General features: G+C 71.1%; 57 protein-coding genes and 3 pseudogenes (1 of these 60 cut by a window edge). 24 read left to right on the top strand and 36 right to left on the bottom strand.

The genetic code is table 11. The annotated features are described in order from the left end of the window. Window positions 1-165, top strand: the 3' portion of a protein-coding gene (locus AB0K15_RS44220; protein WP_364066143.1) for a hypothetical protein. Its footprint begins 39 nt before the window's first position; only the last 165 of its 204 coding nucleotides appear in the window; its start codon lies beyond the left edge, outside the window; its stop codon occupies window positions 163-165. Window positions 166-562: 397 nt separating this feature from the next. After that, window positions 563-1012, top strand: coding sequence for a hypothetical protein (locus AB0K15_RS44215; RefSeq protein WP_364066138.1), 450 nt, complete (start codon window positions 563-565; stop codon window positions 1010-1012). On the opposite strand, the gene AB0K15_RS44210 is transcribed toward AB0K15_RS44215, so the two are convergent. Both AB0K15_RS44210 and AB0K15_RS44205 read right to left on the bottom strand, forming a co-directional pair. After that, window positions 1013-1867, bottom strand: a complete 855-nt coding sequence (locus AB0K15_RS44210) for an LLM class flavin-dependent oxidoreductase (RefSeq protein WP_364066129.1) — start codon at window positions 1865-1867, stop codon at window positions 1013-1015. It lies immediately after the preceding gene. Continuing rightward, window positions 1867-2763 (bottom strand): SDR family oxidoreductase, encoded by an 897-nt coding sequence (locus AB0K15_RS44205; RefSeq protein WP_364066120.1) that lies wholly within the window; start codon window positions 2761-2763, stop codon window positions 1867-1869. The genes AB0K15_RS44210 and AB0K15_RS44205 overlap by 1 nt, the downstream gene beginning before the upstream one ends. Before the next feature lie 125 nt (window positions 2764-2888). Here AB0K15_RS44205 and AB0K15_RS44200 point away from each other — a divergent pair, with 125 nt between their 5' ends. Further along, window positions 2889-3776, top strand: coding sequence for a LysR substrate-binding domain-containing protein (locus tag AB0K15_RS44200; RefSeq protein WP_364066115.1), 888 nt, complete (start codon window positions 2889-2891; stop codon window positions 3774-3776). Window positions 3777-3890: 114 nt separating this feature from the next. Beyond that, entirely contained in the window at window positions 3891-4178 is a 288-nt protein-coding gene (locus tag AB0K15_RS44195) for a hypothetical protein (RefSeq protein WP_364066108.1), read from the top strand. 697 nt (window positions 4179-4875) lie between these two features. Here AB0K15_RS44195 and AB0K15_RS44190 read toward each other — a convergent pair. The 6 genes and pseudogenes from AB0K15_RS44190 to AB0K15_RS44165 all read right to left on the bottom strand — a co-directional run bounded on the left by AB0K15_RS44190 (window position 4876) and on the right by AB0K15_RS44165 (window position 10883). Next, a complete protein-coding gene (locus tag AB0K15_RS44190) occupies window positions 4876-5298 on the bottom strand; it encodes a DUF5709 domain-containing protein (protein WP_364066100.1) in 423 nt (140 codons plus the stop codon). A gap of 77 nt (window positions 5299-5375) precedes the next feature. After that, window positions 5376-7019 (bottom strand): RecQ family ATP-dependent DNA helicase, encoded by a 1644-nt coding sequence (locus AB0K15_RS44185; RefSeq protein WP_364066091.1) that lies wholly within the window; start codon window positions 7017-7019, stop codon window positions 5376-5378. 68 nt (window positions 7020-7087) lie between these two features. Continuing rightward, window positions 7088-7435 carry a UBP-type zinc finger domain-containing protein gene (locus AB0K15_RS44180; RefSeq protein ID WP_364066084.1) on the bottom strand — a complete coding sequence of 116 codons (348 nt, stop codon included), beginning with the start codon at window positions 7433-7435 and terminating at the stop codon, window positions 7088-7090. A 42-nt stretch (window positions 7436-7477) separates the two neighbouring features. Beyond that, a complete protein-coding gene (locus tag AB0K15_RS44175) occupies window positions 7478-8119 on the bottom strand; it encodes a DNA-3-methyladenine glycosylase 2 family protein (RefSeq protein WP_364066074.1) in 642 nt (213 codons plus the stop codon). A gap of 31 nt (window positions 8120-8150) precedes the next feature. Then, the gene (locus AB0K15_RS44170; protein ID WP_364066065.1) at window positions 8151-8924 is read right to left on the bottom strand and encodes an SDR family oxidoreductase; all 774 of its coding nucleotides are present in this window, start codon (window positions 8922-8924) and stop codon (window positions 8151-8153) included. A gap of 124 nt (window positions 8925-9048) precedes the next feature. Further along, window positions 9049-10883: pseudogene (locus AB0K15_RS44165) on the bottom strand (substrate-binding domain-containing protein). Between the two features lie 330 nt (window positions 10884-11213). Here AB0K15_RS44165 and AB0K15_RS44160 point away from each other — a divergent pair. Both AB0K15_RS44160 and AB0K15_RS44155 read left to right on the top strand, forming a co-directional pair. Continuing rightward, complete coding sequence (locus tag AB0K15_RS44160; RefSeq protein WP_364066057.1) at window positions 11214-11648, top strand: cupin domain-containing protein; 435 nt, start codon at window positions 11214-11216, stop codon at window positions 11646-11648. 51 nt (window positions 11649-11699) lie between these two features. Then, window positions 11700-12029 (top strand): cupin domain-containing protein, encoded by a 330-nt coding sequence (locus tag AB0K15_RS44155; protein WP_364066050.1) that lies wholly within the window; start codon window positions 11700-11702, stop codon window positions 12027-12029. Between the two features lie 37 nt (window positions 12030-12066). Here AB0K15_RS44155 and AB0K15_RS44150 read toward each other — a convergent pair whose 3' ends face one another. From AB0K15_RS44150 to AB0K15_RS44135, 4 genes are all read right to left on the bottom strand, one after another. After that, on the bottom strand, window positions 12067-13791 hold the full coding sequence (locus AB0K15_RS44150) for an FAD-dependent oxidoreductase (RefSeq protein WP_364066041.1): 1725 nt from the start codon (window positions 13789-13791) through the stop codon (window positions 12067-12069). Between the two features lie 60 nt (window positions 13792-13851). Continuing rightward, window positions 13852-14607 carry an SDR family oxidoreductase gene (locus AB0K15_RS44145; protein ID WP_364066038.1) on the bottom strand — a complete coding sequence of 252 codons (756 nt, stop codon included), beginning with the start codon at window positions 14605-14607 and terminating at the stop codon, window positions 13852-13854. 94 nt (window positions 14608-14701) lie between these two features. Next, window positions 14702-16021 carry an NAD(P)/FAD-dependent oxidoreductase gene (locus AB0K15_RS44140; RefSeq protein ID WP_364066035.1) on the bottom strand — a complete coding sequence of 440 codons (1320 nt, stop codon included), beginning with the start codon at window positions 16019-16021 and terminating at the stop codon, window positions 14702-14704. Between the two features lie 109 nt (window positions 16022-16130). After that, window positions 16131-16730, bottom strand: a complete 600-nt coding sequence (locus AB0K15_RS44135; protein ID WP_364066032.1) for a TetR/AcrR family transcriptional regulator — start codon at window positions 16728-16730, stop codon at window positions 16131-16133. A 104-nt stretch (window positions 16731-16834) separates the two neighbouring features. Between AB0K15_RS44135 and AB0K15_RS44130 the strand changes: the two genes are divergently transcribed. Genes AB0K15_RS44130 through AB0K15_RS44120 form a run of 3 tightly spaced genes read left to right on the top strand, consistent with a single transcriptional unit; the run spans window position 16835 to window position 19378 of the window. Next, complete coding sequence (locus AB0K15_RS44130) at window positions 16835-17755, top strand: ketopantoate reductase family protein (RefSeq protein WP_364066029.1); 921 nt, start codon at window positions 16835-16837, stop codon at window positions 17753-17755. Next, window positions 17755-18837: an enolase C-terminal domain-like protein gene (locus tag AB0K15_RS44125; protein WP_364066026.1), complete on the top strand. Its 1083-nt coding sequence runs from the start codon at window positions 17755-17757 to the stop codon at window positions 18835-18837. Before AB0K15_RS44130 ends, AB0K15_RS44125 begins: the two co-directional genes overlap by 1 nt. Before the next feature lie 16 nt (window positions 18838-18853). Beyond that, window positions 18854-19378, top strand: a complete 525-nt coding sequence (locus AB0K15_RS44120; RefSeq protein ID WP_364066023.1) for a TIGR00730 family Rossman fold protein — start codon at window positions 18854-18856, stop codon at window positions 19376-19378. Window position 19379: 1 nt separating this feature from the next. Here AB0K15_RS44120 and AB0K15_RS44115 read toward each other — a convergent pair whose 3' ends face one another. The 4 genes from AB0K15_RS44115 to AB0K15_RS44100 form a co-directional block, all read right to left on the bottom strand. Next, a complete protein-coding gene (locus AB0K15_RS44115; RefSeq protein ID WP_364066211.1) occupies window positions 19380-20141 on the bottom strand; it encodes a formylglycine-generating enzyme family protein in 762 nt (253 codons plus the stop codon). Between the two features lie 232 nt (window positions 20142-20373). Then, window positions 20374-20802, bottom strand: a complete 429-nt coding sequence (locus tag AB0K15_RS44110) for a VOC family protein (protein ID WP_364066020.1) — start codon at window positions 20800-20802, stop codon at window positions 20374-20376. 23 nt (window positions 20803-20825) lie between these two features. After that, window positions 20826-22532, bottom strand: coding sequence for an MOSC and FAD-binding oxidoreductase domain-containing protein (locus AB0K15_RS44105; RefSeq protein WP_364066017.1), 1707 nt, complete (start codon window positions 22530-22532; stop codon window positions 20826-20828). An 89-nt stretch (window positions 22533-22621) separates the two neighbouring features. Continuing rightward, window positions 22622-23488: a DUF427 domain-containing protein gene (locus tag AB0K15_RS44100; RefSeq protein WP_364066013.1), complete on the bottom strand. Its 867-nt coding sequence runs from the start codon at window positions 23486-23488 to the stop codon at window positions 22622-22624. A 116-nt stretch (window positions 23489-23604) separates the two neighbouring features. On the opposite strand from AB0K15_RS44100, the gene AB0K15_RS44095 reads away from it, so the two are divergent. Continuing rightward, a complete protein-coding gene (locus tag AB0K15_RS44095; protein ID WP_364066008.1) occupies window positions 23605-24207 on the top strand; it encodes an ABATE domain-containing protein in 603 nt (200 codons plus the stop codon). Between the two features lie 11 nt (window positions 24208-24218). Further along, the gene (locus tag AB0K15_RS44090) at window positions 24219-25136 is read left to right on the top strand and encodes a pyridoxamine 5'-phosphate oxidase family protein (protein ID WP_364066004.1); all 918 of its coding nucleotides are present in this window, start codon (window positions 24219-24221) and stop codon (window positions 25134-25136) included. A gap of 173 nt (window positions 25137-25309) precedes the next feature. Here the strand turns inward: AB0K15_RS44090 and AB0K15_RS44085 are convergent, their stop codons facing one another. Together AB0K15_RS44085 and AB0K15_RS44080 are read right to left on the bottom strand one after the other, a co-directional pair. Then, the gene (locus tag AB0K15_RS44085) at window positions 25310-25903 is read right to left on the bottom strand and encodes a CGNR zinc finger domain-containing protein (RefSeq protein WP_364066001.1); all 594 of its coding nucleotides are present in this window, start codon (window positions 25901-25903) and stop codon (window positions 25310-25312) included. A 5-nt stretch (window positions 25904-25908) separates the two neighbouring features. Next, window positions 25909-27027 (bottom strand): MFS transporter, encoded by a 1119-nt coding sequence (locus AB0K15_RS44080; RefSeq protein WP_364065998.1) that lies wholly within the window; start codon window positions 27025-27027, stop codon window positions 25909-25911. An 87-nt stretch (window positions 27028-27114) separates the two neighbouring features. Here AB0K15_RS44080 and AB0K15_RS44075 point away from each other — a divergent pair, with 87 nt between their 5' ends. After that, window positions 27115-27720, top strand: coding sequence for a CGNR zinc finger domain-containing protein (locus tag AB0K15_RS44075; protein WP_364065995.1), 606 nt, complete (start codon window positions 27115-27117; stop codon window positions 27718-27720). Window positions 27721-27813: 93 nt separating this feature from the next. Here AB0K15_RS44075 and AB0K15_RS44070 read toward each other — a convergent pair whose 3' ends face one another. The 8 genes from AB0K15_RS44070 to AB0K15_RS44035 form a co-directional block, all read right to left on the bottom strand. Further along, window positions 27814-28935 carry an IniB N-terminal domain-containing protein gene (locus AB0K15_RS44070; RefSeq protein WP_364065992.1) on the bottom strand — a complete coding sequence of 374 codons (1122 nt, stop codon included), beginning with the start codon at window positions 28933-28935 and terminating at the stop codon, window positions 27814-27816. 339 nt (window positions 28936-29274) lie between these two features. Beyond that, window positions 29275-30087 (bottom strand): methyltransferase domain-containing protein, encoded by an 813-nt coding sequence (locus tag AB0K15_RS44065; protein WP_364065988.1) that lies wholly within the window; start codon window positions 30085-30087, stop codon window positions 29275-29277. A gap of 23 nt (window positions 30088-30110) precedes the next feature. Further along, entirely contained in the window at window positions 30111-30716 is a 606-nt protein-coding gene (locus AB0K15_RS44060; RefSeq protein ID WP_364065983.1) for an EndoU domain-containing protein, read from the bottom strand. 114 nt (window positions 30717-30830) lie between these two features. Continuing rightward, the gene (locus tag AB0K15_RS44055) at window positions 30831-31412 is read right to left on the bottom strand and encodes a DsbA family protein (RefSeq protein ID WP_364065978.1); all 582 of its coding nucleotides are present in this window, start codon (window positions 31410-31412) and stop codon (window positions 30831-30833) included. Between the two features lie 111 nt (window positions 31413-31523). Then, window positions 31524-32309, bottom strand: a complete 786-nt coding sequence (locus tag AB0K15_RS44050) for an alpha/beta hydrolase (RefSeq protein WP_364065975.1) — start codon at window positions 32307-32309, stop codon at window positions 31524-31526. After that, entirely contained in the window at window positions 32306-33025 is a 720-nt protein-coding gene (locus tag AB0K15_RS44045; RefSeq protein WP_364065972.1) for a nitroreductase, read from the bottom strand. The genes AB0K15_RS44050 and AB0K15_RS44045 overlap by 4 nt, the downstream gene beginning before the upstream one ends. A gap of 19 nt (window positions 33026-33044) precedes the next feature. After that, window positions 33045-33554, bottom strand: a complete 510-nt coding sequence (locus AB0K15_RS44040; RefSeq protein ID WP_364065969.1) for a DUF4863 family protein — start codon at window positions 33552-33554, stop codon at window positions 33045-33047. A gap of 79 nt (window positions 33555-33633) precedes the next feature. Next, a complete protein-coding gene (locus tag AB0K15_RS44035) occupies window positions 33634-34386 on the bottom strand; it encodes an arylamine N-acetyltransferase (RefSeq protein ID WP_364065966.1) in 753 nt (250 codons plus the stop codon). Between the two features lie 118 nt (window positions 34387-34504). Here AB0K15_RS44035 and AB0K15_RS44030 point away from each other — a divergent pair, with 118 nt between their 5' ends. Both AB0K15_RS44030 and AB0K15_RS44025 read left to right on the top strand, forming a co-directional pair. Continuing rightward, window positions 34505-35182 carry a TetR/AcrR family transcriptional regulator gene (locus AB0K15_RS44030; RefSeq protein ID WP_364065964.1) on the top strand — a complete coding sequence of 226 codons (678 nt, stop codon included), beginning with the start codon at window positions 34505-34507 and terminating at the stop codon, window positions 35180-35182. 148 nt (window positions 35183-35330) lie between these two features. Then, on the top strand, window positions 35331-35534 hold the full coding sequence (locus AB0K15_RS44025) for a hypothetical protein (protein WP_364065962.1): 204 nt from the start codon (window positions 35331-35333) through the stop codon (window positions 35532-35534). Between the two features lie 43 nt (window positions 35535-35577). Here the strand turns inward: AB0K15_RS44025 and AB0K15_RS44020 are convergent, their stop codons facing one another. Continuing rightward, window positions 35578-36015, bottom strand: coding sequence for a Rid family hydrolase (locus tag AB0K15_RS44020; RefSeq protein WP_364065960.1), 438 nt, complete (start codon window positions 36013-36015; stop codon window positions 35578-35580). Between the two features lie 155 nt (window positions 36016-36170). Between AB0K15_RS44020 and AB0K15_RS44015 the strand changes: the two genes are divergently transcribed. Beyond that, complete coding sequence (locus AB0K15_RS44015; RefSeq protein ID WP_364065957.1) at window positions 36171-37094, top strand: helix-turn-helix domain-containing protein; 924 nt, start codon at window positions 36171-36173, stop codon at window positions 37092-37094. Here AB0K15_RS44015 and AB0K15_RS44010 read toward each other — a convergent pair. Continuing rightward, window positions 37091-37555 carry a helix-turn-helix domain-containing protein gene (locus AB0K15_RS44010; protein ID WP_364065954.1) on the bottom strand — a complete coding sequence of 155 codons (465 nt, stop codon included), beginning with the start codon at window positions 37553-37555 and terminating at the stop codon, window positions 37091-37093. The genes AB0K15_RS44015 and AB0K15_RS44010 overlap by 4 nt on opposite strands. A gap of 75 nt (window positions 37556-37630) precedes the next feature. Here AB0K15_RS44010 and AB0K15_RS44005 point away from each other — a divergent pair, with 75 nt between their 5' ends. Both AB0K15_RS44005 and AB0K15_RS44000 read left to right on the top strand, forming a co-directional pair. Then, window positions 37631-38203 (top strand): hypothetical protein, encoded by a 573-nt coding sequence (locus AB0K15_RS44005; protein WP_364065949.1) that lies wholly within the window; start codon window positions 37631-37633, stop codon window positions 38201-38203. Window positions 38204-39190: 987 nt separating this feature from the next. Next, complete coding sequence (locus tag AB0K15_RS44000; RefSeq protein ID WP_364065946.1) at window positions 39191-40513, top strand: hypothetical protein; 1323 nt, start codon at window positions 39191-39193, stop codon at window positions 40511-40513. Between the two features lie 24 nt (window positions 40514-40537). Here AB0K15_RS44000 and AB0K15_RS43995 read toward each other — a convergent pair whose 3' ends face one another. Then, entirely contained in the window at window positions 40538-41233 is a 696-nt protein-coding gene (locus AB0K15_RS43995) for a TetR/AcrR family transcriptional regulator (RefSeq protein WP_364065943.1), read from the bottom strand. A 132-nt stretch (window positions 41234-41365) separates the two neighbouring features. Here AB0K15_RS43995 and AB0K15_RS43990 point away from each other — a divergent pair, with 132 nt between their 5' ends. From AB0K15_RS43990 to AB0K15_RS43975, 4 genes are all read left to right on the top strand, one after another. Further along, complete coding sequence (locus tag AB0K15_RS43990; RefSeq protein ID WP_364065940.1) at window positions 41366-42085, top strand: sigma-70 family RNA polymerase sigma factor; 720 nt, start codon at window positions 41366-41368, stop codon at window positions 42083-42085. A 37-nt stretch (window positions 42086-42122) separates the two neighbouring features. Beyond that, window positions 42123-42344, top strand: coding sequence for a hypothetical protein (locus tag AB0K15_RS43985; protein ID WP_364065936.1), 222 nt, complete (start codon window positions 42123-42125; stop codon window positions 42342-42344). Between the two features lie 153 nt (window positions 42345-42497). Further along, window positions 42498-43442 carry an LLM class flavin-dependent oxidoreductase gene (locus AB0K15_RS43980; protein ID WP_364065933.1) on the top strand — a complete coding sequence of 315 codons (945 nt, stop codon included), beginning with the start codon at window positions 42498-42500 and terminating at the stop codon, window positions 43440-43442. 112 nt (window positions 43443-43554) lie between these two features. After that, window positions 43555-44382 (top strand): IclR family transcriptional regulator, encoded by an 828-nt coding sequence (locus tag AB0K15_RS43975; protein ID WP_364065930.1) that lies wholly within the window; start codon window positions 43555-43557, stop codon window positions 44380-44382. A 261-nt stretch (window positions 44383-44643) separates the two neighbouring features. Here AB0K15_RS43975 and AB0K15_RS43970 read toward each other — a convergent pair whose 3' ends face one another. The 3 genes and pseudogenes from AB0K15_RS43970 to AB0K15_RS43960 form a co-directional block, all read right to left on the bottom strand. Next, a complete protein-coding gene (locus AB0K15_RS43970) occupies window positions 44644-46113 on the bottom strand; it encodes a dihydroorotase family protein (RefSeq protein WP_364065927.1) in 1470 nt (489 codons plus the stop codon). 187 nt (window positions 46114-46300) lie between these two features. Continuing rightward, window positions 46301-46939, bottom strand: a pseudogene (locus AB0K15_RS43965) (FAD-binding protein); the annotation flags it as partial. A 358-nt stretch (window positions 46940-47297) separates the two neighbouring features. After that, complete coding sequence (locus tag AB0K15_RS43960; RefSeq protein ID WP_364065924.1) at window positions 47298-48239, bottom strand: helix-turn-helix domain-containing protein; 942 nt, start codon at window positions 48237-48239, stop codon at window positions 47298-47300. A gap of 93 nt (window positions 48240-48332) precedes the next feature. Between AB0K15_RS43960 and AB0K15_RS43955 the strand changes: the two genes are divergently transcribed. Together AB0K15_RS43955 and AB0K15_RS43950 are read left to right on the top strand one after the other, a co-directional pair. Then, the gene (locus AB0K15_RS43955) at window positions 48333-49937 is read left to right on the top strand and encodes a DUF885 domain-containing protein (protein WP_364065921.1); all 1605 of its coding nucleotides are present in this window, start codon (window positions 48333-48335) and stop codon (window positions 49935-49937) included. Between the two features lie 10 nt (window positions 49938-49947). Continuing rightward, window positions 49948-51291: a carboxylesterase family protein gene (locus tag AB0K15_RS43950; RefSeq protein WP_364065918.1), complete on the top strand. Its 1344-nt coding sequence runs from the start codon at window positions 49948-49950 to the stop codon at window positions 51289-51291. Between the two features lie 3 nt (window positions 51292-51294). Here AB0K15_RS43950 and AB0K15_RS43945 read toward each other — a convergent pair whose 3' ends face one another. The 4 genes and pseudogenes from AB0K15_RS43945 to AB0K15_RS43930 form a co-directional block, all read right to left on the bottom strand. Further along, the gene (locus AB0K15_RS43945; RefSeq protein WP_364065915.1) at window positions 51295-51753 is read right to left on the bottom strand and encodes a MarR family transcriptional regulator; all 459 of its coding nucleotides are present in this window, start codon (window positions 51751-51753) and stop codon (window positions 51295-51297) included. A gap of 75 nt (window positions 51754-51828) precedes the next feature. After that, window positions 51829-52161 carry a nitrile hydratase accessory protein gene (locus AB0K15_RS43940; protein WP_364065912.1) on the bottom strand — a complete coding sequence of 111 codons (333 nt, stop codon included), beginning with the start codon at window positions 52159-52161 and terminating at the stop codon, window positions 51829-51831. Between the two features lie 10 nt (window positions 52162-52171). Further along, window positions 52172-53150, bottom strand: a pseudogene (locus AB0K15_RS43935) (nitrile hydratase subunit alpha). Then, a complete protein-coding gene (locus AB0K15_RS43930) occupies window positions 53077-53433 on the bottom strand; it encodes a hypothetical protein (protein WP_364065909.1) in 357 nt (118 codons plus the stop codon). Before AB0K15_RS43930 ends, AB0K15_RS43935 begins: the two are co-directional and overlap by 74 nt. A 121-nt stretch (window positions 53434-53554) precedes the next feature. Here AB0K15_RS43930 and AB0K15_RS43925 point away from each other — a divergent pair, with 121 nt between their 5' ends. Then, window positions 53555-54481, top strand: a complete 927-nt coding sequence (locus tag AB0K15_RS43925) for a DJ-1/PfpI family protein (RefSeq protein WP_364065906.1) — start codon at window positions 53555-53557, stop codon at window positions 54479-54481. The last annotated feature ends 90 nt before the right edge of the window (window positions 54482-54571 follow it).

Raw genomic sequence — 54571 nt, 5'->3', positions numbered from 1 at the left:
TGCGAGGTGGACAACCCGTGCGAGGTGGACGAGAACGGCGTGGTCACTGTCCACATGGGCCGGTCTTACGGACAGCAGACCGCCGGGATCCCGGCTTGCCTCGGGGCTGGGTCGACGGTGGATCTCGCGTTGGCGGGGTGTGAACTGACGAAGCCGAAGGCTTGAGCCGGTGGGGTGATCCCGGGCCTGTCGCCGGTCCGGGGTCACCGCCATTTCGCGGTGAGATCCCCGCATTCGACGGTCACGGAACCGTGCCGCAACGCGATCTCGTGGGAACATCCGGTGTCGGTCGCTGGGCTCGGACCTGATCTTCGCCGATCCATGGCTTCCGGATCGGCGAGCACCGCAGCAACGCGGATCACCCTATCTGGGCACAAAAGGGATAATAAGGATGATCACGAGTAGATCACCGAGACCGGGATCTCCCCGAACGTCGGGCAGGATTCGGGGCATGCATTTGCCCAGAAGAATCATCGCCGTCGCCTTCGTGGGGGCGGCCGCCGCGGGGTGTGCGGCCGGCGGGGCGGCGGCCACAGTGGACGGACCCACGACGACCTCGTTCGTGGCTGCGGCGTCGCCGGAGCGGCTCAGTGCGGCGTGTCCGTTCCTGGACTCGGGCGAAATCCAGCAGGCGCTCGCGGACGGCAACAGGTTCGAAAGCACCGAAGAAGACCCCGATACGCAGAGCGGTGTCACGCTGTACGCCTGCTCGTACAGCCGCGCCCTTGAATCGCATGTCCCCCTGGTGGAGCTGGGCGTCGGCGATGCGCCGGGGTTCGACTCGCCGGAGGCTGCCTTCCGGGCTTCGGCTCGAGGCTGCGCCGGCGAGCCGAAGCCGTTCACCGACGACGCCGTCTACTGCACCACCTCCCAGGGCACCACCACCGTCACCATCGCCAAACGGAGTCACGACCGGATCCGAGTCGCCCAGCTGGCCTTCCGCCGCGCTCCCAGCGACGCGTTTCTCGACGCTTACACCACGCTGGCGAAGACGGTCGCCGGGAGATTGTGATCAGCGAAGCGCCGGGGCCAGTGACACGAGGTGGTCGATGCCCGGGCCGAACTCCGTGCCCACCGGGGAAAGCAGGGTGACGTGGTCGGCGCCGGCGTCGAGGTGGGCTTGGACGGCGGCCGCGACGTGGTCCGGGCCGTCGACCGCGACGAGGGTCCGGACCAGGTCGTCGGCCGGCTCGGTCGGATAGCCGAGATTCGCGAGTGTTGCGCGGAAGGCGCCGCGGCCCAGCCAGTTCGAGACGGTGTGGCGGGCCGTCTCGAACGAGTCCGCGATCGATTGAGCCACGACGAGGAGTTTGTCCGGGCCCAACACCCGCCGGGCGAGAGCCGTGTGCCGCGGAGGCAGGCCGGCGGGGAGTGCGCCGTCGGCGAGGCCGGCGGCGAGGGAGAGCATCTTGGGGCCGTTGGCGCCCAGGATGAGCGGGTACGGGGCATCCGCGACGGGCGGCCAGGTTTCGGCCGCCATCCCCTCCACGTAGGACCGCATCGTGGCCAAGGGCGCCCCGAAAGGACGGTCCACGCTCGACGCCTGCTGCGGGTAGCCGACGCCGAGCCCGAGCGTGAACCGGCCCGGGAAAGCCTGCGCCAGGAAGGAAGCGGCGGCGTGCGCGGTCTGGGGCGCCCGGGCCCAGATGTTGGCCACGCAGGTGCCGAAGGAAAGTGACTCGGTGGCGCTCAGGAGCACTGCCAGCTGGGCGAGGGCGTCTTTGCCGATGACCTCGTTGGTCCACGCCGCGTGGTAGCCGGCGCGTTCCAGGCGACGGACGGCGGCACGCTGGTCGTCGGCCGACGGCGTGCTGGTGAAGGTGACCGGCAGGCAGACGCCGACCGGGCCGGCTTCGAAGTTCGCCATCAGCGGGCGAAGTAGTGCCCGGCGTCCAAATCGGACAGCAGGCCGGGATGTTCCGGGCGCCAGTCGAACTGGCTCTGGGTGCGGACGCTGGACGCCGGCATGTCCGCGGCGAAGATCGACCCCAGCCAGCCGAAGTGCTCGGCCACCCGCTCGGCCGGGACGGACTCGACCGGCAGGCCGAGGTGCTTGCCGATGCGCTCGGCGATCTCGCGCACGGGGATGCCCTCGTCGCCGACGGCGTGCAGGCGCGTGCCCGCCGGAGCGTGTTCGAGCGCCAGGCGGTAGAGGCGCGCGGCGTCCAGGCAGTGGACGGCGGGCCAGCGGTTGGCGCCGTCGCCGGGGTAGGCCGAAACCCCGCGCGTGCGGGCGGTTTCGATGAGCAGGGGCACGAAGCCGTGGCGGTCCTCGTCGCTGTGGACCGACCGCGGCAGGCGTACGACGGAGCCGCGGACTCCCCGCGTCGCCAACGAAACCACGATCTCTTCGGACGCCAGACGACCCGCCGCGAGGCTGCCGGCTTCGGGGATGGTGTCCTCGGTCGCGACGCCGTCCGGGATGGCCGGGGTGCCGGAGCTGATCACGAACGGGCGGCCGGTGCCGGCCAGGGCTTCGCCGATCGTCTCGATCGCGAGGCGGTCGGTGCCGACGGAGCGCTCGAAGTCGCTGAAGTCGTGGACGAACGCGGTGTGGACCACGCCGTCAGCCGCGGCGGCGCCGGTGCGCAGGCTGTCGAGGTCTTCGAGGCTGCCGCGGCGGGCCTCGGCGCCGGCCGCGGTCAGCTTGGCGGCCGACGCGTCGGAGCGGACCAGGCCGAGCACCTGGTGGCCGGCGCCGAGCAGCTCGCGCACGACCGTGGTGCCGATGAACCCGGTCGCTCCGGTGACGAACACACGCATGGTGTTGCTCCTCAAACAAGGGATGTTCTGGTCCTTCCACCCTGCCGTCGCTTCCCGGACATCGGCCAATGAAACCTTCGTATCGTGCAATACGCTTCGTGCATCACCGCAGGTAAAATTGCCGCATGCCCGAACACCCGGTCGACCTTGACCTCCGGTTGGTGCACTGCTTCACGGTCGTCGCTGAGCACCAGCACTTCGGCCGCGCGGCCGACGCGTTGCACGTGACGCAGCCTTCGCTGAGCCGTCAGATCCGCCGTCTCGAGCAGCAGCTCGGCGCGCGGCTGCTGGATCGCACGCCGCAGGGCAGCCGGCTCACCGAGGCGGGTGAGGTGTTCTTGCCGCAGGCGAAGGCGTTGCTGCGCACCGCGGCTCAGACCATCGCGCGCACTCGGGCGGCCGCGCAGCCCAGCCGGCTGGCCGTCGGGTACGCGGGTGGGCTCATCGTCACGCCGGCCGTGCGGGAGATGCGCCACCGGCACCCGGACGCCGACGTGCAGACACTGCACGTCGCGTTCGACGACGTGTCGGCTTCGCTGCTGGAGCACCGCGTCGACGTCGTCGTGAGCCGGCTGCCGTTCGCGACCGAGGGGCTGCACGTGACGGTGCTTTTCGACCAGCCTCGTGTGGTTATTCTCCCACTGGATCACCGGCTGGCGGGCAAGGAATCGGTGAGCATCAACGACATCGCCGACGAACCGCTGCCCCGCATCCGCGATTCCGATCCGGCGTGGAGCGCGTACTGGCGCATCGAACCGCGCCCCGACGGCCGGCCGGCACCGGACGGGCCGGTGATCGAAGCGCTGGAGGACAAGTTCGAGCTCGTCGCGGCCGGCCAGGCCGTGGCCATCTCCGCGGGTCACGACGTGCGGTTGCTGCGTCCCGACCTGACGTCGGTGGTGCTGGAGGACGTCGAACCGGCGCACGTCGTGCTCGCCACGCGCGCCGACGACCGCAGCCGCCTCGTCGCCGCTTTCCGGAAGTACGCGCAAACGCACCTCACGGGCCGCTAAAGTGAACGGGAGTTGAACGAAAGGGTTGCCACCGTGCGCTGACTCCCCGCTCTCGCGGCCGCACCGCCGCCCTCGCGACACGACCCCGTTCCTGCGCACCCCGAGGGACCCCCGATGAGCACCGAGAACGACACCGTGCGGCAGTGGCGAGCGCCGAAAACGGTGGCGGAACTGACGGCCGGCCCGGCCTGGACCGTCGAGCGCAGCGCCACGACCGGCCAGTGGAGCACGGCGGAGTGGCACCACGGGCTCTGGCAGATCGGCCTGACGCCCGTGCGCCACGGCGTGGTCGCCGCCATGCTGTGGTCGCAGGACAAGCTGGTGGACCACACGCGCGGCAGCGAGGCCACGGTCTGCGAGAAGGTGACCGGCTGGCTGGAGAAGATCGCGCGGACCGCGTGACCCGGCCCCTCGCGGTTCGTTGCGCTGGTGCGCGCCTGATGGCGGCTCGATGTCGGGCCGGGTGCGGACGTTAGCGGCAGGCCTCAGTGGGGTTGGCTGCGCCGTCTCCAGCGGTGCCTCGAGCAGGATCGCTCGCGGTGCGCGGGATCCGGTCGAGCGACGGCGTGAACGGCGGAGCTCGGCGAGGCAGCGGCGCCGACTTCACTGCCACCTGCGCCAGTTCGCTCCCCACACGCGAAACCCGGCCGAAGAGCGCCGTCACCGGTGGAACATCAGCAAAGCAGTCGCGACATCTCCCCGGCAGCCAAGCAGTTACGCCGCCCCCGGCGCCGGCCCGCGCACGTTCGCGCGTGGCTCGCGGAACCACGACCAAAAGGCGCAGGTGAAGAGTGAAAACTCAGCGAGGCAGTAGCGCCGTCTTCTCTGCGCCCCTGGACCAGGTCGCTCGCGGCAGGCGGAATCCGAACTCTCAGAGAGGCAGTTGCGCTGCCTGCGACCAGCGCCAGATCGTTCCCGGCCCGCGGAACCCGTCCCAGCGTCGCCGTGAATGGCGGGATCGCTGCGAAGTGGCCACGCGGCCGTTCCGCGCCGCGCGCCGGTCGGAGGTGGGGGTCGCGGCGCTGTGCGGACCGGGTCAGGCGAGGGGGCGGTGCGGGGAACCCGCACCAACCCTGGCCTCAACCGTGTTCGGCGGTGCTCAGTAGTCCTCGGGGTCGTTGACCACGTGGACGGCGGCTTCCTCCGCGGAGGCGGCGCCGCCGTCGATGCCGACGTCGGAGGCGTACAGCTCGTCGTCGGTGTCTTCGCCGGAGCCCTCGTCGGCGGCGACGAGACGGCCCGCGCGGAAGTCGCCGAGTTCCTCGTCGATGAGTTCGCCGTCGGTGTCCTCGCTGTCGCCCAGGTCGTCGCCCTCGTCGGGCTGCACGTCGGGCACCTCGCGGGCGAGACGGCCCTCCCAGCTTTCGCCCTCGCGTTCTTCCTCGGGCGTGGTGCCGAACTCGTCGACCTCGTACGGCTTCTCCGGCGGCGAGTAGCCCTCGTCGTACGGATCGCCGTCCTCGAGGGTGTCTTCAGGGTCGAGCACGCCGGTGTCGGCGTTGTCCTCGATGTCGTCGTCCACGGACGGCTCCTCTCTCCGGGCGCACCCAGTCTCGCGCCCGAGTCGGGAAGTTACCAGGCGAGCCCGCGCGCGCTTGTTCAGCGCGGCTGGAGGATGCCGGACGAGATCGTCGACGCGGTGAGGTGCTTGTAGCCCACGCTCGGAAAGTAAACGAGCAATTCGTGTTCGTCCTGGGACAACAGCTGTCCGTCTCCCCACAGGCGGTGGTGCACGGGCGCACCACCGGAGACGTCGGCGCGCTGGTGTTCGGTGGTGCGAGCCGTACGGTCGTTGTCGCAGTTTTCACACGGGGGTGTGTAGCTCTCACCGAAGTAGGCGAGAAGTTCCGCACGGCGGCACCGCGTGCTTTCGGCGTACCCGCGCGCGGCCTCGATCCGGCTGGTGAGCACGGCCTGCCGGCGCCGGTCGAGGTCCACGAGCTGGTCGGCGAGTTCGGCCGGTGGTGCGAGTTCGTGTTCGCATTCCACCAAGCGGTGGTGCCCCGACCCCGTGACGCCGACGAAACCCAGCTCCGCCAGCTCGTTGACCACCCGCTCGACGGCGTGCGCGGGCACCCCGGCGGCGGCGGTCAGGTCGGTGAGCTTCGCTTCCCGAGGCGAGTTCTCGACCGCGTCGACGACCAGGTGCACGGTCTCCTCGCCCAGGTGCGTGCGAGCGGCGAGCAGGCGCGGGATGCGGATGGTGCGCGGGTCGTGCACGAGCACGGCCACGGCGGGTTCCCCATCGCGGCCGGCGCGGCCGATCTCCTGGTAGTAGTCGTCGATGCTCGCGGGCACGCCGGCGTGCACGACCGTGCGGATGTCGGACTTGTCGATCCCCATCCCGAACGCGCTCGTGGCCACGACGACGTCGAGCTTCCCCGCGAAGAAGTCGTCCTGCACCTGCGCGCGGGCGGCCGCCGTCATGCCGCCGTGGTAGGGCGCGGAGCGGAAGGCGTCAAGGCGCAGGCGGTCGGCGAGGGACTCGCAGCGGGCGTGGGTGAGGGCGTAGACGAGTGCCGGGGTGTCGTGCTGGATGAGGACGTCGACGCACCGGTCGTCGACGGCCCGCGCCTCCGGTTTGCTGGGCTGCGTCGGGCGCATCGAGAGCGAGATGTTGGGCCGGTCGAAGTCGGCGACCACCACGTGCGGGTCGCGCATCCCCAGCCGGCGCGTGATGTCCGCCTGCACCGGCGGCGACGCCGTGGCCGTCAGCGCGAGGATCGGCGGCCGGCCGAACTCGGCGATCGCGTCGGTCAGCCGCAGGTACTCGGGACGGAACTCCTGTCCCCATTCGCTCACGAGATGTGCTTCATCCACCACGAACAACGTGACGTTGGTGATCGCCGCACGCGTCTCGGTGTTCGTCAGCTGCTCGGGCCCCAGGAAGACGAAGTCCAGCTCGCCCTTCTCCAGCCGCGCCAGCGTCTCGCGGCGCTCGTGGACCGTCTGGCTGGAGTTGAGCAGCTCGGCGTTGACGGTGCGGTCGCCGTACGCGCGTCCGGCCATGGACCGCAGCTGGTCGCGCTGCAACGCGATGAGCGGCGAGATGACCACCGTCAGCCCACCCCGGGCGAGGCCGGCGACCTGGTAGATGGCGCTTTTCCCGCTGCCCGTGGGCAGCACCGCCAACGTGTCCTGCCCCGCCGCGACCGCGTCGGCCGCCTGCACCTGTGAGGGCCGAAGTGCGAAATCGAACAACGCACCCGCGACGTCGGTGGGATTCGGACGTGAGCTGGTCATGGTGTCGAAGGTACTGCGCCGGCGCGGGCTGCCCGGACGTCACCACGACCGGGCAGCCCGGAATCGGGTCAGTGCAGCTGCTTGGCCCAGTCCGCCGGCAGGCGGTCGGCCGGGCCGGGGGCCGACTGCGTGAGCGGGTGGTGCATCGGGGCGGCCAGCTCGGGGCCGCGTTCGTACATCACTTCCTCGACGTAGTCCCAGAACCACTCCTCGCCCGGCTCGAAGCTGCGGACGATGCGGTGGCCGGACGAAGCGGCGTGCGCGCTGGCGTGCTGGCCGGGCGACGAGTCACAGCAGCCGATGTGGCCGCACTGCGCGCAGCGGCGCAGGTGGAACCACCAGCCCTGCGGACTGGCCGCATCACAGTCGGCGCAGCCGTTGCCGCTCGGCGCCACCGCTGGGTCGACACCCTCCACGTGTTTCTCCTTTGCGCGAAAAGTCCTGTGGTACCAGCTTAATCACAACCGCGGCGCCTGCTCGGCCAGTTGCCAGAGGTACAAGCACGCCAGCGTGCGGTACGGCCGCCACGGCTCGGCCAGGCGTGTCAGCTCCGCCGGCGTCGGCCGGGCGGCCAGCCCGTAGGCCCGCTCGACGCTGCGGCGCAGCTCGAGGTCACCGGTCGGCAGCACGTCGGGGCGGTGCAGGTGGAACATCAGGAACATCTGCGCGGTCCACACGCCGATGCCCTTGACCACGTCGAGCTGCGCGATGACTTCGTCGTCGGGCAGCTCGTTCAGCGCGTCGAGGTCGAGGCGGCCCGCCAGGATGCAGTCCGCCAGCGAGCGCAGCGACACCGTCTTCGCGCGGGACAACCCGGCGGCCGGACGCAGCTGCTCGGGGTCGTCGGCCAGCAGCTCCTCCGGCGTCGGCAACCGGCCGCCGAAGCGGTCCTTCAGCTTGCGGAAGATGGCCCGCGACGCGTGGATCGAGATGTTCTGACTGACGATCGCGCGCACCAGCACGCCGTAGTGGTCCTTCGGGATGTCCGGGTCGCCGGCCGTCGCGGGGTCGGGCGGCAGCCGGGGCGGCGTCCCGACGATCTCGTCCATGACCCGGCCGAGGACCGGGTCGGCGTGGCGCAGATGCTCCTCGGGCGTCATCAGCGGGATGTTACCCCAGGTCAGACGTGGTCTAGATCGTCTGCGTCAGGCCGCCGTCGAGGATGATGTCGGCGCCCGTGAGGTTGCCGACGCGGCCACTGGCCAGGAACGTCACCAGGTCCGCGACCTCCTCCGGCCGCGTGAACCGGCCGGTCACGGAGCCGGCGGCCGCCTTCGCCGCGACATTGCCGGGCTCGGCACCCACGGCGCCCCCGACCGTCTCGGCGACGCCGCCCTTGCCCAGCCACAGGTCCGTGGCGACCGGGCCGGGGCTGACCGTGTTCACGCGGACGCCGCGCGCACCGACTTCCTTCGACAGGGACTTGAAAAAGCTGAGGCACGCCGCCTTCGCCGCGCTGTAGTCGATCACCAGCGGGTCCGGCAACGTCGCGTTGACCGAGCACACCGTGACGACCGCGCCGGTCCGCTCCAGCAACGACGGCAGCGCCGCCCGGGTGGTGCGCACGGCCGACATGAAGTCGAGGTTCAACGTCGCCAGCCAGTCTTCGTCCGTGACGGACACGAAGCCGTCGGGCCGGGGCCGCACAGCGCCGACGTTGTTGACCAGGACGTCGATCCCGCCGACGCGCACCATGGCCTCTTCGACCACGCGTGCCGCGCCGTCCGGCGTGCCGAGGTCGACCGCCACGGTCTCGACGGGCAGTTCCTTGAGATCCCCGTCGACGTTGCGCGCCGCCGCGACGACCTGAACGCCCTCCTCGACCAACGCCCGCGTCACCGCCAGCCCGATCCCGCGGCTCGCACCGGTGACGAGCGCCGTCTTGCCACGCAACAGCAGGTCCATCGGAGACTCCCTCGAGCGTCGGTCGCGCCCCTCGGGAGAAGCCTAAGGGCTGTCGAGCCGAGAGCGACCACCGCTGAATACTCGGCTGCAATCGTTCACCACAGAATGGCAACGGCAATTCGTGTCAGTTCGCGCGCAAAGGCGCGGTGGAACGGCGGTTGACCAACTCGACCGGGAGCACGATCGACCGCGGACCTTGCTCGGGGTTTTCCAGGTTGTCGACGAGAAGCTTCGCGGCTTCGCGGCCCAAGTCGTACTGCGGAATGCGGATGGTCGTCATCGGCGGGGAAACGTGGTCCATGAACGGGGTGTCGTTGAAGCCGATGATGCTCACGTCGTGCGGGCACGTCATCCCGTGTTCGCGCAAGGCGTCGTAACAGCCGAGGGCGATCAGGTCGTTTCCGGCCACGATCGCGGTGAACTCGATCTTCTCGTCACGCAGGAGTCCACTGAGGACACGGTGCCCCTCGCGTTGCGACCACGCTTCGCACTGCGCCACGCGTTCGGGTTCGCGGTCGAGGCCGTGGTCGGCGAGGCCCCGCACGAAGGCGCGCTTGCGGTGCACGCCGGTCGACAGGTCTTGCGGGCCCGCCAGGTGGACGATCTTGCGGTGCCCAGCTCGACGAAATGACTGAGTGCCAGGCGGATGCCGTGGTCGTCGTCGGCCGTGACCGACGGGATGTCGCGGCGGTCGACGGTGCGGTTGACCAGCACGAGCGGGTGGCCCTGGCCGGCCATCTGCTCGGCGGTGTCGTCGTGGAGGCGGGACCCGGCCGAGATGAAGCCGTCGACGCCGCGGGAGAGGAACGCTTCGATCGACGCGGCCGTGATCTTCGGGTCGTCGTCGGTGTTGGCGATCCACGTGCTGTAGCCGCGCTCGCGCAGGATGTCCTCGGCGCCGCGCACGATCGGCGGGAAGATCGGGTTGGTCAGGTCCGGCAGCAACATGCCGATCGCCATCGGCCGGGCCGTGCGAAGCGTGCGGGCGCTGAGATTGCCGGAGTAGCCGAGGTCGGCGGCGGCGCGGAGCACGCGGTCGAGCATCGCGCTGTTCACCAGGTGGCGGCTGGTCTCGTTGAGGGCCCTCGACGCGGTCGCGACGTGGACCCCGGCGCGCGCGGCCACGTCCTTCAAGGTCGCTCTTCGCACCGCGGCAGCATACGCAGAGGAGCCGAGCGGCCCGCCCATTTCGGGGGCGATTTCCGCGCCCGCCTCGACGTCTCGGGCGCGAATGCCGCAGTTTCGGTGCAAAAGTTTGCAGTCAGCGGGCGGACTCGCCCAGCGCGCCGACTCGTTGATGAGCCGAGCGCTGATGAGGCCCGCCGCGTTGGTCACCGACGAGCGGGCCGACGCCACGACGGCCGCGGTGAACATCGTCGCGGGCCCGGCCGGCGAGACACCGCCGACCGCGTGGCCCGACGCGTCGAAGATCGCCGCCGCGATGGACATCCGGTCCTTCTCGAACGACCTCGACGCGAGGAACCCGTCCTGCCGCGCGCGGATCAACTCGGCTTCGAGCTCGTCGAGGTCGGGTGGCGGCGTCGAGCTCTCCGCGCAGCACCTGTCCACGTGGGCCACGACCTTGTCGAACGACAGGCACGACAGCGCCGCCTTGCCGCACCCGGTGAGGTGCGCGGGGGCGCGCCGGCCGACGCGGTTGTGCATCGGGACCTTGCAGGTGCCGGCGTTGCGGTCGAGGTAGACGACCCGGCCCTGCGTCAGCTGGCCCAGGTGCGCCTCCTGTTCGGGCGCGCGGACCAGCCGGTCGAGGATGCCCTCGGTCGCGCGGATGAGGCCGGTGCGTTCGATGATCTGGCCGGCGAGCTCCAGCAGCGGCGGGCCGAGCTGGTAACCGTTGCCCGAATCCTCGAGCATGCCCTCGGCGACGAGGGTGCGGCACAGCTCGTGGGTGGTGCTGCGCGGGATGTCCGCGCGGGCCGAGACCTGCCGGACCGACAGGACACCCCACCGCGGGTGAGAAGGCGTGCAGCACCTTGCAGGCCTTCACCACCGACGCCACGCCACCACGCGTTTCATTCATCCGCCCGCGACAGGTCGGGTGCCCGCGTTTCGGCGGGGAAGTGTCCGGCCCTGCCGGACAGCATCGGATTGTTCGCCGAACACCACCACCGACCGTGCAAGGTGTTCGTTCCCGGACAACGGTTGTCCCCCCATCGCACCATTCTCGGCCGAGACACCACAAGCAGCCGCACCGCTGTCACAGATCGCGGCCGCGTCTTGTCTCAGCTCCTGGAAGGACAACCGACACCAGGTCCGTGAAGGAAGCTCATGAGCGTGGGACATTCGCACCACCTGCCCAACCCCAAGTCGAGTGCGCCGCCGCCGAAGATCGAGCTGGTGGCGACCGCGGAGGGCGCGCCGGCGGCGCCCGAGGGGGCCGTGCCGATGACTATCCTGGTCACGTTGCCGCCGGGCAGTGACGGGGCGCCGCCGCACCGGCATTCGGGTCCGGCGTTCGGGTACGTGCTCAAGGGCGAGATCATTTTCGAGCTCGAGGGCGACCCGGAACGCGTCGTGAAGGCCGGGGAAGCGTTCTGGGAGCCCGGGTTCGACGTGATTCACTACCAGGACGGCAACAACCTCGACGACGCCGAGTCCCAGTTCGTCGTCACGATGTTCTGCGCGCCGGGCCGGCCGATGCTGATCCCGGTGAGCGACGAGGAGCTCGAGCAGCGCAAGCACCTGCGAGCGCCCCGCCCGTGACCTGGAACGGGGCCGGCCCGGAAAGGCCGGCCCCCGTCGGCAAGGAGCACCATGAACCTGATCACCCTCGCCGAGACCCAAGCCGGGCTCGCGGCCCGGGCGTCCTCCGGGCGCAGCGCCGTGACCGTCCACGGTGGACGCGAGCACGCCCTGCGCCAGACCGTGATGGCGCTGAACGAAGGCGAGCACCTGCACGAACACGAACACCACGGCGGCGAGACCACCGTGCTCGTCCTGCAGGGGCGCATCCGCCTGGTCACCGGCGCCGAAACCCGAGGCGCGGCGCCCGGCGACTTCCTCGTGCTCCCCGAGCGACGGCACCGCATCGAAGCCGAGACCGACGCGGCGTTCCTGTTCACCAACGTCGTGCGACACCCGTGAAAAAGCGGGGCTCTCCCGGCCGGGGAGAGCCCCGCTTTCACTCGACCAGTTTTCCTTCCGAGGAAACCTCCCGCATCAACGCGGCGATCTCCGCGGGCACCGGCGGCAACGCTTCCCGCTCGATCCGCCCGGGCCCGGACCACACGAGGTTCACCCGCATCGACTCGTCCAGCTCCGGGTAGTCCGAGCGGTTGTGGCAACCCCGCGTCTCGCGCCGTTCCACGGCGGCCTCCAGCGTCGCCCGGCAGGCCAGCGCCGAGGACTTCAGGTCGAACGCGTGCGCCAGGTCCTGGAACCCCGCCAGATCCGGGTGGACCCCGACGTTCTTCATCCGCTCCTCGAGCGCGTCCAGTTCGGACAGCCCCGCGAGCAGGCCCTCTTCGTCACGCACGACACCCGCGTGCTCGGTCATCGTGTTGCGCAAGGACCGCTGCAGGGCCCGCACGTTCTCCGGACCGTCGGCCGCCAGCAGCTCGTCGACCTCCCTGCGAGCCTCCGCCAGCGCGCCGGCGGAACGCCGTTGCGCCGAAAGCGAAGCCGAGTACTCCGCGGCGGCCTCGCCGACGATCCGGCCGTACACCAACAGCTCGATCAGCGAGTTGCCGCCGAGCCGGTTGGCGCCGTGCAGGCCGCTCGCCGCTTCGCCGATCGCATACAGGCCTTCGACGCCGGTGTCGTGGTCGGACGAGCGCACCCAGACGCCGCCCATCGAGTAGTGCGCGGTGGGCGCGATCTCGATCGGGCTCTTCGTGATGTCGAGCATCTGCAATTCCAGCAACGTCTGGTACACGCGCGGCAGCCGCTGCATGATCGTCTCGCGCGGCAAGTGCGACACGTCGAGCCACACACCGCCGTTCGGCGTGCCGCGGCCCGCCTTGATCTCGGTGTACGCGGCCAAGGCCACCCGGTCTCGGGTGGACAGCTCCTTGCGCTCCGGGTCGTAGCGCTCCATGAACCGCTCGCCCAAGGCGTTGCGCAGCTGCCCGCCCTCACCGCGAGCGGCTTCCGACACGAGCGTGCCCGCCGCGTTCTCCGGCTCCAGCAGCCCGGACGGGTGGAACTGCACCAGCTCCGGGTCGCGGATGCGGCCGCCGGCCAGCACGGCGAGCCGGAACGAGTCGCCGGTGTTCTCGTCACGCCGCGAGGACGTGCGACGCCAGATGCGCGTGTGCCCACCGGCGGCGAGGATCACCGAGTCGGCGTGAATCACGTAACGGGTGCCGTTGTCGAGGTCGAAGCCGTACGCGCCGAAGACCACGTTGTCCTGCACCAGGATCCGCGTGAGGTAGACGTTCTCGAGCATCCGAACGTCGAGCTGCGCCGCGCGGTTCACGAGCGTGCGCTGGATCTCCAGCCCGGTGTAGTCCCCCGCGAACGCGGTGCGCCGGTAGGTGTGCGCGCCGAAGAACCGCTGGGAGATGCGGCCGTCGACCTCACGGGCGAAGGGCATGCCCCAGCGTTCGAGGTCCTCGATGCCGCGCGCGGCGTTCTGCGTGACGACCCGCACCGTGTCGGGGTGCGCCAGGAGGTAGCTCTCCTTGATGGTGTCGGCGGCGTGCTGCTGCCAGCTGTCTTCGGGGTCCATCGTCGCCAGCGCCGCGTTGATGCCGCCGGCGGCCAGCGTGGTGTGGGCGTCGCCTTTGGTCCGCTTGCCGACCACGAGCACGTCGACGCCCCGCTCGGCCAGCTCGATCGCGGCGCGCAACCCGGACCCGCCCGTGCCGATCACCAGTACCGACGTCGCGAGCTGCTGTTCTGTCATCGAAATCCCTCCTCACGGGATGCGCGGGTGGCTCCGGACCGGGACCACCCGCGCGAGGAATCACTTCCTGGGCGGGTTGGCCGGGAGCCAGTCCGCGAACTTGATCTGCCCGAGCTCGGCCCCTTCGTCGGGCAGCAGCCCCTTCGGGCCCGGCTTCTCGCCGAAGTAGCGGGCCTCGGGGTCGACGGTGACCTCACGCGGGTCGTTGCGGAAGGCCAGTGCCTCGCGCACCCAGCCCTCCATCGTGAAGACCTCGGGGCCGCCGATCTCGGTCATGCCGTTGAGCGGCGCGCCGGCGGCGGCCTTGGCGACGGCACCGGAGACCTCGGAGGCCGCGATCGGCTGGATCCCGGCGTCGGGGAGCTTGACGACGTTGCCCTCGGTGCCGCCGTCGGCGATCGCGCCGACGAACTCGAAGAACTGCGTGGCCCGCACGATGGAGTAGGGCAGGCCGGAGTCTTTGATCAGCTCCTCCTGGGCGACCTTCGCGCGCAGGTAGCCGGACTCGGGCAGGCGGTCGCTGCCGATCACCGACAGCGCGACGTAGTGGCCCACGCCGGCTTCCCTGGCGGCACCGGTCAGGTTCGTGGTGGCGGCGCGGAAGAACGCCATCACATCGTCGTCGGCGAACGACGGCGAGTTGGACACGTCCACGACCACGTCGGCGCCCTGCAGCACTTCCTTCACGCCTTCGCCGGTCACGGTGTTCACGCCGGAATTGGGCGACGCCGGCACCGCCTCGTGGCCGTGCTCCTTCAGCAGGCTCACGACCCGCGAGCCGATCAGGCCGGTACCGCCGATGACGACAATCCTCATGATGCGCCTTTCGCTGAGAGTCCCCGGCGGGCCCGGGGACGTCGCACCAGCCAGGACAAGGCCGACCGCGGATCTGTGACAGCGCCGGCCCCGATCACCTGATCGGGTCTCCTCCGGAGACGAACGCGTCGCGCGGGTGCTCGACCGACGCGAGCGACACGATGTCGCGGCCGAAGACCGCCGCCGTGAGCCAGATCGCGAGCACGCGGACCTTGCGTTCCCAGCTCGGCACGGCCAGCACGTGGTAGCCGCGGTGCATGAGCCAGGCGAGCAGGCCCGTGATCACGATCCGGCGGTACTGGAAGATGCCCTTGCCGATGCCGAGCGTCGCGACGGAACCGAGCCCGTGATGGAGGTACGGCTTCGGTGTGCGCCCGCGAACCTGCGCCGTGAGGTTTCGAGCAAGCAGCTTGCCCTGGCGGAACGCGTGTTGAGCGTTCGGCACCGTCCGCGCGCCCGGAACGGGCGACGCGAGGTCCGGCACGGCGGCGTCGTCACCCGCGCCCCACGCTCCGGGCACCGGGTCCGTCTCGGTGCCCACCCGCAGGTCGGCGCGCACGACCAGCAGGCCGCGCTCGTCGATCGGCAGGTCGGTGTGGTTGTGCACCACGGGGTTGGCGGCGTTGCCCGCCGTCCACACGATGAGTGCGGAATCCAACTCCTCGCCCGTCGAGAGCACCACGTGCCCGTCGACGGCCGAGCGCAGCTGCGTGTCGAGGTGCACGTGGGCGCCGCGCTGTTCGAGCGAGCGGACCACCCACCGCCCCGGCTTGTCGGTGACCTCGGGCAGGATCCGGCCCTGCGCCTCCACGAGGTGGAAGCTCAGCTCCTCGCGGCTTATCTCCGGGTACGACTTCAGCAGCGCCGTGGCCAGCGACAACAGCTCCGCGAAGCCCTCGACGCCCGAAAAACCGCCGCCGACGAACGTCACCGTGAGCAGCTTCCGCCGCGCCGGCCCCGGCTGGAGCGCCGACGCGCGGTCGAACGAGGTCAGCAGCCGGTCGCGGATCGCGACGGCCTCCTCCACGTGCTTCATCCCGATCGCTTCCTCGGCGATGCCGGGGATCGGGAACTTGCGTGTGACGGCGCCGGCCGTCACCACGATCTCGTCGTACTCCAGCTCGAACTCCGGCCCCTCGGCCGGCCGCACGACCACACGGCGGTTCGCGTGGTCGATCTCCGTCACCGCGCCCGCCACGATCCGCGTGCGCTTGAGGTGGCGCCGCAGCGACACCGCCGCGTGGCGCGCCTCGATCGACCCGGCCGTGACCTCGGGCAGGAACGGTTGGTAGGTCATGTACGGCCGCGGATCCACGACAGTGAGCTCCGCCTCCGACGGCCGCAACCGCTTCTCGAGTCCCCAGGCCGCGTAGAAACCCGCATACCCGCCGCCGACCACCAGGATCCTGCGCATTTCGCTCCTCGCTCTCTCGCCCTGCACAGGAGAGACAAGACAGCGATGCCGGATGTGACAGGTTTGCCCCGTTCGAGTGGGCACCGTCACGAGGGGGCGCCCGACGGCCTCAGACCGAGATCGGAGCCTCGACGGCCAGGCCGGCGAGTGCGCTGTCCGCGATGGACTGCAGGGTGGCGCGGCCCGGGGTGGTCTTGGCGAGCACGTTCATGCCCTGCACCACCGCCACCAGGAGGGGCGCGGACTCGGGGCCGGCGCCCGGGCGGAGCTCACCGGCGGCGCGGGCGCGGGTGAGGGCGCCGGCGAAGCTGGTGCGGAGGTTGGCGAGGTGCTGTTCGAACATCGCGGCCAGGACGGGGTCGCGGTCGGTGAGCTCGACCAGCGAGTTGGTGACGAGGCAGCCCCAGCGGCGGCGGCCGTCGACCATGGCGTCGACGAGGTGGGCGAAGTAGTCGCGCAGGCCTTGCATCCCGCTCGGGGCGACGTTGAGCCGCTCGACGGCCTCGGCGGACACGGTTGCGGCGTAGGAGCGGAGTGCGGCGACGAACAGGGCGTGTTTGTTTCCGAACGCGGCGTAGACGCTGCCGGGCTGGATGTCCATGGCCTGGCACAGCGCCTGGATCGACGTGGCGTCGTAGCCGCGCTGCCAGAACGTGTCCAGGGCGACGCCGAGGGCTTCGTCGACGTCGAAGGTGCGTGTGCGTCCCACGCCGCAATAGTAGAGTAAGCGTTCAACAATATCGACACCATTAACCCAGCGTGGTAGAACTCCAGGGCACGCAACTTGGACGTTCGATCAACTAAGGGGATCACATGCGGGTCGTGGTGATGGGCACCGGCGGAGTGGGCGGCTACTTCGGGGCCCGGCTGGCCCAGGGCGGCCACGACGTGAGCTTCATCGCCCGCGGCAAGCACCTGGAAGCGTTGCGCGCCAACGGGTTGAAGGTCGAGAGCCCCGTCGGCGACCTGCACCTGCCGAAGATCGACGTGACCGACGACCCGGCACAGCTCGCCCCCGCCGATCTCGTGTTGTTCGGCGTGAAGCTGTGGGACACCGAGACTTCCGCCGAGCTCATCAAGCCGTTGCTCACCGAGCAGACGGCAGTGGTGTCGTTCCAGAACGGCGTGGTCAAGGACGACATCCTGCGCCGCGTCCTCGGGCCCGAGCACGTGATCGGCGGCGTCTGCTACATCGCCGCGACGATCGCCGAGCCGGGCGTCATCCGGCACACGGGCACGCTGCAGAAGCTGGTGTTCGGCGAGTACGACGGCACCACCTCGGGGCGTGTTCGGAGATTCCACGACGCGTGCGCGGAAAGCAACATCGACGTGGAGATCAGCACCGGCATCGAACAGACGATCTGGGAGAAGTTCGTGTTCCTGGTCGGTCTTTCCGGCACCACGAGCACCGCGCGCACCACGATCGGCCCGATCCGCGCCAACCCGCGCTCGCGGGCGTTCCTGCACGACGTGATGGCCGAGGTCGTCGAGGTCGCGCGCGCCCAGGGTGTCGCGCTGCCCGCCGACTACGCCGACGACCGGCTCGCCTTCACCGACGGCGTGCCCGAAGGCATGACGTCCTCCATGCACCACGATCTCGAACGCGGCAACCGGCTCGAAGTCACGTGGCTCAGCGGCGACGTCGTCGAGCGCGGCAAGGCGCTGGGCGTGCCGACGCCGTGCAACCGCGCCATCACCGACATCCTCGCCGTGCACAGCGAGGGTCATCGCTGATGAGCCTCACGATCCGCTCCGTCGAAGCCACGCTCGTGCTGGTGCCGATGCGCCGGCCGCTCGGCACGAGCGCCGCGCGCGTCACGGCGGCGCCGCTGCTGCTGCTCGACCTGCGCACCGAGGAAGGCGTGGCCGGACGGGCGTACTCGTTCTGCTACCTCGAAGCCGCCGGGCACGCCGCGGCCGCGCTGGTCCGCGACGTGCACACGACGCTGGCCGGCAGCCCCGCCGATCCGGCGACCGTGCGGTCGACGCTCGAAGCGAGGTTCAAGCTGCTCGGCGTGCGCGGGCTCGCCGCCGCCGTGGTGTCACTCGTGGACACCGCGTGCTGGGACGCACTGGCCATCGCCGCCGGACTGCCGCTGGCCCGGCTGCTCGGCGCGCCGCTGCGGCCGATCCCCGCGTACAACAGCAACGGCCTCGGCCTGATCGAACCGTCGGCCGCGGCCGACGAAGCCCTGGAACTCGTGGCCGACGGCTTCCGCGCGGTCAAGATGCGCCTCGGTCGGCCGCCCGCCGACGATCTGGCCGCCGTGCGCGCCGTCCGCACGGCGGTCGGCCCGGACATCGAGGTCATGGCCGACTACAACCAGGCCCTCGACCTGCCCGACGCCCTCGCCCGCTGCGGCGCGCTCGAGGACGAGGGCCTGTCGTGGTTCGAAGAACCCGTGCGCCACGACGACTACGCGGCCAACGCCCGGCTCACCGCCACCCTGCGCACCCCCGTGCAGATCGGCGAGAACTTCGCGGGTCCGCGCGCGATGGCTCTCGCGCTGGAACACGACGCGAGCGACCTGGTCATGCCCGACCTCGACCGCATCGGCGGCGTCACGGGCTGGCGCGACGCCGCCGCGCTGGCCGACACCCGCGGCATCCCCCTGTCGTCGCACCTGTTCCCCGAGGTCAGCGCCCACCTGCTGGCCGCTACGCCGACCGCGCACTGGCTCGAATACGTCGACTGGGCCGCCCCGATCCTGCGCGAGCCGCTGCAGATCACCGACGGTCACGCGACGCCGCCCGACCGCCCCGGCAACGGCCTGGAGTGGGACGCCGAAGCGGTCGCGCGGTACCGCGTGGGCTGAGCTTTATAGTCCGGCCATGAACATCTGCGTCTTCCTCTCCGCCGCCGACCTCGACGAGCGCTACACCGAGCCCGCGCGCGAGTTCGCGAAGCTCGTCGGCAAGGGCGGCCACACGCTGGTGTGGGGCGGGTCCGACCGCGGCCTGATGAAGGTCGTCGCCGACGGCGTGCGGGCTTCGGGCGGACGGCTCGTCGGCATCTCGGTGGAGCTGCTGCGCGGCGCGGCCCGCGAAGACGCCGACGAGATGGTGATCACCGCGGATCTCGCCGAACGCAAGGCGCTGCTGCTCTCGCGTTCCGAAGCCGTGGTCGTGCTGGCCGGCGGCCTCGGCACGCTCGACGAGGTCACCGAGGTCTTGGAACTGAAGAAGCACGGGCTGCACCACAAGCCGATCGTGCTGCTCAACACCGGCGGCTTCTACGACGGGCTGATCCTGCAGCTGCGCCGCATGGAGGACGACGGCTTCCTCCCGCTCCCGCTCGACGACCTCGTCCACTTCGCCGCCGAACCCGCCGACGTGCTGGCGTGCTTGGAGCGCTGACTCAGATGTCGGCGACGGTGCGGAAACCCGTGTTGCCGCTGGAAGAATCGGGTGTGTTGCCCGTGCGGGCGGCGACGCGGTAGCGGTTGCAGTACGACTCGTGGCACAGGTACGACCCGCCACGCATGGACCGGCTCTCGGGGCCGAACCGGTCGGCACACCATTCCCAGACGTTGCCGGAGACGTTGTACAGACCGAAACCGTTGGGCGGGAACGCATCCACGGGCGCGGTTCCGACGTGGCCGTCTTCTTCCGTGTTGTGCACGGGGAAGCGGCCCTGCCAGATGTTGCACCGGTGCTCGCCGCCGGGCGTCAGCTCGTCGCCCCACGGGAACCGCGCCTGATCCAGCCCGCCGCGTGCCGCGTACTCCCACTCGGCCTCGGTCGGGAGCCGACGCCCCGCCCACGCGCAGTAGGCCAGGGCGTCGTTCCAGGACACGTGGACAACGGGGTGGTCCCACCGGTCCTCGACGCTGCTGTGCTGCCCTTCCGGTGCCCGCCAATACGCGCCCGCGACCCCGCACCACCACGGCGCCTGCTCCGGCCGGGGCGAAATCTTGCGCACTGCGCCCGGGATGAACTTCGCGAACACGTACGTCCAGCCGAACTCCTCGGCCTCCGTCCGGTGCCCGGTGGCCTCGACGAACTCGGCGAACCGCGCGTTGGTCACCGCGAACGCGTCGACGGCGAACGGCTTCACGGTCACCTCGCGCACCGGGCCTTCCCGGTCGTCGGGGAACCCGTCGGCGTCATCGGTCCCCATCCGGAAGCTGCCGCCGGGCAGGGCGATCAACCCGTCGGCGTTGGTCGCGGGCGCGGCCGGAACCTCGGGGGACACGGAATGGCGCGAAGAGCGCGCGGGCGGACAACATTCGGACACGGGACGGGAACCTCCTCACCCGCACAGTAACTTCTCGCACGTCCGCCGGCAGTTGCCGCACATCCGGTGGGAGTTCCCGAACGCCCTACGGCAGTTCCCCAACATCCGCCGACCGTCAGGCGCGGTACCCGACCTCCTGCACCACCCAGGTGTTCCCGTCCGGGTCCGCGAAGTCGAAGGCGCTCGCGTAGTCGCGGCGGTCGGTGTCGAGGCCGGGAGCCCAGTCGCCCTGCCAGTCGGCGAGGTTCGCCTTGTGCCGGAAGTCGCCGACGTGCACGCCACGGCCCGAGAGCTCGCTGCGGGCCGCTTCGACGTCGGTGACGACGAGGTAGGTGGTGCGCGCCGAGCCGGGGGCGGCGTCGGTGAGGCCGATGCCGAGCTGGACGGAGCAGGCGGAGCCGGGCGGGGTGAGCTGGACGACGCGGTAGCCGTCCTGCGGGTGGTAGTCGACGTCGAGGGAGAACCCGACTTGGTCGGTGTAGAACTTCAGCGATTTGTCGACGTCGCCGACGGCCAGGGTGAGGACCTCGAGAGCCCAGTTCATCGTGGTTCCTTTCGAGCACGGGGTCACATGTCCAGGACGAGATCGGTGCGCGGGGTGGAGCAGCACACCAGCGCCAGCCCCGGCGCCGGCGGCTCCAGCGGCGAAGGCGAGTAGTCGACGGCACCGGAGAGCACGGGCGTCACGCAGGTGTGGCAGACACCGCTGCGGCAGCTCCAGCGCGCGGGCACGTCGCACGCCTCGGCGAACTCCAGCAGGCTGCCGCCGGGGAACGGGGCCGAAATACCGCTGCGCGCGAACGTGACGGTCGGCCCGGTTCCGGGCGGTCCCTCGGGCGCGTGGGGCGGGCGGGTCACCTGCCCGACGAGGCCGGGGTTGATGGCGTCCAACGCGGCGAACAGCTCGCTGTGAATGTGTTCAGCGGCCAGGCCCGCGGCGGTGAGGGCGGCGGTCATGTCCGTCATGAACGCCACCGGGCCGCAGAGGTACGCCGACGCGTCCGCCGGGACGCCCAGCTCCACCAGCGCGTCCTTGGTGAGCCGCCCGGCGTGGGCGCCGGCCGAGGTGCGTTCCTCCGCCGTCGCGGCGCTGTAGAAGATGTCCGCGCGGCCACCGGGCAACGTGGCGAGCAACTCCCGGGCCTCGGCGGCCAGCGGGTGCTCCGCCGGCCCGCGCGCGCCGTGGATCCACCACACCTCGCGAGTGGTGCCCTGCGCGGCCAGCTGGTGCAGCATCGCCAGCACCGGCGTCACCCCGATCCCGGCGGACACGAGCAGCACCGGCGAGGACCCGTCGCCCAGCACGAAGTCGCCCCGCGGCGCGGCCACGTCCAGCACCGCGCCGGCGGCCAGCTGCGTGGTCAGGAACGTGCTGGCCACGCCCTCGCGCTTCACGCTGATGCGGTAGCCGTCGGCACCCGGCGCGGACGAGATCGAGTAGCTGCGCACCGGGGCCGGCGTCGCGGCGCCCGGGATCTGCAGCGTCAGGTACTGCCCGGGCAGGGCGGCGGGCAGCGCGCTGCCGTCCTCGGTCTCGAAGTACACCGAGGTCACCGACGTGCTCTCGGGTCGCAACGCCGTGACGCGCAGCGGGCGGAAGCCGTCCCACGCGGGTCCCCGGGCCGCGATCCCCACGCCCAGCAGCTCCTCGAACGACTGCCGCCACCCCGGGCTCAGCGCGGGGATCCCGGCGGCGACGCGCAGCTTCTCCCCGTCTTTTTCAGGCAGGTACAGCAACGCGTCGGTGTCGGCCACGCTCAGCGCGCCCGGCCCGGTGCGCGTCTTCACGATCGGGTCACCGGCCGTGATGTGGCCCTCGCGGATGACCCGGAAGTAGAACCCGGGCCGGTGGTGGGCCACCAGCAGCGCGGGCAGCTCCGGCTCGCCGAACCGCATGCCGACGCGGTAGCACGTGACCCGCGGCTGCGTGACCTCGAACTCGGCCTCGCCGATGCGGTAGCGGTCGCCGATGCACACCTCGTCATCGGGCAGGCCGTCGACGGTGAGGTTCTCGCCGAACGAGCCGTACTCCAGGCCGTCGCGGCCGAAGTGCCGCTCCCAGTGGCGGTAGGAGCCGATCTGGTAGACGAACACCGCCCGCTGCTCGCCGCCGTGGCCGCCCTTGTCACCCTGGCCGTCGCCGTCGATGTTGAGACGGCGCACCATGGCGGGCCCGTCCACCGGGTGCTTCCACACTCCCGTGTAGACTGTCTTGCCCTGCCAGGACACGTTTTTCGGCATGCCCACGTTCACCGACAGCACCGTTGCCGTCATGCCAGCACCTCCTGCGCCGCGAAGACGTACCACTGTGTCACGGTTTCCGCGGTTTCTCCGGCTCGTTCGGATTCGGTAAGGCCTGCCGGTCAGGCAGTGCGCTTCTCGATCTCGTCGGTGTCGAGGCCGCGGTCCACGCCGTGCGGGATCACGGTCTGGCCGGGCTCCAGCGACTGCCGCACGTCGTCGAGGTAGACCTCGATCTTGTCCGGCTCGAAGGACACCAGACCACAGATGCGTTCGACCTCGGTCCAGGCCTGCTCGTACGACCACGCGGCGCCGGCGCGGGAGCCGATGTCGTAGTAGCTCGCGAGACCCTTGTAGGGGCAGAACGTCTGTCCCTCGACCGGGGTCAGCGCTCCGTCCACGATGTCCTCGCGCGGCACGTACCAGCGCGGCGCGAAGCCGGATTCGTACAGCACCACCGGATTGTGGGTGTCGGCGATGACGCGGTCGCCGTCGCGGACCACGAGGTGACGCGACGTGCTGCGGATGTCGTTGCGGTGGTAGAGGTCCGCGGCGTGGCCGACGATCCGGTCGTCCTCCTCGTAGAAGGCCTCCATGGCGCGCCACGCGAAGGCGACACGGTCCTTCAGCACGTCGGCGTACTCCGGCAACCCGGTGTACTCCCACGCCGCACGCTCGGCTCGGCCTTCGCCGGCGGCGACCGTGTACCACGTGGTGTCGCCCAGCTCGCGGTGCTTGGTCACGCGGCCGCTCGACTCCAGCACGCCGTCCGCGATGGCGGCCTTGGGGAAGAACGCCACCGGGTAGTGACCCGGTTCGTGCAGGAGCAGCACGTCTTCGCTGTCGACGATCCACTCACCACCGAAGCGGACTCGCATTCGCCTGCGCAGCGGTTCCACGAAGAGCAACCGCTCGGGCAGCGGCTCGGGGGTGAGGAACCTGCCGACCGACCTCGTCGAAAGCGGTCCTTGCTGCCATGCCAGTCCCATGATCTTCGCCTTCCTTCTTACTAACGGATTTACAGACTGTATATCCGTTAGTTTGATGAACACAACCCGCCTTTAGAAACTTGTCGAACCCGGTGACTAATGCGTACACTCGTCACATGAGCAGTAGTGTCAGCCTGGAGGACATGCAGCGGGCCGGCTTCCCGATGGGCGGAGAGCCGCTGGTCGCGCTGGATCTCGCCGACACGCTCGCGGCCGAGACGGAGCCGGGAGACGGCGACCTCCTCGCCTCACCGGAGCGCAGCGCGCTCTGGTGGCAGCTGGAGCTGCCCAGGCTGCCGGGATCGGCGGCGCCGGACCTCGTGCCCACCCGCCGGCTGCGGTCCGCGATCCGCGACCTGCTGGAAGCGCACCTCGACGGCCACGGGCCCGCGCCGGCGTCGCTCGAAGAGGTCAACGCGGTGGCCGCGGCCGTGCCGACGAGCCCGCGGCTCGAAGCGCACGGGTCCTGGGAGACGCACACCCGCTGGCACAGCGAGCACGGCGGCAACGTCGCGCTGGCGGCCATCGCCAGGGAGACGATCGAGCTCTTCGCCGACCCCGCGCGCCTCGCGCGGCTGCGCCGCTGCGCGAACCCCGACTGCACGATGTTGTTCCTCGCCACGAACCGGCGTCGCCAGTGGTGCGCGGGCAACGTCTGCGGGAACCGCGTGCGCGTCGCCCGCCACTACCGCAAAAACCACGACCAGCAAGCCGGATGAGAGGGCACACCATGACCACGCAGCCGATCGCCGCCGGGTTCCACAGTGGTGAGCTGAGCGTGCAACGGCAGGCCGGGCTCGAGTTCGAAGCGGCCCGGCTCGAAGGCATGCTGGCGCCCGCGCACCTGAGCCACGGCGCCGAGGGTTTCCTCGCGCAGCGCGAGTTCGCGGCCGTCACGGCGCGCGACGCCGGCGGGACCCTGTGGACGTCTCCCCTGCTCGGGCCGGCCGGGTTCCTGGAGGGTTTCGACACGACCCTGGTCGTGCACACCCGTCCCGGTGCCGGCGATCCCCTGCACGAGCTGCCCACGGGCGAGCCGGCCGGCCTGATCGCCGTCGAGTTCGCGACCCGGCGCCGGTTGCGGGTCAACGGCACCGTCGTGGCCTCGGCCGAGGGCGGATTCCTCCTCGACGTGGAGCAGGCGTACGGCAACTGCCCGTCCTACATCCAGCAGCGCCGGCTGGAGATCGACCCCGAGCCGGCGCCGGCCGCCGTCGAAAGCTCCGACACTCTGACCGACGCCCACCGCGCCCTCATCCGGCGCGCGGACACGTTCTTCCTCGGCACGATCCACCCGACGCGCGGCGCCGACTCGTCCCACAAGGGCGGCGAGCCCGGCTTCGTCCGCCTCGACGGCGACGACGTGTGGTGGCCGGACTACGCGGGCAACAACTTGTTCAACAGCCTCGGCAACATCGCCAGCGACCCCGAAACGTCGCTGCTGTTCCTCGACTTCACCACCGGCACCACGCTCCAGCTGACCGGCACCGCCGCGCTCGAATGGGTCACCCCCGGCACCGCCGGTGAGGACGACGCCACGGGCCGCCGCGTCCGCTTCCACCCGACACGGGTGGTGTCGCGTACGGGAGTGCCGCTCCACGCGTCGGGCGTGGTGCCTTCGCCGCACAACCCGCGAGTGACGGCTTAGAAGTCCCGGCACTCCGGGCCGCAGAGCCTTCGAATCGGCCATGGGTCGTCCTTCCGCGTGGCGGCCAGATCACTGCGGAAGTTACGTCGGACCAGGACGACCGGGCGGGAAAATGATCGAACAACGCACCAGCGGTGACCGTTCGTGCAGCTCGTTCACCGGCCTGGACGTGATTACGCCTGGGTGCGTTCCCGGAAAGCGGCGGCTTTGCTGCTGTTGCCGCAGCGTTGCATCGAGCACCAGCGGCGCGGGCGGCCACCGGGGGTGTCGAGGAAGAGCATGCGGCACACCGACGAGTCGCAGGCGCGGAGGCGGGTTCGCCGCGCCGGGTCGGTGACCACGTCGATCGCGTCCCGGGCGACGGTGGCCAGCACCTGGGCGGACGTGCGGAGGCGGGGATCTGAGGCCAGGCGCCCGTCGGCGGCCAGCTCCAGACGCGGGGGTTCCGTGGCGAGAGCGGCGCAGTCCTCGACCGTCGCGGCCGCGGCGGGGTCCACCGGGATGTTCGCCATGACGTCCGTGACCACGCGGAACACGGCCTCCCGCAAGCGTTGCGCGTCGGCCAGCGCGGCGGCGGTCGCCTCGCCCGGGAGCAGCGGCAGGCCGACGCCGGTGGCCCACGCGTCGAGGCGGGCGGTGTCGCCGAGGCGCTCGATGGCCGCGGTCGGGCGACGGCCGAGGGTGGCGACGAGGTCGAGGGCGCGGGAACCGGCGTCGAAGCGGAGTTCCTTGAGCTGCGAGGTCACGCGGACGCGGGGCTGGGTCACCGCGATCACCGCGCCGCACGAGCGGGGAAGGGCGCGGTGACGACGACCAGCACCACGCTCACCCCGGCGGCGACCACGAAGGCCACGGGCGCCGGGATGACGACGTCGACCGCCGCGAACAGGTACGGCGCCGCGAAACCGAGGTACGCCAAGCAGTAGAACACCGCCGTCACGCCGGCGAGATCGGCTGCCTCCGCGAGTGCTTCGACGCGGCTGAGCCCGCCGACGAGCAGCATGCCGTAAGCCGCGCCGAGGATCACGGCCGCGGGGAGCGTCAAGAGAGCCTGCTTCAGCTCCGTCGACAACGCGGCCAGTAGGAACCCCGCCACGGTCAGGCCCAGGCCGCAGGTCAACACCAGCGGACTGCGCCGTCGTTCCAGCGCGCGGGCCACGGGCTGGACGAGCAACCCGCTGCCCAGCGTCAGCCCCGCGATCACACCGCTGCTCGCCACGGGCGCGACCGGCGCGGGCAACACGGTCGGCAGGACCGCGAAACTCGTCGTCGCCACGCCGAACACCAGCGGCGCGCTCGGCACGATCCGGCGGAGGAACTCGGGACTGGTCAGTGCGTGCTTGAGCTCGCGCCGCCATTCTCCGGAAGCAGCCGCGCCGGCCACGGTCTCCGGGACGCGCCACGCCAGCACGCCGACCACCACCGCCACCGCGATGTGCACGAGGTACGGCACCACGGCCGGGCCCGGCAGCCACTGCGCGAGGACCCCGGCGACCAGCGGCCCGCTGCCGAACCCGACCGACAATGAGATCGCGACCCGGCGCGCTCCCGCGCCCGGACCGGCGTCGGCGGACAGCTCCTTGATCCACGCGCTGCCCGGCCCGAACGCGGCTCCCGAAGCGACGCCCGCGACGAGCCGGCCGAGCGCGAGCACCCACGTCGACCCGGCCCCGAACAGCAGGATCACCGAAGCCAGCGCGGAAAGCACCAGCACGGGGCGCATCACGCGACGCCGGCCGAGCCGGTCGGAGAACCGCGCGCCCAGGAGCAGGGCCGGGATCAGCCCGACCACGTAGGCGCCGAAGATCGCCGTGACGATCGTCGGCGAGAGGTGCTCCTGGTCGCGGTAGACGATGAGCACCGCCGCGCCGACCCTGGCCCACGGGCTCATGGCTCCTCCAGTGCATTAGTAACCTCAGTATGAGTTACTAACAGCGCCCTGACCACCCCGTCGCGATGTGACGGATATCGTGGAGCCATGACCGCCGGACCGACCCTCGAGGACGTGCAGGCAGCCGGGTTCCCCATGGGCGGTGAGCCGCTCGTGGCCCTCGACCTCGCCGACACCCTCATGACGGCGGTGGACCCCGCCGTCGACCTGATCGAACCGACGGACGGGTACGACACCTGGTGGCGGCTGCAGCTGCCCCGGCTGCCCGAGGCGAGCGTTCCCGCCGCGGCGGCGACGCGACGGCTGCGCGCGGCGATCCGTGACCTGCTGGAGTCGCATCTGGAGGCCCGGGCGGCGCAGACCGTGTCGATCGAGGACCTCAACGCGTTCGCCTCGGCCGTGCCGCGCAGCCTGCGGCTGGCCGAAGACGCCGAGGGCGCGCTGACCGCGGCCACGCGCTGGCACACCGAACACGGCGGCAACGCGGCACTGGCCGCGATCGCCACCGAGGCGATCGAGCTCCTGTCCTCCCCGGCGCGGTTGGAAAAGCTGCGCCGCTGCGCGAATCCCACGTGCTCGATGCTGTTCGTCGCGGAAACGAAGCGGCGGCAGTGGTGCACGGGCAACATCTGCGGCAACCGCGCCCGGGTGGCGCGCCACTACCGGCGGACGCACGCGGCTTCGTCTTCGTAAGCACGCCTTGGTAAGCACAGTGTCCTTCCCCGGACACGAAAAACAGGCCCGGACCAAACGGTCCGGGCCTGTTTTCGGGTGGAGCGGCCGAACTCAGTGACCGAGCAGCGGCAGGTGGCCGAGCGCGTCGGTCGCGGCGTGCAGGTCGAGGCCGTGGACCAGGTCCTGCGCGTGCGTCTCGACGCCACCCAGCGGCGAGCCGGTGTGGGTCGCGTCCGCGACGTCGGCGATCGGGGTGTGCTGGATGCCCGCGGCGTCGGCCTGGCCGACGGTGTCGAGCACGTGGTGCACGGCGTCGCCCGCGACCGGGGCCTGCGGCGCGGCGGCCGACAGGGTGTGGGTCACGGAGCCGACGGTGCCGGCGACGTTCGGGACGGCCGGCAGAGCCGGGACGGCCGGGACACCCGGAACCGCGGGGAGAGCCGGCAGCGCCGGGACGGCGGCCGCGGCCGGGACGACGTGGTCCAGCGTGTGCGACAGGTCGCCCGCGGCACCGAAGTCGGCGCGCTCGTCGCCGCCGGTCAGCGCGACGCCCACCGGGGTGGAGCCGATGGCCTCGTTGACGTGGCCGAGCAGGCCGGCGCCGGTGACGCGGACGTCCTCGACGAGACCCGACACCGGACCGCCGACCGCCGGGACACCCGCGATCGCGGCCACGGCGGCCTGCGGCATGAGGGCGTCGCCCAGGTGGTTGGTGGTGGCGTCGACCGCGGAGCCCACCAGCTTGCCGTCGAAGACGTGCTCGCCCACCGCGCTCACGGTGTTCTCGAGGTCGATCGCACCGGCGGCCACGACCGGGCCGGCGACCGGGACACCGTTGACCGCACCGGCCACGTGGTCGACGACGTTCGAGACGGTGCCGAGGGTGGAGTGGGTGAGGGTGTTGAGGCCGGTCTGGTCGGCAACGTCGCTGACGGTCTCGAACACGCCGCTCAGGTTCGGCAGGCCGCTCGCCAGGCCGGTCACGTTCGGCAGGTCGGCGCGCTCGCCGGCCGCGTGCGCGAGCACGTCGCCGAAGACCGGCAGGCTCGGGGCGGCGGCCAGCGGGGCCGTGTCGGCCAGCAGCGGCATGATGTCCTGCACATCGGCCGGCGAAACGTCGGCCAGGCCAGCAGCGTCGAGCAGGCCCTGCGGGTCGGCGGCGTAGGCGGCCGCGGCCTGCGGGTCGCTCAGCAGGGTCATGGCGAATTCGTGCAGGTTCTGCACCGCGTCCATAGTCTGTTGTCTCCTGTGCACTGATTGATTCGGCCGTCGTGGTCATGCCGCGAAGTCGAAGGGGTTCGGGGACGAAGATAGGACGCCGCCGTTCGGCGGCCATCGGGGGCCACCCCGGGGGTTCGGCGCATCGGCATTAGGGATTTCGGACCCCACCCCATTAGGGGGACTAGGGAAATTCACCCTTGCGCGACGATTCGCCGTGGTCAGCGAGGTGCGGCCGATTTCGCCTGCTTCGCCTGCGACGCGGGGATCCTGGCCGCTCATTCGGAGACACGCGGTGCTCCGCGGAGTGATCGTCGACGAAACCACCCGTTGGTGTGACAACCTGGCCCGATTTCACGTGCGCCAGACATCGATGGCGAACTCGCGCATCTGCTCACGGAACTTTCCGGATGGGCTCGCCGCGGCGAGAAGGCCGCGCAATTCGGACTCGAAAGCGCCCAGGCGATCGCCGAAGAGATGCGGTGCGGAACTGGACAACGAGAACACCGCGGCGACGACGTCGTCGATGTCCCGGACGACGACGGGGCCGGGTACCTCGATCCGTTCGGGGCCGGCGAACCCGGCGCCGCGGTAGATCTCGGTCTCCCCTCCGGGCGTGCCTTCGGGAAGGGTGCCGCGGCCCGCACGCCGGGTTTCACCGAGGTATTCGCGCACGAGGTCGGTGATCTGATCGTGGGGTGGCGCCGATTCGGCCGTGGTGCCGCGGTGGGTGGTGGCGTGCACGTGGACGCAGGCGCCGCCGGGGGCGAGCATTCCGCGCACCGCCGCGGCGACCCGCGGGCGGTCGAGCCAGTGGAAGGACTGGGCGAACGTGACGAGCCGGAACGCACCGAGCCCGGCCGGCAGGTCCTCGGCCTTTTCGTGGACCCAGCGGGTGGTGGTGATTCCCTCCGCGGCGGCCAGGCGGGCGGCTTCGGCGAGCATGTCGGGGTCGGCGTCGAGGCCGACGGCTTCTTCGAAGTGAGGGGCGAGCAGCAGCGTGAGCGAGCCCGGGCCACAGCCGACGTCGAGCAGGCGGCCGGAACCGTCGAGCCGTAGTACGCCGGCGATCGCGTCGGCGAGTGCCGCCGGATAGGCGACGCGGCCTCTCGCGTAGTGAGCCGCACTGCCCGAGTACAGCGATTCGTCCCACGCCCAGTCCGCCATGGCCGTGAGCCTAGGGACGCGGATCAGTGCTGCACAGGGAAATACGTGAGCACCTCACCCGTCTCCGGGTTGTGGTAACCGGCGATCTCCAGGTCGGCGAAGGTGCCCGACCAGGCGCCGGTGGCGGGGTCGCGCAGGACGTCGGGCGAGGACCACGCGGCGGTGCCGGCCGCGGACACGGCCTCGGGCGTCCAGTCGGGCGGGAAATAGGTGTGGTCCACGAAGGAGAAGCGGCCGTTCTTGAGGTTCCGGTATTCGGAGGCCTTGCGCGTGATCCCCGTTTCGGCCGGGCTCGCGCCGGATGAGAGCAGGAAACGGTGCAGCGACTCGAGCGCCGCGAAGAACACCTGCTGCGGAAAGACGGCGCGCGGCCAGGTGCCGTAGAGGCTTTCGAGCTCGACGCGGTCGCCGGTGAACACGACGGAAGTGCCGTTGCCGAGCCAGGTCTTGGCTTCGCGTTGCGCTCGGCGGAGCAGGCCGACGAGCTGTCCGACGGTGTGGGCGTCGGCTTGCGCGTCGGTGTAGAGGAAGGCGGCCAACGGCAACTGGTCGGCCGGCGCCGAGATGCGCAACCGGCGGGACTCGTCGAAGGCGAAGGCGAGTGAATCACCCGTGCCGAACAAAACCATCGTGGAGCGGCTTTCTGACTGGACCGATCGGCCTGGCGGGTGATCTTGTCAGACAGTATCACCCACGCTGACCTGCGAAGACTTCTGTGACACGAATCCCGGGAGGGGCGGGGTTCAGCGGAGAGACCCAGCCCACGTCTCGAACCATCCACGGGGCCGCAACCCGCTGAAGCTCCGGCCGCCCGCCACCCAGGCGGGGGTGCCCTCGACGCCGTTCTCGTACGCGAGGATCGCCGAGCGGCCCACGGCACGGTCCGCTTCGCCCGATTCCCAGGCCGCGCGGACGATCTCGGGGTCTCCGCCGGCTTGCTCGGTCAGCTTCAGGAGCAGGTCGCGGGATTCGAGGTCCTTGCCTTCGCCGAAGTAGGCGTTGAACACGGAGGTGGCGAAGCGGTCGGCGACTTCGGGGTCGTCGAGCGTGGCGTACGCGCCGAGCGCAGGCAGCGAGTAGGCGATCCGGTCCGTCCACTCGAGAGGCAGGCCCGCGGCTTCGGCCTCACGGGCGAGGAACTCGTAGGTCGGGCCGACGCGGGGACCGGCCGGGCTGCCGCCGGGGCCGATCTCGGGGTGGATCTGCAGCGGGTGTTCGGTCACCACCACGCCGTGTTCGCGGAGCACCCGGTTGCGGTCCTGGGCGATGTAGCAGAAGGGGCAGAGGAAATCGAACCAGTGTTCCACGGTCGGGGTCGTGGCCATCGCGGGCTCCCTTCGCGTTGTTTCGATACGGTTATTTCACGTAACGAAACAACCGGGTTGCATAGTCCCGAGGGCGCGCGTGCGCGCCGCGTCCGGCTCTCGTGTGCGGGGTCAGGCGAGAACGGCGCGCAGCCAGGCCGCCGTCGTCGCGAGGTTCACCGGGCCGTCGAACGCGGCGTCTTCGTGCCCGGCCCCGCCGAGCAGCACGAAATTGCTCCTCGCCCCGGCCCGCACCAGCGCGTCGTGCAGCGCCCGGCTCTCCCCCGGCGGCACGATCCGGTCGCGGTCGCCGTGGGCGATCAGGAACGGTGGCGCCGACTCCGAAACCCGCGTCAGCAGTGAATGCCCGGCGGGGTCGGCGCCGCCGAGGAAGTCGGCTTCGAAGTGGAACGGCAGCAGCTTCGCCTCCAGTTCACTGCGCGCCGCCGTGGCCGCGAGGTCGGCTTGCCCGAACCAGTGCACCGCGGCCTGCACGGCGCTGGACTCGTCGAGGTTGCCGCCGACCGTCCCCTCCAGCTCGGCGTCACCCGGCGACAACGCCAGCAGCGAACCCAGGTACGCGCCGGCGGACGCGCCCCAGACCCCGAGCCGCCCGGTCTCGAGGCCGAGACGCCCTCCGTTGGCCCGCACCCAGCGCACGGCGCCCTTGACGTCGTGCACCTGCTGCGGGAACACCACCCCCGGTGCCAGGTGGTAATCGACGGACACGACGGTCACACCGTGGTCCGCCAAAGGCGCCTGCCGGCGCGCGGCCTCGCCGCGCCTGTCGCCGCGGGTCCACCCACCGCCGTGCAGGTAGAGCACGACGGGTGCCCCCGCCGTGGGAGCGTGGTAAATGTCCACCATCAGCCGGGTGCCGTCCACCGTCGCGTAGACGAGGTCGCGGTCGACCGTCACGCCGGCTCCGCCTGGTGGGTGACAGCGGCGGAATCGTAGAAGGTGACGAAGGATTCCACCGGTTCCCGCGTTGTGCGATAGCCACCGAGGCGGTGGTCGTCGTCGGCATGGCCGAGCGCGATTCCGCACACGACGATGTGGTCGTCCGGGATGGCGAGGTGCCGGCGCAACACCGGGTGGTAATCGATGAACGAAGCCTGTGCGCAAGTGTGCAGCCCGGCTCCGCGCGCGGACAACATCAGCCCCTGGAGGAACAGGCCGGCGTCCACCAGCGCACCCTGCAATGGTGCCCGGCTCACCGTGAGCACCAGCCCCACCGGCGCGCCGAAGAAGTCGTAGTTGCGCCGGTGGTGGCCGCTGCGGCCGGCGGTGTCGTCGGCCGCGATGCCGAGCGTTTCGGAGTAGAGGCCTTCACCGAAGCGACGGCGCCGCGAGCGGAACGGCTCGGGCCACGAGTCCGCCGCCGGCTGGTAGGCGAACTCGCCGACGGCGCGGCGGCCCTCGTCGTACGCGCACAGCAGGTCGGTCGTCAACGCGCGCTTGGCGGCGCCCGTGAGCACGTGGACCTGCCACGGCTGGCTGTTGGAGTTGCTGGCCGAGGACGACGCCAGCGCGAGCAGCCGTTCGACCTCCGCGCGCGGCACGGGCGTCGGCAGGAACGCCCGGCAGCTGCGCCGCGTCGCCATCGCTTCCTCGATCGTGGACGCCGGGTTCATGGCGCTGGGCTCTCCCGGTTCAGGCCGCGGGCGGCTGGATGTCGTAGGAGATCCGGCCGGCGGGCAGGTAGAACAACGCGATCAGCGCGCCGCCCTTGACCTCCGGGTAGTGGTGACTGCCGGGGCCGGGTGCGGTCCAGCCGGGGCCGCTCCAGCCGTTCGGGCCCATCAGCTTCGCGTCGGGGTCGAGCGGCACCACGAGATTGAGCTCGCCGTACGGGTGCTGGTGGTACTGGCCCCGGAACGGCTCGACGCTGTCCATGAACACGGCCGTGATGCTGAAGTAGTTGAGCACACCCTGCGGGTCGGCGATGCGGCTGCGGCGGTACTTCTTGCCCTCGACCTCGATGTTGGCGGCCCAGCCTGCCTCGACGCCCTCGGTGATCATGCGCGCCAGGTCCTGGTAGAGCTCGCTGTCCGGTCCGTAGCGGGTGTTGAGCCAGGACTCGAGCTCCCCGCCCGCGGTGCGGTTCTTCACCTCGTCGAGGAACGGGATGCTGCGGTCGATCAGCTCCTGGGGCGTGGTCATCGTCGACTCCGTTCGGTCCGCTGTGGTTCGGCGTTCTCGAACCGTACGTCCGCGTTTAGTTACAGTCAAGACTTGTAACTTAATTCGGCACCCGGTCGAGGCTCATCCCGAAGTGCTCGTGATAGGCGGCGAGGATCGCGGCGTCGCCTTCCAGCACCCGCTCGACGCGTTTCCCGCCGGTCGTCTCGATGAGGCGGGTGCCGGTGATCGTCACGCGTCCGTCCGCGGTCGAGCGCGAACACGTCGGCCGCTGTGTGAACGGCGAGGCGGGCGAGGTCTCGTGGAACCACGCCGTGGCGGCGAAGTCGTCGAGCTCGCGCGGCCGCGACTCGAGCCGGTAGACGATCGCGCCGTCGCACACCACGTCGACGTCGCCGTGCGGCGCGGGCTCGACGGTGAACCGGCCGCCCGGATCGACCTGGACCTCGGTCGTCGCCAGCCGCAGCGGCGCGAGGCTGAAGCGGCCGTAGCCGACGTCGACCAGCCACGGTTCGTCCAGCTGCACGCGCAGCGCCAGGTGGTCGAACGGCGGCCCGAAGAACCCCTCCCGGCGCATCACGCGGCCGGCCAGCAGCTGCACGTCGAACCCGACTTCGCGCAACAGCAGGGCGAAAGCCCCGTTGAGCTCGTAACAGAGCCCGCCACGACGCCGGCCCACGATCTTGCCGAGCAGGGCCGGCTCCGCCAGCTCGATCTGCTCCCCCAGGTAGAACCCGAGGTTCTCGAACGGCACGGTCTCGAGGTGCCGCCGCTGCAGTTCGCGCAGTGCCGCCGGATCCGGCACCGACGGGCGGACCGTGCCGATCCGGCGGAGGTAGTCCTCGACGTCCACGATCGTTCCTCCAGCGCTGTTTCATTACAGTGAGTACACGTAACGATCAGGATAACAACCCTGTCGTGTAACGGATCGGATATGCTTCGCTGATCGGCTTTCTCGGCGAGGTGGGAACATGGCGCGGACACGCGAAACGACGGCGGACGAGCCGGTCGGCACCGAAGACGGACCCCGGCCGGGCGGCCGCCCCCGGGACGCCGCGCTCGACGAGGCGATCATCCTCGCCACGCGCCGTCGGCTCGTCCTCGACGGCTACTCCCGCATGACGATCGGCGACATCGCCTCCGACGCGAAGGTCAGCCGCCCGACGCTGTACCGGCGCTGGGCCACGAAGTTCGAGCTCGTCGTCGACGCGCTCGACTACGGTTTCCGCAAGCAGCGCGACATGTACGCGTTCGACCTCAGCGGACTCGAGCCGCGCGAGGCGCTCACGGAGGCCGTCCGCCGGCTCGACCCGGCGTACTTCAACCCGGACGCCATGGTGCTCATGGGCAACTTCGCGGGCGAGGCGATCCGCACCCCGGAGCTGCTCGACATCCTGCGCAAGCACGCCGTCGAGCCCCGCCTGGAGCTCGTCGAAAGCGTGCTGACGCAGCTGCAGGACCGCGGCGCCGCGCGGGACGAGATCGACAAGCACACCATCGCGACCATGTGCTTCGGCAGCTACTTCGCGGCGTTCTACCGCGGGGAAGCCAAAACGGAGATCCCCGAGGCGGTCGTCGCCGTACTCTGGCCGGCACTGGAGAAGAAGCCCGCGCCGCGGCGCCGGGCGTCCACTTCGGGCAAACGGTGATACGCATCCGTTCCGATCATTGACTGTAACGTAAACCGAGGCATAATCGGCACCATGCCGCCTGTGCCCTCGATGGACGTCCACGAAGCCCTCTACACCACGCGGATGATGCGGCGCATGCGCGGCCGCGCCTTCGCAGCGCACGAGCGTGCTGAGCCTGTTCATCGCCTTGCAGAGCACGTCGGGGATCATCGCGCCGTGGGCGACGGGCGCGCTGATCGACGGCGCCGGCAACCAGGTCGACCGCTGCAACACCGCGTTCGTGGTGATCGGGATCCTGTGCGCGATCGGCGGTGTGGTGGCGGCGTTCTTCGTCGACGCCGGCCGCGACTCGGCGCACGACGCCGCCTGAGCGCCCTCGCCGGATTCCCCGGCAAGGGCGCTCTTCGGACGGGTCAGACCCGCGCGATCAGCTTGATCTCCACGAGCTGCTCGGGGAAGGCGAGTCGCGTCGTGCCGACCAGCGTGCTGGCGACCTGCGGGTCCTCCCGTCCGTAGGCCGCCTTGCGCACGGGACCCGCCACGGCGAAGGCCGCGTCGATGTCGAGGACGTAGAGCACTTCTTCGACGACGTCGGCCAGCGACGCGCCGAAGCGCTTCAGCAGCTCGGCGGCGTTCACGTACGAGCGGCGCATCTGCTCTTCCATGGCGGAAAAGTCGGTGACGGCACCGTTGGAGTCCACGGGCGCGGGCGCCACGAGCCGGTCTCCGTCGTGGGACAGCTGGCCGGAGACGTAGATGGTGTCGCCGTGTTTCACGGCCTGGACGTAGCCGTAGCTGCCTTCCCACGGGACCCCGAAGTTCTCCGTGGTCCTCTCGATCGGCTTGCTCATGGGGTTTCAGCCTTCCTGCTGCGTGGTCGATTTCGAACACTACGAGCGTGGACAGGGCGCTCACCAGCCGTTTCGATGCCAGATTGGGCAAGGATCGTGCCACGGCGGGTAGCCTGGCGGGAGTTTGGTTCCGGTGCGATCCGAGGAGACGTCCGTTGCCCCGCACGCAGCTGGTCGTGGCGCTGCTGGCCGTGCCCCGGGTCATGGGGCTCGACTTCAGCATCCCCGCGCACATCCTCGGCCGGCAAGAGGGTTACCACGTGCTCGTGTGCGGCAAGGAGACCACGGGTTCGCCGCTGGGCGTCACGCCGACCCATTCGCTGGCCGGCGCGCCGGAGGCCGACATCGTCGTCGTGCCCGGGTACGACGAACCCGAGGTACCGCTGCCCGAGGAGTACCTCGACGTGATCCGCCTCGGTGCCGACCGCGGTGCCCGCGTGGTGGCGATCTGCACCGGCGCGTTCGCGCTCGCGCAGAGCGGCGTGCTGGACGGCCGCGAGGCGACCACGCACTGGCGGTACCTCGCCGCGTTGCGGGAGCGGTACCCGGCGGTGCGCGTGCTGGAGAACCAGCTGTTCGTGGAAGACGGAAAGATCCTCACGTCAGCGGGGGCCGGCGCCGGAATCGACGCGTGCCTGCACCTCATCCGCACCGACTTCGGTGCGGCGGCCGCCCACGAAGCCGGCAAGGAGGTCGTGGCCTCCCCCGCCCGTGGTGGCGCGCAGCCGCAGTACGTCGACGTGCTCACCGCCGCGCGCACCGATCTTTCGGCCACGCGCAGCTGGGTCATGGAGCACATCGGCGACCCGATCACCGTCCAGCGCATGGCCGAGCGCAGCAACCTGCCGCGCCGCACGTTCATCCGGCACTTCGAGCTCGAGACGGGCATGTCGCCGATGCGCTGGGTCGTCAACCACCGCATCCTCAGCGCACGGCGGCTGCTGGAGACCTCCGACTGGCCCGTCGAGCGCATCGCGGCGGCCACCGGTTTCGGGACGGCGGCGAACTTCCGGACCATCTTCCGCCGCGAGGTGGGCACGACGCCGACCGGCTACCGGCGTACGCACAGCTCACTCTAGATCGGCGGGCCGTCTGACGTTTTTGTTGTCAGGGCGTGGTTTTCGCGGCCGCGCGCCGGCGACCAGCCCGCGGAGAGCAGGCTCGTGGCGACGGCGTCGCGCAGGGCGTTGACGAGCTTGGGCTCCACTTCGGAATAGAAGGCGTAGAGCTGCTTCAGCGCGTGCGTGATGCGCTCGGCCGGCTCGCCGATCGCTTGCCGGCCTTCGAAATCCGGGCGCGGGTGCCGGCCCCAGAAGTGCGCGGAGCAAGCGGCCAGCTGGTCCTCCTCGGTCGGGAAGTAGCGGTAGACGGTGTGGCGCTGCACGCCGGCGGTCTCGGCGATGCCCGCGATGGTGGTGCGCGCGGGACCGATCGACCCGTGCAGCTCGACACCCGCCTCCGTGATCCGGAGGCGGGTGTCCTCCATGGCTTCGGCTCGCCGGCCCATCCGGTAGGCCCGGGTCGCCTTCTCCGCAGCCATCGTTTCGCTCCTCGCCGCACGGTCGTTCCAGGATAACGGCCGTTTCTGTCGGGGGTGGGTGACACCATGGCGGGTATGTGGGGACGCAAGCAGAAGGACCTGGCCGCCGACACCGCGGCCGAGGCCGTCGAGTTCGCGCGGCCGCTCGTGCACGGCGGCTTCAGCACGCGTGCCGACGTGGCGGTCGCGATCACGGAGTACTTCGAGCCGGACTCGGTGTCGCCGTCGCAGGCGCGCGCGGTGGTCGACCGGCTTCGGCAAGCGCGGCTGGAGGAACAACGCACGTGGCCTCCGGTGACCGACCCGGATCGCGTGCTGGCGGCGTTTTCGGCTCTGGCGGCCGAGGGTGTCGTGGCCCGGGCGGACTTCGCGTGCTGCCAGAACTGCGGCCTGACGGAAATCGGCGCCGAGGCCACCCCGGGCGACCGGGGGTTCGTGTTCTTCCACCAGCAGGACACGGCCCGGGCTGTCGACGGAGGCGAACTGCTGCTGTCCTACGGCCGGCTGGCCGACTCCCCGACCGCCACGGCAGCGGTGGGCCAGGTCGTGGCCGCGGCACTGCGGGCGCAGGACCTGTCGGTGACGTGGGACGGGTCGCCGGAGGAGCGGATCCGGGTGGATCTGGAGTGGCGGAAGCGGCTGGGTTGAGGGCTGGGGGTATGACCACATCGGACTCGTGATTTCGGGGGAGGGTCGGGGTGTGGTGGTGAATCGCTTGACGCCTTGGCCTGGCGGTCGGGGTGCGGGCGGGAAGCTCGGAGCCGGGAGCCCCGGGCGGTGCGAAGGTTGACGCCGCCGAGCGCCGGGGTGCGGGCACAAAGCCGGGGCGCCAGGGCAGGGGCGAAGGTTCGCACCGTCCAGCGCCGGGGTGCGGGCGCGAAGCCGAGAGCCGAGCAGGGCGGCAAGTCCGCACCGCCCAGCATCAGAGCGCTGACGCAGAACCGAGAACCCAGACACCCGCGCAGACCGGAGGGCTCGCGCCGCCCAGCGTCGAGGTACGGGCGCGAAAGCCGGAAGCCTCGGCAGGGCGGAAGGTAAGCACCACCCAGCGTCGAGGTACGGGCGCGAAAGCCGGAAGCCTCGGCAGGGCGGAAGGTAAGCACCACCCAGCGTCGAGGTACGGGCGCGAAGCCGAGAGCCGAGACACCCGAGGCAGCGCGGAATGTCCGCACCGCCCAGCCGCGGAGCACGCCTGCAGGACCGGGAGCCGCGGCACCCGGGCAAGGCGGATGGTCCACACCGCCCAGTGGCGGAGCACAGACACAAAGCCAAGAACCCAGACACCCGAGGCAAGTCGAAGGCCCGCACCTCCCAGCTTCGGCCGCGAACGCCGTGCCACTCGTCCGCTGCTGCGAGGGGCGGAGCGGCACTCAGACGCCGACCACGCCGTGACCCGCCGTCGGTGACCGAGCGGCGCGGCAGCTCCTGGCCGGAAGTTGCCAAGTCCAGCCGGTGAGGCGACTGCGTGGCGACAATCGCGCCGGACTGGCTCGGGGGGTCGCGGGCGCCGGTTCGGTACCGGGACCCCTCCCGGGATGCGTGGTCACAATCGGCGGCGGTCGTCGTGTGGTGTGGGAAAGGGAGCCGATGTACGAACCGCCGTGGGTGCCGGTGCGTCGGAGCGGTGCGGGTGCGGTGGCGGTCGGGAACGCGTCGTTCCTGGGCGTCGGGTACCTGTTGCTGGGGCGGCGGAGGACGGCGGTCGGGAACGTCGTGGGCACGGTTGTGCTGGCGGTGCTGCAGGTGACGGCGTTCCCGACGGTGTGGTTCGAGATCGTGGTGCTGGTGTGGTGGGCGGCCGGCATCGTGCACGGGTGGTTCCTCGCGGGCCCGGCGGCGAGGAACCGGTGGCAGGACTGGGTCGTGGCGCTGGCGGTCGCGGTGCCGGTGCTCGTGGTGGCCGCGCTGCTGCGGTTCGACGCGGGCTCGATCGCTCGCGTCGTGGCCGACGCGCGCGGCAGCGGTGACTGCGCCAAGGCCGAGGCGGCGCTCGACCGCGTGTGGTGGAGCCACCGCCTCGCCGACGCGCCGCTGGCTGCCGCCGGTGACGCGACGGCCGAGGCGTGCGGCCGGCTCCGTACGGCGGCCGAAGCACTCGCCGAAGGTCTGCCCGGAAACCCCGATCAGCTGAAGGCCGGTTTCGACATCCTGGCCGGAGTGCGGACCGAACTGCCCGGCCACGACCGCATGGCCGACGTCGTGCTCGACGGTTTCCTCGCCAAGCTGCCGGCGCAGAACCCCTGCGACCTCGCCGTGGACACCGACTGGTTGCGGACCCACCAGCAAGCCGGCGCCGTGGTCGACCTCACCCGGCCCGGCGCTCTCGTCGCATGCGCCGACGGCCTGCTGGCCGACAATGACTGGCGAAGCGCCGGCACGCGGTACCAGCAGGCGCTCGATGAGTACCCGCACAGCGCGGTCGCAGCGAGGGCCACCGAAGGCGTCCAGAAGGCCAAGGTGGCGGGCGAACTGGCGAACGTCCGCAGCCTCCTGTCGAACACCAGCGCACCCGAGTACTGCAGCAAGCCCGCCCCGTACAGCGCCGCGCCGCCCTACGGCAAGGGCACGAACCGCGCGATCTTCTCCGGCAACGACGACTTCACCAACCGCCTCCCCGCCGACTGGCGCGTGACCGACCCGACGAAGGCCGTCCTCATCGTCTGCGCCGGCGACGACACCAACGGCACCGCCGTCCGCACCTGCCAGTACGAGGGCACCTTCACGGGCTTCCCCGACGACGTCACGTTCCACAAGATCGCCATCCCCCTCAAGGCCTACGAACTCCGCACCGGCAAGCTCGTCGCCGACACCAAGGTGGAGATCGGCGGCACCAGCTGCCCGCCGTCGGTCTCCTACACCTCCTACGGCTACACCGACCTGGGCCCGCCGCCCGACATGGCGGTCGACGCCTCGGACGCCGACGTCCGCGCCGCCTTCGCGTCCCTCGTCACCCGCTGAACGCGCGAACAGTCCACAAGAGACTCAGGAATCCCCCGGCCCGGCAACACTTTCCGGCAACGGCACGTCCGGGTCCAGGGTGATGCCGCCCGCGCGAAGGGCGTCGTCGAGGATGTGCCAGGTCCAGCGGGCCAGGAGGGTGGCCAGGTCGGCCTGGTCGAGGCCCCGGGGGTTTTCCAGCCAGCGCGCGGTGCTGGACTCGACGAGCCCGACGAGTGCGAACGCGATCGTGTCCGCGACGCGCGTGTCCATCGCGTACGCGACGAGGTAACGCTCGAACAGCACGGTCAGCTGGCGGGCGATGGCGGTTTTCACGTCGGCGACCACGTCGCGGGTGCCGGGGCGGCCGGAGACCCGCGTCAGGTAGCGGTAGAGGTGGGCGTGGTCGGCGAGCCAGCGCGTGTGGGCGCCGATCGCGCCGCGGATCATCTGCATGGGGGTGCCCGGCGGGTCCCACAGGGGCGCGAACTCGGCGGTGATCAGCTCGCCCGCGCGGTCGGCGATGGCGCACTGCAGGTCGGTGGCATCGGCGAAGTGCTTGTACAACCGGGTGCGCGCGACGCCCGCTTCCTCGGCGATCTGCTCGGTGGATACGTCCGGCCCGTGCCGCGCGATGGCACGCAGCCCGGCCTCGACGAACTCGCGACGGCGACGTTCTCGCTGGCCGGCCCAGCGCGCCGCCCGGCCGTCGGCCTTGTGCGGGGTGCCCGGGGACGTCATCGGCGGGAAGTGTAGCGCTGCCCTCAATATCGGGTACACTTCTGTACCTGTTACTTTGAGTGCCTATTGAACACGTTAAGTATCCGTACGGAGAGTGTCCATACGATCCTGGAGAGCCGCGTGAGGAGTTGCGTGGACGACGCGCCACCGGACCCGGTGCTGCTCGCGGCCGTCCGGGCCGGCGACCTCCATGCGAGCGGGGCGCTCTACCTGCGCCACGTCGAGCCGATGCGCCGCACCGCCGCGCGCTGGCGCCACCAGCCGGCGGAGTGCGAGGACCTGGTCGCCGAGGCGTTCACGAGGGTGATCACCACCGTGCGCGCGGGCGGCGGGCCACGGGACAATGCCCGGCCGTACCTGATCGTCACGATGCGGAACCTCGCCGCGCGCTGGAGCCGCCACCACAACCGCGTCGACCTGTACGAGACCGTCCCCGAACTCGCCGATGTGCGGTCGGTGGCCGAGGAAGAAGCGCTCCGACGGTCCGACGTCGACCTCGTCTGGTCGGCCTACTGCACGTTGCCCGGGCGGTGGCGAACGGTCCTGTGGCGCACCGCCGCGGAAGGGGACTCGACCGCGGAGGCCGCGCTACTGCTGGGCGTCTCGCCGAACTGCGCCGCCGTCCTCGCCGGGCGGGCGCGCGAGGGGCTGCGCCAGGCATACCTGCAGGTCCAGGTGCCGCACGCCGAGGATCCGAACTGCGCGGAGGCACGCCGCAACCTGGGCGCGTGGGTGCGCGGCGGGCTGTCGCGGCGGCGTTCGACGGTGATCGGCGGGCACGTCGCGGGGTGCGCGCCGTGCCGGGACGTGACCGCGGGGCTCGCGGAGGTCAACGACGAACTTCCGGCCTGAGAGGGAACCGCAGGGGAACATCACGAGGAGGGGAACCATGAGCGAGGAACCACTGGTGCGCGGCCACCGCGTCACCTACCTGCCGGGCAAGCGCAAGCCCGGCCCCCAACGCCTGTGCCGGCGCGGCATCGTGACCGGCCCGCCCGTGCTCGACACCGACACCGACGTCACCTGGGTCCCCGTCCAGGCCGACGGCACCCACGACGCCGACGAATGGGTCCGCGCCGACGCGATCATCGACGTGGTGGCCCCGACATGACCCAGCCCGACACCCCGATCTTCGACACGCTGATCACGGAAGCCGGTCTCGACTGGCCGGAGGAGACGCCGGCGGACGAACCCTCCTGACGCGGGAACCGCAAGCGGTACGTTCTCGTTGCCAGGCACGGAGAACGTCCGGGAGGAAGCCACCGTGAAGATCGGTCTCGTCGCGCCACCTGATCTCGACGTCACCCAGTTCGTCGAGTACGCGCAGCGCGCCGAACGGCTGGGGTTCGACGAGCTGTGGGTGGTCGAAGACTGCTTCTTCCGCGGGGGCGTCGCGCAGGCCGCGGTGGCGCTGGCCAAGACCGAGCGCGTCCAGGTCGGCATCGGCGTCTTGCCCGCCGGGGCGCGGAATGTCGCGTTCGCGGGGATGGAGGTGGCGACGCTCGCCGGGATGTTCCCCGGGCGGCTGCTGGCCGGGATCGGGCACGGGATGCCGGCGTGGCTGCGGCAGGCCGGGGCCTGGCCGGAGAGCCCGCTGACGTTGCTGCGCGAGTATTTCACCGCCGTGCGGGCGATCCTCGCCGGCGAGCGGGTCAGCTTCGACGGCGCCGAAACACGGCTGCGCGACGTCCGGCTGCAGAGCCCGCCGAAGGTCGTGCCGCCGTTGTACGCGGGGGTGCGCGGCCCGAAGTCGCTGGCGCTCGCGGCCGAGGTGGCGGACGGGACGATCCTCGCGGAGCCCGTCACACCGGAGTACCTGCGGGCCGTGCGCGAGATCGTCGGGGCGGACCACGAGCTCATCGCCTACAACGTCGCGGCCGTCGACGACTCCCCGGCCCGCGCGCGGGCGCTGGCCCGGCGGGCGCTCACGGCGATCGGCGAGCCGGACTGGGCGCCGCACCTCGCACCGTTGCCCTTCGCCGAGGAGTTCGCGGCGCTGCGCAAGGCGGCCGGGTCGCGGGAGGAGTTCGCGGCGGCGCTGCCCGAGGAGTGGGTGGACCGGCTGGCGGTGGTGGGCACGCCGGCCGACGTCCGGGCCCGGCTCGCCGAGCTCGAGGCCGCCGGCGCGGGCCACGTCGTGTTCATCCCCGCGGGGCCGGACCTCGCGGTGGCCGTGACGGCACTGGCGCGGGTCCTGCCGTATCGCTGACCGGAACAAGGTGGTCCCGAAAATGCTCCGGAAACGGTAACGTGGGCGCCAGCGCGAAGTTCACCGAGGTTCCCACCAGCGGAACACAACCAGAATTCCGAGGATCACCGGTTTGAGCACCCAGAGCACCGCCGGGCGCAAGCCCGCAGCTTCGCCCGACAACGCCGGCACGGAAGCGGCCGCGCGCGTCGCCGACGTGCTGCTGCTCTTCACGGGCGGGCCCCGGTATCTGGGGGTGAGCGCGATCAGCCGGGAGCTGGGGCTGGCGAAGGCCGTGGTGCACCGGATCCTGCAGTCGCTCGTGTCGCGGGAGATGCTCGCCACCGACCCGGGGGTGGCCGGCTACCGGCTCGGGCCGGCGGCGGTGGCGTTGGGGGCGAGCGCGCTGCGGAGGTTCGATGCGCGGACCGTCGCCACGCCGGTGCTGCGTCGGCTGCGTGATGACACCGGTGAGACGACGACGTTGTCCGGATTGGTCGGCGACGAGCGGGTGTACCTGGATCAGTTCGAGAGTCCCCGTGAGATCAAGATGACGGTCGACATCGGGCGGCGGTTTCCGTTGCACGCCGGGTCGTCCGGGAAGGTGATTCTGGCGTTTCTGCCGGAGGAGCGGCAGGCGGCGGTGCTGGGGCGGGAGTTGCCGGCGTTGACGGAGAAGACGATCACGGCGGCGGATGATCTGCGGGCGGTGCTGGCGGAGACTGCCCGTGAAGGGGTTGCGGTGTCGTTGGGGGAACGGCAGCCGGGTGCCGGGTCGGTCGCGGCGCCGTTGTTCGGGCCGGATGGGGAGATTCACGGGTCGATCAGTATTTGCGGGCCGCAGTACCGGTTCACGCCGGAGGTGGTGGGGCGGTATCGGGGGTTGGTGAGAGATGCCGCGGAGGAGATACGGCACAGCTGGGCTTGGTTGAGCGATTCCGGGGATTCCTCTGCGCGGTGAGGTTTTGCTCCGCGCAGGGCGTGTTGAGTTCGGAGAGCACCCCGAAGCTGGCGTGTGTTGACGGCAAGGAGGCTTCGGATCGGGGTGCGGGGCCGGGTCTGGGTGCTGGGTTTCGTTGCGTGGGTGGGCGGCGGTTGTGAGGGTGCCGCGGCCTGGGCATGTGGTGAGTTGTGCGGGTAGGCGGCGGTTGTGAGGGTGCCGCGGGCAAAAGAAAAGTGGGCCCTCCGTGCCGAAGCACGAAGGGCCCGCTGTCGGGTTGGGTCAGCGGCCGCGCTTGAGGTAGTGGCCGATGGGGTCGCCGGTGATCTTGCCGTCGGCGTAGACGTGGTGGCCGCGGACGAAGGTGTCGGTGACCTTGGCGGTCCTGTCGAAGCCCTCGAACGGGGTGTACTCCTGGGTGGACTCCGAGTCGGCCGCGTGGACGGTCCAGCGGACGTCGGGGTCGACGAGGGCGAAGTCGGCGTCGTAGCCCTCGGCGATGGTGCCCTTGGTGAGCAGGCCGTAGCGGCGCGCGGGGTTCGTCGAGGTGAGCTGGGCGATGCGCCGCAGGGAAAGCTCGCGCTTGGTGCCCTCGCCGACGAGGCCGGGCAGGAGGTACTCGGCGCCGCCGAAGCCGGACTTCGCCAGGAAGACGTCGTCGCGGTCGGAGCCGAACTTGAGCTCGTCGCGGCAGCAGGCGTGGTCACTGACGACCCAGTCGACGTCGCCGGCCAGGACGTGGCGCCAGAGGGCCTCGACGTCCTCGCGTTCGCGCAGGGGCGGGTTGACCTTGCCGCCGATGCCGGACGCGGTGTCGACGTCGGCGAGGAGGTGGCCGATGGTCATCTCGCGGCGGAAGTCGATCTGCGGGAACGCCTTGCCCATCGTCAGGGCGGCCGAAAGAGCCTTCTTCGACGACAGGTGCAGCAGGTTGATGTTCGGCAGGCCCGTCTCGTGCGCCAGGTACGACGCGATGGTCACCGCGACGCCCTCGGAGTGCGGCGGCCGCGAAGCGCTGTACGCGCGCAGGCCCGAGAGCGAACTGTCCTGCTCCACCAGCTTCGGGTGCACGGTCATGATCTCGGCCGTCTCGCAGTGCAGCGAGAGCGACAGGTGCGGCGCGTACTCGGTGAGGATCTCGCGCGCGTTCTGCACGCCGCGCATCACGAACTCGAAGTGCGCGATGTCGTAGCGCTCGTCGGGAGGGATCATGAGGAAGTCGCTCTGGCTGGTCGACCGGCCGTGCAGCCCGTGGCTTCCGTAGAACATGAAGATCTTGAACGACGTGACGCCGTGTTCCTCGACGAGGTACGGGATCTCCGAGATGTGCTCGGAGCTCATCGGCGCGAGGTGGAACGCGTAGTCCACGTACGCGTTGCCCTGCGCCGCCGAGAGGACCTCGGGGAAGAAGTCGCGGTAGCTGCCGCCCTTGTTCAGGTAGTACTGGCCCGTGCGCATGTACGTCAGCGACGTGGTGACGCCGCCCTGCGCGCTCGCGCGGCTCTCGGTACGGGTGTCGGTGGCGAGCTCGTTGTAGATGCCCCAGTGCTGGTGCGCGTCGACCACGCCGGGGAAGGCCGGCAGGCCGCGGCCGTCGACCACCCGGGCGGCGTCGTCCTCGGGCAGGTTCGGCGCCACCCGCGTGATCTTGCCGTCGTTGACGGCGATGTCCAGCAGTTCCGGCTGCGACCCGTCGGGGTCGTCGGGCCGGACGACCCGGACGTTCTTCACGAGCAGTTCCGTGGTTGCCATTCTTCTCCTCCGCTTGCGATAGGGGAAAGTCAGTGGTGACGGCGGGCGACGTCGCCCGCGGCCAGGTAGGCGAGGCCGAACGCGGGCAGCAGCCCGTTGCCCGGCAGGTAGCCGCGGCGCCGTGGCCGGAGATGCTCTCGGCCGCGCCGCCGGCGGCGTAGAGGCCGCGGATCGGATTGCCCTGCGTGTCGAGCACGGCCGCGTTCTCGTCGACCATCAAGCCGCCCTGGGTGTGGAACAACGCGGGCACCACGCGGTCCGCGGCGTAGCGCCCGGAAAGCGGGCGTTCCCCGTTGGTGCGGCCGAACTCGTCGGCCCGCTCGCCCCGCGCGATCGCGGCGACGAAAGACAGCTCATCGGCCAGCGCGTCCGCCGGAAGCCCCGTCACGGCAGCCAGGCCGGCGTGGTCGGCCCACGCCAGTGCGCCCGACGCGACGGTGTCCCGGAAGTCCTGGAACGGCTGGCACTGCTCGAAAATCGTCTCGTCCAGCACGATCCAGCCGGTACAGTCCGGCCGTGCGGCCAGCTCCGCGGCGTACTCCGAGTACCCGCGCGTCTCGTCGCCGAAGCGGCGGCCGCCGAGGTCGACGAGGAACGCGCCGTGGATGATCGTCGCCCAGCCCACGAGCGTGCCGGCGTTCGCCGCGACCGCGCCGTGGCCCTGGTACGCGTCGAGGAACCCGGTGGCGGCACCGAGCTTCTCGCCGATGCGCAGCGCGTCGCCCAGCGACTGATCACTGCCCTGGTAGAGCGCGCCCGCGATCTCCGGCAGATGCCGCGCGACGAGGTCCTTGTCGGCGCCGAAGCCGTTGGTGGCCAGCAGCACCGCGCGCGTCGGGATCTCTTCCTCGATCCCGTCCGGATAACGCACCACGACCGCGCACACCGCCGGAATCGGACAGCACGTCGATCAGCTTGACCGACGGCACCGAGGTGGAGGAACGCGTGGACGTCAACCGCGGCGGCCGGACAACCCGCTGTCGGCCGACGAGCTGGCCACGAAGTTCCGCCTCAACGCCACGCGCGTGGTCTCGGCGGACACGGCCGATCGGATCACGGAGCTGACCTACGGGCTGGCGGGCCTCGGCGCCCTCTCGGAGCTCACCGGCTTGCTGCACTGATCCCCCGGCCAGGCGCGGCGGTCGGCGTCGCGTCCGGCCGGTTCCACTGCCCAGTGCCACCGCTCAGCGCCGCTGAAAGCTGCCCCGGTAGGCCTGCGGGCTGGTGCCCACGATGCGTTTGAAGCGGTCGCGGAACGACGTCGGCGAGCCGAAGCCGACCTGGCCCGCGATGCGGTCGACGCCGTGGTCGGTGGCTTCCAGCAGGTGCTGCGCCTGGCGGATGCGGGCGCGCAGCAGCCACTGCAACGGGCTGGTGCCCGTCTGCTCGCGGAAGCGGCGGTTGAGCGTGCGGCTGCTCATGCCGGCGTGGGCGGCGATGTCGTCGAGCGTGAGGTCCTTCGCGCAGTTCTCGTCGAGCCAGCGCAGCACCGGTTCGAGCACCGAGCCGCGCGGGGTGGGCGGCTGGTCGTGGACGATGAACTGCGCCTGGCCGCCCTCGCGTTCGAGCGGCATCACAGACAGGCGGGCGGCGTCGGCGGCGACCGCGGAACCGTGGTCGCGGCGGATGAGGTGCAGGCAGAGGTCGAGGCCCGCGGCCGCGCCGGCCGAGGTGAGGATGTTGCCGTTGTCGACGTACAGCACGTCGGCGTCGACCTCGATCGCCGGGTAGCGGGCGGCGAGCTCCGGCGCGGCGACCCAGTGCGTGGTGGCGCGTTGCCCGTCGAGCAGGCCGGTGGCGGCGAGGATGAACGCGCCGGAACAGATGGACGCGATGCGCGTGCCGTTCGCGGCGGCTGCGCGCAGGGCGTCGACGACATCGGTGGGCACCGCTTCGAGCTCGTCTCGGCCGGGGACGATGATCGTGTCCGCTTCGGCGAGGGCTTCGAGGCCGAGCCGCGGCCGGATCGTGAATGCGCCGGCGTCGATCTCCTCGGCCGGACCGCAGACGCGCACCCGGTAGGCGGCGCGGCCGTCGGGCAGGCGCGTGCGGGTGAACACCTCGATGGGCGTGGCCAGGTCGAACGGCACGACCTTGTCCAAGGCGAGGATCACCACGGAGTGCATGGCGGGATCCTAGTGGTCACCGGTGTTCTCGCCAAGCAGCGTGACTTCCCGAAGTTCACACCGGCTCCGCTGAGCGGGTATAGCGTGAGCCGCGTGACGCCGATCTTCCAGCTCTCCGACGAGCACGTGACCGCAGAAGCCGCTCTCGATCCCGTCGCAGCGACGATGCGCGGGATCACCACCCCCGACCCCGCCACGCTCACCGACTTCTCCCCCGACGGTTTCGACGCCCGCGCCGACCAGGCTCGCCGGACGCTCGCGACCCTGGCCACGCTCACACCCGAGTCCACCGAGGACCGCATCGCGGGTGCGCACCTGAAGGAACGGCTGGAAGCGCAGCTCGCGTGGCACGACCTCGGCGAGCCGCTGCGGACCGTGAAGGCGCAGTTCGGCGTGCTGACTTCCTTGCGCGACACCGTCGACATGCTTCCGCGCGCCGGCGACGACGACTGGCACGTGATCGGCGTGCGTCTCGCCGGCGTCGAGACGATGCTGGCGGCCTGGCAGAGGTCCCTGCGCACCGGCCTCGACCGCGGCCTCGTCGCCGCGCGCCGGCAGGCCCTGGAGACGGCGGCACAGGCCGACCGGTTCGCCGGCGTCCACGAAACCCTCGTGACGGCTTACGGCGACGGGCCGCTCGCCCTCGACCTGCGCTCCGCCGCCGACGCCGCCCACCGCGGCTACGCCGAGCTGGCCCGCTTCCTGCGCGAGGACTACGCACCGCACGCGAGCAGCGTCGAGGGCGTCGGGGCCGAGCGCTACGCGGCCGGCGCGCGCCTGAGCCTGGGCGCGGACATCGATCCGGCCGAGGCGTACGAGTGGGGCTGGGCCGAGCTGGAGCGCATCGAGCAGGAGCTGGCGGCGGAGGCGGCCCAGGTGCGTCCGGGCGCTTCGGTCCCGGAAGCCATGGCACTGCTCGACGAGCAGTACTTTGTGGACGGTGAACCGGCCTATGTGGACTGGCTGCGCGCCGCCCACGACCGCGCCATGGCCGAGGCGGGAGCCCACTTCGACATCCCGGACCCCCTGCGCGCCATCGACGTGACCATCGCACACGGCTCCGGTTCGGGCGCGCCGTACTACACGGGCCCGAGTGAAGACGGCGTCCGCCCGGGCCGCACGTGGTGGCCGCTCGGCGGGCGTTCGCGCTTTGCCGTGTGGTCGGAGCTGACCACGGTGTTCCACGAGGGCGTGCCGGGCCACCACCTGCAGATCGGCACGGCGAAGCTCGCCGCCGACCGTGTCAGCCGCTTCGCCCGCGTGCACTCCGTCAGCGGCCACGCGGAGGGCTGGGCGCTCTACGCGGAGCGCCTCGCCGACGAGCTCGGCTGGTACACCCAGCCCGGCACCCGCCTCGGCATGCTCGCGGGCTCCGCCATGCGCGCCGCCCGCGTCGTCATCGACATCGGCGCCCACCTGGACCTGCCCCTGCCCGACGGTTCCCGCTGGGACTTCGACACGGCCTGCCGTGTGCTCCACGAACGCGGCCTGGCGGCCGAGCACCGCGTCCACCCCGAGGTGGTGCGCTACCTCGGCTGGCCGGGCCAGGCGATCGCGTACAAGCTGGGCGAGCGGGCCTGGCTCGCCGCCCGCGCCGAGGCGGCGTCCCGCCCGGACTTCTCGCTGCGCCAGTGGCACCACGACGCGCTCGCGGTGGGCCCGGTGGGGTTGGCGGCGCTGCAGGACGCGCTGCGCTGAGGCCGCGCCCGTGACCGTCGTCCGCACCAGCTCGGGCAAGGTGCTCGGCCGCCGGAGCGCCCACGGCGTCACCTTCGCCGGGATTCCGTACGCGCCGACGCCGGCCGGGGCGGCGCGGTTCGCCGCACCGGGGCCGCCGCCGCGGTGGGACGGCGTCAGGGGCGCGGCGAGAGCCGCCGCGCCCCAGCGGACGCGGCCGTTCGGGCGAGCCGATCTGTCGCCGGTTCTCGGGACGACGACGGCACGAGGCGACTACCTCAGCCTCACCGTCTCCACGCCGGATCCCGGGACGAGGAACCTGCCCGTGCTCGTTTTCCTGCACGGCGGGGGCTTCGCCACCGGGACCGGCCAGGCGCCCGTGTACGCCGGGGACGCCTTTCCCCGCGACGGGATCGTCCTGGTGACCGTGAACTACCGGCTCGGCGCGATCGGCTGGCTCGACCTGCCCGACGCGCCCGCGAATCGCGGGCTGCTCGACGTGCTGGCCGCCCTCGGGTGGATCAACGAGAACATCGCGAACTTCGGCGGGGATCCCGGGAACGTCACCGTCGGAGGGCAGTCCGCCGGCGCCATGCTCGTGCTCGCGCTGCTGACCACACCGACAGACCTGTTCCGTCGCGGGATCAGCCAGAGCGGTCACGCGCTGTGCTGCCACCCGCCCGAGCGCGCGGCGCTCACCACACGAGCGTTCGGGCAAGCCCTCGGTCAGCCGGCCACGGCCGCCGCCCTGGCGGACCTCGGCGACGAACGCATCCTCGACCTGACCGAACACCTCAAGCCGGAGCACGACTTTCTCGACCCGTCGCTCGGCGGCAGCCCCTTCAAACCCGTCCTCGACGGCGAACTCCTGACGCGCCAACCCGCCGAGGGCCTCCGTGGTGACGTCGACCTCCTCGCCGGCAGCAACGCCGAAGAAGCCAACCTCTACTCGATCCCCTTCGCCTTCGACACCACCGAAGCGGACCTCCTCAAGGGTGCCCGACGACGCTTCCCCGATCCCGAAGGCCGCATCGCCCGTTGCCGGGAAACGCATCCCCACGACAACCCCGAGCAGCTCCTCACCCGGCTGATGACCGACGCCTTCAGAGAAGCCGGCCAAAACCTGGGCAAGTACACCTACGACTTCCGCTGGCGCTCCTCCGCGTTCGACGGCCGTCTCGGGGCCTGCCACTGCGTCGAGCTGCCGTTCGTCTTCGACTGCGTGGACCTGCCCGGCCTGCGCGGCGAACACGCGTTGCTCGGCCCCGGCGAAACACCCGCGGACCTCGCCCGCAGCACCCACGCCGCGTGGGTTTCCTTCGTCACCCGAGGAAACCCGGGCTGGACCGAGCCCGGCCCGCAGCGGATCGGCTGAGCGTCACCCGGTCCGCTTGCGCTGATGCTCCACCACGTCGAGCAGCACCGCCTTGAACTGCGTGTAAACGTCACGCCCCAGCCGGCGCGCGTGCCGTTCCTGCAAAGCCGTCATGATCCGGCCGGCGGCACGCATCTCGGCCAGCCCGCGCTCGGTCGGGCAGATCAGCTTCGCCCGGCGGTCGGCGGGATCCGGGCGGCGCTGGACGTACCCGAGGGCCTCCAGCTCGTCGATCATCGTGCCGATCACCTGTTTGTGCTGCCCGGAAAGGCGCGAAAGCTCGGTCGCCCGGACGCCTTCGGTGTCCAGGTAGGCGAGCACGGCACCGTGGCGCGGGTGGAGGTCGGCGAAGCCCTGGGCGGCCAGGGACGTGAAGAGCTCGTGCTGCACGGCGAAGAGCAGCCGCCCGGCGAGGACGCCCAGGTCGGGGTTCGATTCGCTCTTCTCGGCCCGGCTGACCAACCCTGCCGCCTCCTCCGCGTCGCCCCGGGAGCCGCTCGCCCGGTGAGGAGGAAGTCTAGGTGAACGCGCTCACCCTCAGTCGCGGTCCTCGGGGTTGACGTACCCCTCTTCGAGCAGGCCGTGGCGCCGGACGACGGTGCCGAGCGCCGTCACCCAGTGCCGGTAGTACTCCCAGCGGCCCTTTTCGTCGTCGGGCGCGGACTGCCACGAGCCGATCGCCGAGATCAGCCCGCGCTGGAAGTCCTCCCACGCGTAGTGGCCGAACTCCGACAGCGCCACCGCCAGGCCGAACGCGCGCCGCTGCCACTCCGCGTCGAACACGGGCTGCTCGAGGTCCGCCGAACACGACGAGTGGAACTTCACGCGCCCGGTCTCGTCGTAGTTCAGCGTGCTGATGTCGATCGCCACGCCCGCCCCCTCACGCCGCCGGGCCCGCGAGGGCCACGCCGATCATCGACTCCGTCGTCACGAGCTCGGCGAGCTGTTCCTCGCTCCAGCCCGCCGTGCCCGAAGGCCGTGCGGGCACCACGAACCACCGCGAATGCGTCCTTGTACCAGTACGGCGGCAGCCCCAGCACCGGCCATCGGGAGCACGAGCACAGCGAGCAGATCACCAGGTTGTGCACGCCGGGCTCGTTGACCACGGCCGCGATGTGCTCGCCCTCGGCGCCAGCCATGCCCTCGGGCAGGTCCAGCTGCGCGATCGCCTTCGGGGTGTCCGTGGCCAGCAGCCGGGCGAACTCGGGGTCGACCCACGCGCGGGCCACGATCTTCTTGCCGTTGAGCGGCGTCATCTCCGACTCGAAGTAGCCGAGCACCTTGTCCACAGTGGACCCGGTGATCACGCCCTTCTCGATCAGGAGCGCCTCGAGCGCCTTGACTTGCGCGGCGCTCGCCTCCTCGCGGTCGCCGGGGTAGGCGAACAGCTCGCTCATCGGTTTCCGTCCCTCGTCGATCCGGCGGACAAGTAGGTCTCGTACAGCGGGCCGGCCGCGCGCTCGGTTTCCTCGCCCCACAGCTCCTCGGGCTCGAAACCGCACGATGTACACCGGCATCGGCTCCCCGAGCCCGTCGCCGCCGGTCGACACGAAGTACGAGTAGTTGCCCTCGAACACGCGCTCCACTCGACCGCGGTGCCCGCGCAGGTAGCCGGGCAGGCGTGCGTGCTCCGTGGCCGGCGGGTTGCGCACCACGACCTCGTCCCCCACCGCGAACGCCGGCGTGGCCGGGCGACGCCTCGGTGTGTCGCCGCGGCGCAGGTAGTCGAGCACCTGCTCGTCGACGGCCTCGGCTGCGCGATCCGGCAGCGGCGCCCGCGGCTGCTCACGGAAGCGCGCCGTGGCGGCGTCCAGCTCTTCCTGCGTCAGGTAACCCTGCTCGACGAGGTACGCGCTGATGCCGCCCAGCCATTTCTCGTGGTAACGGAACTTGACGTACTCGAACGGGTACACCTCCGGGCCGTGCGCAGGTGGGCCCACGTCCACGTAGTGCGGAACGCGGTGGGCACCGGTCGAGGTCGTAGCCGGCGACGGAGTCGCGCAGGGAGGCGCTCAGGCCCATCATCGCCGCGTGGATGCCGAAGATGCGCTTCTCCGAGTCTTCGACGAACACGCGCTTCTCGTAGTCCAACGGGAAACCCTCGAGGACTTCGAGACCGCCGAAACCGTGTTGCAGCTTCATCCTGGGCACCGCCTTCGCGTCGTCCGAGGAAAAGCCAACACCGGGTAACCGGCCGGAAGCGGACACGCAGCCCACACATCCGGCCCTTTCCCGCCGTCGGGGGCCGTCGTAGATTCCCGGAGTGGGCCTGTCGAGACCGGATGTCCCGATCGCCGTCCTCGTGTTCGACGGCGTCCGGCTGCTCGACGTGACCGGGCCGCTGGAGGTGTTCGACGTCGCCGCCGAGCTCGGCACCGGCTACGTCGTCACGATGTGTTCCCCGGACGGGCGCGACATCACCACGTCGAGCGGCTTGCGCGTCGGCGTCGACCAGGCCGCGGCCGAGGTGACCGCGGTCGACACCCTGGTCGTGCCCGGCGGCGAGTGTCTCGTGAAACCGGGGGCGAACGCCCAGCTGCTCACCTCGATCCGGCACCTCTCGCGCGGCGCCCGGCGCGTGACGTCGGTGTGTGCGGGCGCGTTCGCGCTCGGCGCCGCCGGCATGCTCGACGGCCGCCGCGCCACCACCCACTGGCGCCACGCGGACACGCTGCAGGAGCGCTACCCGGCCGTCGAGGTCGATCCCGAAGCGATCTACGTGCGCGACGGCCGCGTGCTCACCTCCGCCGGCGTCAGCTCCGGCATCGACCTCGCGCTCGCGCTGGTGGAGGAGGACGCCGGCGACGTCCTGGCCCACGAGATCGCGCGCGAGCTGGTGGTCTTCATGCGCCGCCGCGGCGCGCAGCCCCAGCTCTCCGTGCCCGCCCGCACCCCGCGCCCGCGCCGCGACGTCGTCCGCGCGCTCTGCGACGAGGTCGCCGCCGATCCGGCCGGCGACCACTGCCTCACGAGCATGGCGCAGCGCGCCGGGCTCAGCACTCGTCACCTTTCGCGGCTGTTCAAGGAAGGCACGGGGCAGACGCCGGCCACCTACGTCGCCGCCGTGCGCCGGGAAGCGGCGATCGCGCTGGTGATGAGCGGGGAAACGGTGGCCGCGGCGGCGCGGCGCAGCGGGCTGGGCAGTGACGAGACGCTGCGCCGCCACCTGCGGGCGAAGCCGGACGGCTAGCTGTATGAGGCCTTGACGTTGGTGACGCCTGCGTGGAGCCGGGTGGCCGGGGGCCGGTTTCCGGCGGCGGTGTGTGGTCGATGGTAGTTG

Source organism: Amycolatopsis sp. NPDC049253, from assembly GCF_040678995.1.
Taxonomy (GTDB): Bacteria; Actinomycetota; Actinomycetes; order Mycobacteriales; family Pseudonocardiaceae; genus Amycolatopsis.
This window is presented reverse-complemented; position numbering and strand designations above follow the sequence as displayed.

Bases quoted from the DNA above. Each gene is read 5' to 3' on its own strand.
- AB0K15_RS44210 (WP_364066129.1), bottom strand. From the start codon at position 1,867: ATGGCGAACTTCGAAGCCGGCCCGGTCGGCGTCTGCCTGCCGGTCACC.
- AB0K15_RS44205 (WP_364066120.1), bottom strand. From the start codon at position 2,763: ATGCGTGTGTTCGTCACCGGAGCGACCGGGTTCATCGGCACCACGGTC.
- AB0K15_RS44200 (WP_364066115.1), top strand. From the start codon at position 2,889: ATGCCCGAACACCCGGTCGACCTTGACCTCCGGTTGGTGCACTGCTTC.
- AB0K15_RS44195 (WP_364066108.1), top strand. From the start codon at position 3,891: ATGAGCACCGAGAACGACACCGTGCGGCAGTGGCGAGCGCCGAAAACG.
- AB0K15_RS44185 (WP_364066091.1), bottom strand. From the start codon at position 7,019: ATGACCAGCTCACGTCCGAATCCCACCGACGTCGCGGGTGCGTTGTTC.
- AB0K15_RS44175 (WP_364066074.1), bottom strand. From the start codon at position 8,119: ATGACGCCCGAGGAGCATCTGCGCCACGCCGACCCGGTCCTCGGCCGG.
- AB0K15_RS44170 (WP_364066065.1), bottom strand. From the start codon at position 8,924: ATGGACCTGCTGTTGCGTGGCAAGACGGCGCTCGTCACCGGTGCGAGC.
- AB0K15_RS44160 (WP_364066057.1), top strand. From the start codon at position 11,214: ATGAGCGTGGGACATTCGCACCACCTGCCCAACCCCAAGTCGAGTGCG.
- AB0K15_RS44155 (WP_364066050.1), top strand. From the start codon at position 11,700: ATGAACCTGATCACCCTCGCCGAGACCCAAGCCGGGCTCGCGGCCCGG.
- AB0K15_RS44150 (WP_364066041.1), bottom strand. From the start codon at position 13,791: ATGACAGAACAGCAGCTCGCGACGTCGGTACTGGTGATCGGCACGGGC.
- AB0K15_RS44145 (WP_364066038.1), bottom strand. From the start codon at position 14,607: ATGAGGATTGTCGTCATCGGCGGTACCGGCCTGATCGGCTCGCGGGTC.
- AB0K15_RS44140 (WP_364066035.1), bottom strand. From the start codon at position 16,021: ATGCGCAGGATCCTGGTGGTCGGCGGCGGGTATGCGGGTTTCTACGCG.
- AB0K15_RS44130 (WP_364066029.1), top strand. From the start codon at position 16,835: ATGCGGGTCGTGGTGATGGGCACCGGCGGAGTGGGCGGCTACTTCGGG.
- AB0K15_RS44125 (WP_364066026.1), top strand. From the start codon at position 17,755: ATGAGCCTCACGATCCGCTCCGTCGAAGCCACGCTCGTGCTGGTGCCG.
- AB0K15_RS44120 (WP_364066023.1), top strand. From the start codon at position 18,854: ATGAACATCTGCGTCTTCCTCTCCGCCGCCGACCTCGACGAGCGCTAC.
- AB0K15_RS44115 (WP_364066211.1), bottom strand. From the start codon at position 20,141: ATGGGGACCGATGACGCCGACGGGTTCCCCGACGACCGGGAAGGCCCG.
- AB0K15_RS44110 (WP_364066020.1), bottom strand. From the start codon at position 20,802: ATGAACTGGGCTCTCGAGGTCCTCACCCTGGCCGTCGGCGACGTCGAC.
- AB0K15_RS44105 (WP_364066017.1), bottom strand. From the start codon at position 22,532: ATGACGGCAACGGTGCTGTCGGTGAACGTGGGCATGCCGAAAAACGTG.
- AB0K15_RS44100 (WP_364066013.1), bottom strand. From the start codon at position 23,488: ATGGGACTGGCATGGCAGCAAGGACCGCTTTCGACGAGGTCGGTCGGC.
- AB0K15_RS44095 (WP_364066008.1), top strand. From the start codon at position 23,605: ATGAGCAGTAGTGTCAGCCTGGAGGACATGCAGCGGGCCGGCTTCCCG.
- AB0K15_RS44090 (WP_364066004.1), top strand. From the start codon at position 24,219: ATGACCACGCAGCCGATCGCCGCCGGGTTCCACAGTGGTGAGCTGAGC.
- AB0K15_RS44080 (WP_364065998.1), bottom strand. From the start codon at position 27,027: ATGAGCCCGTGGGCCAGGGTCGGCGCGGCGGTGCTCATCGTCTACCGC.
- AB0K15_RS44075 (WP_364065995.1), top strand. From the start codon at position 27,115: ATGACCGCCGGACCGACCCTCGAGGACGTGCAGGCAGCCGGGTTCCCC.
- AB0K15_RS44070 (WP_364065992.1), bottom strand. From the start codon at position 28,935: ATGGACGCGGTGCAGAACCTGCACGAATTCGCCATGACCCTGCTGAGC.
- AB0K15_RS44065 (WP_364065988.1), bottom strand. From the start codon at position 30,087: ATGGCGGACTGGGCGTGGGACGAATCGCTGTACTCGGGCAGTGCGGCT.
- AB0K15_RS44060 (WP_364065983.1), bottom strand. From the start codon at position 30,716: ATGGTTTTGTTCGGCACGGGTGATTCACTCGCCTTCGCCTTCGACGAG.
- AB0K15_RS44055 (WP_364065978.1), bottom strand. From the start codon at position 31,412: ATGGCCACGACCCCGACCGTGGAACACTGGTTCGATTTCCTCTGCCCC.
- AB0K15_RS44045 (WP_364065972.1), bottom strand. From the start codon at position 33,025: ATGAACCCGGCGTCCACGATCGAGGAAGCGATGGCGACGCGGCGCAGC.
- AB0K15_RS44040 (WP_364065969.1), bottom strand. From the start codon at position 33,554: ATGACCACGCCCCAGGAGCTGATCGACCGCAGCATCCCGTTCCTCGAC.
- AB0K15_RS44030 (WP_364065964.1), top strand. From the start codon at position 34,505: ATGGCGCGGACACGCGAAACGACGGCGGACGAGCCGGTCGGCACCGAA.
- AB0K15_RS44020 (WP_364065960.1), bottom strand. From the start codon at position 36,015: ATGAGCAAGCCGATCGAGAGGACCACGGAGAACTTCGGGGTCCCGTGG.
- AB0K15_RS44010 (WP_364065954.1), bottom strand. From the start codon at position 37,555: ATGGCTGCGGAGAAGGCGACCCGGGCCTACCGGATGGGCCGGCGAGCC.
- AB0K15_RS44005 (WP_364065949.1), top strand. From the start codon at position 37,631: ATGTGGGGACGCAAGCAGAAGGACCTGGCCGCCGACACCGCGGCCGAG.
- AB0K15_RS43995 (WP_364065943.1), bottom strand. From the start codon at position 41,233: ATGACGTCCCCGGGCACCCCGCACAAGGCCGACGGCCGGGCGGCGCGC.
- AB0K15_RS43985 (WP_364065936.1), top strand. From the start codon at position 42,123: ATGAGCGAGGAACCACTGGTGCGCGGCCACCGCGTCACCTACCTGCCG.
- AB0K15_RS43970 (WP_364065927.1), bottom strand. From the start codon at position 46,113: ATGGCAACCACGGAACTGCTCGTGAAGAACGTCCGGGTCGTCCGGCCC.
- AB0K15_RS43960 (WP_364065924.1), bottom strand. From the start codon at position 48,239: ATGCACTCCGTGGTGATCCTCGCCTTGGACAAGGTCGTGCCGTTCGAC.
- AB0K15_RS43930 (WP_364065909.1), bottom strand. From the start codon at position 53,433: ATGAAGCTGCAACACGGTTTCGGCGGTCTCGAAGTCCTCGAGGGTTTC.